This window comes from Alkalihalobacillus sp. MEB130 (genome assembly GCF_032335535.1).
Taxonomy (GTDB): Bacteria; Bacillota; Bacilli; order Bacillales; family Bacillaceae_D; genus Halalkalibacter.
This window is the reverse complement of record NZ_JAOANA010000028.1, coordinates 1-57,671: the sequence shown is the minus strand read 5'-3', so window position 1 is coordinate 57,671 and position 57,671 is coordinate 1. Positions and strand designations below refer to the sequence as shown.

The window sequence follows — 57,671 nt, the reverse complement described above, 5'->3', positions numbered from 1 at the left end:
ACCAGCATCACATTTTGTGATTTTCGGAACTGGACACCCCATATTAATGTCAATAATATCCGCATTCGTATTTTTATCTACGAACTTCGCCGCCTCTACTAGTGTTTCTTTTTCTCCACCGAAAATTTGCAAGCTTAATGGCTTTTCACGTTCATCGACATATAACATGCTTAATGATTTTTGGTTTCCATGAAGGATCGCTTTATCACTAACCATTTCCGCACAAACTAATCCCGCACCAAACTCTTTTGCAATTAAACGGAAAGCAGGATTACAAACACCCGCCATCGGCGCAAGCACTACTTGATTTTTCATTTCAATGTTTCCGATCTTTAACATACCACTCACCTCCTAGAATTGATTGTTGCTTAAAGCAATTGAAACTTTGATATATTTAAAACTCTGGCCATCTGCTCCAACATCGTATCGTTCGGTAGGCGATTCCCACGTTCTACCTCGCCTAACATCGAAACGGACAACCCTACTTGTTTTGCAAATTCTTCTTGCGTATATCCTTTGAGCTTTCGATAGGCTCTGATTTTCTTTCCATAGTTTGTGGATTCCATATCCATACCCCTTCTTTATCCGGTAGTCCATCATATATCTCTTGAATCGTTTGACCAAGATGCTCTGCATAAAGAGTTGGATGAATTTCCTTCAATGGGACGATCACAAATGCTCGTTCCCACATTCTGGGGTGAGGGATCATTAGATTCTCCAACATCATATTCTCTTCGCCAAACAGTAAAATGTCAAGATCTATTGTTCGGGGTCCCCACCTAACATCCCTCTCACGACCACACTGTTGCTCAATCGACTGAGTTACATCCAATAATTCCCTAGCTGATAAAGTCGTTTGTACTTTCACAACCATATTCAAAAAAGACTGTTGATCGACATACCCAACCGGATTTGTTTCATAAATGGATGATCTGGTGATAACACGAATTCCCATTTGATCCTCAAGAAAGGCAATTGCCTTTTCTAAATGATCGGCTCTATTTCCAATATTCGATCCTAAAGCGATATAAACATCTTGGTTCATGAGCGTGACCTCGTAATTTCTACAGCTACAGATTGATAATGACCAGGGATAGGAGGATCTGGTTTAATGACTTTTACTGTACACTCTTCCAGATTAGCGTAAGCACTTAGTAACACATTCGCGATTTTCTCAGCGACAGATTCTAGCAACTTATAAGGCGTGCCTTCCACAATCTCTTTAACACGTTTAAATGCATCACCATAATTAATCGTTTCTTCTAGGTCATCTGTCGCTCCTGCTTTAGCTAAATCAACATGCAAGATTAAATCGACTACGAATCGTTGCCCTAACTTATTTTCCTCTTGAAAGACGCCGTGATAGCCATAAAAAGATAGTTGGTTCATATAAATTTTATCCATAGTGTACATCCCTTTCCATCAAAGCATCCATCATTGTAGCCATTCGTGCCATTTCTTTCACATCATGAACTCGCATAATATGACAACCTTTCATTATCCCGTAACATACGGTTGCACCTGTTCCTTCAACTCTTTCATCCACGGGAAGCTTTAACGTTTTAGCAATGAGCGATTTTCTAGAAGTGCCCAATAATACTTGATAGCCCATATTTACAATATCGTCTAGATGCCTCATCACATCTAAATTCTCTTCATGTGTTTTCGCAAAACCAATGCCAGGATCCAAAATGATCTTATCCTTTTGCACTCCGGCATCTAAGCAAAGAGAGACACTTTCTTCTAGATCTTTTACAACATCTTGCATGAGATTGCTATATGTCGCGTCTTTTCGATTATGCATGAGAACAATCGGAACTTGATAATGAGCTGCTACTTTTGCCATACGAACGTCCCATTTAGCACCCCAGACATCATTGATGATTTTTGCTCCTGCTTCAATGGCTTGCTTTGCTACTTCTGACTTGTATGTATCAACTGAAATGGGTACAGTTATTTCTTTTGCGACCGCTTCAATAATTGGAATCACTCGTTTGATTTCTTCTGCTTCTCCAACTTGAATGGCACCTGGCCTTGTTGACTCCCCGCCAATATCAATGATATCTGCTCCATCATGAACCAGTTGCTTCGCCCGTTCAACAGCACGTTCTACATCTGAATATTTACCGCCGTCAGAAAATGAATCTGGTGTGACATTTAATATTCCCATAATCTTTGTTCGTTCCTGCTCTATTGTTTGACTCATTGGAAACCTCCTTATAATTCTGCTCTACTCCACAGCTGCTTCCGATATCTATGAAATAGCTTTTGAAGTTCTTTTGTGAAGACACGTTCTTTCGTATATTCAAATCCATCAAAAGAGTGGAGTGGAACAACCTCTTGGATTGAATTCGTAATAAAGGCCTCATCCGCATGTTTAACATCAATCGAACGATAAAATCCAATCTCAAACGGAATATTTTTTTCTTTTAAAAACCTTAGAATAAACTGTCTAGTAATTCCATTTAAAATCCCCGTCTCAATACTCGGTGTATAAACAACACCATCTTTTACCCAAAATAAATTGGATACGACTCCTTCTGCTACAAAACCATCCTCTGTTAAAAAAATTCCCTCTACTTTACTATCATCGCCTATTTCTCGTTTAGCCAATACATTATTTAAGTAGTGATGAGATTTTAATCGCGACTTGCCTTCGGGTGTATTTCTTTTCGTCGTTAGCAGTTTCGCTTGTTTTGCATTTGCAAGTACAGAAGGTAATGGTTTTATATAGACGATAATCGTCGGATCGATATATTCACCTGTATACAACCCAAGATCGTGCGGACCTGCAGATACATTCCATCGTACATACGCACTTGTAAGATGATTCGCTTCTAGCAGCTGATTAATGACCTCTAGTATTTCTGCTCGTTCCATTTTCCAACTTATGCCTAACGTCTGTAATCCGTCCTGCAAACGTTGAAAATGGTCATCCAGTAAAAATGGATGACCATCATCAACGCGAAACGTTTCAAATAAACCGAGACCGTACATATATCCATGATCAAAAGCTGAAATCGTAGCCTGTTCTCTGCTTACAATCTGACCATTTACATAGATGAACACGTTGAATTCTCCTTGCCATACGTTTCTATAAAGTTACGAAGTAGTTGCTTGCCCTCTTCTGTCATAATCGATTCAGGATGAAATTGAACACCTTCAATCGGTAAATCACGATGACGGATCGCCATTATCTCCCCCTCACCTGTTTCAGCTGTCACGACAAAACAATCTGGCAACGTTTCTTTTTTTACAATAAGAGAATGATATCTTGTTGCTGTAAGTGGTGTTGGTAACCCTTTAAAAATGGTTTCGTTATTATGTGTAATGTCGGATGTTTTTCCATGCATTAACCGCTCAGCACGAATGACATCTCCTCCAAACACTTGAGCAATGGATTGGTGTCCCAGACACACACCAAATATCGGAATCTTTCCAGCGAAATGCTTAATTGTATCTAAACTAATTCCTGCTTCATTCGGGCTTTTTGGCCCTGGTGATATCATGATGAAATCAGGATTTAATTGCTCTATCTCTTCTAACGTAATTTGGTCGTTGCGACGAACAACTAATTCATGTCCCATTTCCCCTAAATACTGAACAAGGTTGTACGTAAAAGAATCATAATTATCAATCATTAAAATCATTTTTTCTCCTCCTCAGCTCATTCTAACTGTGTCCTTACTCAACTCTTCTTCACTTGCCTCCAACGCATGCCAAAGGGCTCTAGCTTTTTTTAATGACTCTTTATATTCATTCGTTGCAATGGAATCAATGACAATACCAGCACCTGCTTGCACATGGGCCTGACCATCTTTACAAACCATCGTGCGAATCGCAATATTTAGCTCCATATTCTCATCAAAACCAATCCAACCTATAGATCCAGTATAAATGCCTCTTCGAACTGGTTCAAGCTCTTCTATAATTTCCATTGTTCGTACTTTTGGTGCTCCGGTAATCGTACCACCAGGAAACGTCGCACGAATCACATCATACAGGTCGTGTTGATCAGATAATACCCCCTTCACATTGGAAACTATGTGCATCACATGAGAATATTTTTCAATCACCATTAGTTCATCAACTTCAACCGTTCCGTAAGCAGAAACTCTTCCTAGGTCATTTCGCTCCAGATCAACGAGCATAACATGCTCAGCACGTTCCTTTTCATTATTAATTAATGTATTAGCCAATTTCTGATCTTCTTTTTCATCCTTGCCACGTGACCTTGTGCCCGCAATTGGTCTTGTGCTAAGTTCTAATCCATTTTTCTTTACCAATAGTTCGGGTGATGCACTAACGAATTGAAAACCTGGTGTATGCAAGTAGCTCATATACGGAGATGGATTTACTTTGCGCAACGTCTCATAGACGTGGAATGGTTCAGCGTGTAACTGTCTTGATTGTCTAACTGATAAATTCACTTGAAACACGTCACCAGCGGCTATGTATTTCTTTACCTTATCAACAGCTTGACAAAATGCTTCTTCCGAAAGAGACGCCTCTACACGGTTGGAAGGTTGACTCTTCTTCCATTCCTTTTTCAAGCCATTCTCGATACCTTGACTCCACTGTTTTACATACTCAGCTACTTTTTGTTCTAACTGCTCTGCTTCTTCCATTGGTCCGTGCACGATTACCCACATCATAGATGTATCATGATCATATACAAACACTTCGTTAAAAAGCATAAAATACAAATCTGGCAAAGCTAAATCATCCTTACTAACTTCCGGTAATTTTTCGATTTCCCGGACAATATCATATGAAAAATATCCGATCGCCCCACCTTGAAAAGGGGGTAAATCAGGAATTGTCTTATGAGAATAAGGCGCGAGTACTTCCTTTAAACTTTCTAACAATGGACCTTTTTTCGTTTCCGTTTCGTTTTTCCTTTCAACCATTAACGTTTGTCCTTTTCCCGAAATCGTACAAAATGGGTCTAGACCAATAATGTGATAACGGCCTCCTCTTCCACTTTCTAAAAGAACATGTTGAGGCTTATCGGCTGCTAGTTCGCGATAACGCTCGAACCATATATGTTTTTCAAGAGAAAAAGACTTCACTCTCGTTGTCCGATTTTCGGATTTAGCTTGATTCTGTTGCAATGCCTTCACTCCTGTCTCCAATCCTTTTCGTCTATTCTACATGAGAACAGCATAGAGGTAAAAACAAAATGTAGGAGTCTGCTTATTTCATTCGTTACATCCTACTTTTAATGGACCTCTTGTCCCTTTCTTCAATAAAAAAGTGTCCGTTCATATAGCTGCAATAAAAAATATCTCTAATATGGTCATAGCCTTTTTGAGCTAACTCTGATAATAACCACTCTTTTGTCCGGTTAATCACTTTCAAATGGTCATCTTGAATGACTCCATCTTGAATTAACGGCAACGTGAAAACCGAGCTATTATCTTCTTTCCGAAAGATTGATAAATTGCCGGACCTCTCTAATATAGCAAAATCAACCTGTCTAATATCTGATACACCTTTTTCTCTTAGTTGGAAAAGTACATCATCTATGTTGTAACGTTGTTTTCTCATATTTGTTTGATTAATCTTGCCATTTTCAATAATCATGACCGGTCGCCCTTCAATCAGGTCTCTAAACTTCTGGTTTTTCAAGCTAATTGTCGTAAGAGTTACTTGAATGAGAATAAGCAAGAAAATTGGAGCTAATCCCCTTGCCATTGATACTTCTGGATCTTCAATTGCAATAACTGCAAGTTCTGCAATCATAAGAGAAACAATAATATCTAGTAAACTCAACTCTCCTAATTCTTTCTTCCCCATAAACCTAAAGAACGTTAGAATGATGATAAACACGACAACGGTTCGAAGTAAAATAACAATAATTTCACTCACTTTTACGTATGCTCCTTTCATCTTCTAATCAATTCTTAGGTTTCCCCCTCAATATAAATCAATGCAGCTTCAAACAAAAAAGGCTATAGAGTTTGCCTCTATAACCTTTCCACTTTGCATTTAGTCTTCAAATTGATATAAAGGTGTACTTAGGTAACGCTCACCGTTTGAAGGAATGATTGCTACTACTTTTTTACCCGGTCCAAGCTTCTCTGCAAGTTGAAGCGCTGCATAAATAGCTGCACCAGATGAAATTCCACCTAGAATACCTTCTTCACGCGCTGCAGCACGTGCATATTCAAATGCTTGCTCTGTTGATACTTGAATAACAGAGTCATAAATTTCTGTATTTAAGATGCTTGGTACGAATCCAGCACCAATTCCTTGAATTTTGTGCGGTCCAGGATTTCCACCAGATAAAATTGGTGAATCTGCTGGTTCAACTGCTGCAATGTGAAGGTTCGGGAAGTTTTCTTTTAACACTCCACCTGCACCGGTAATCGTACCACCAGTACCGATACCAGATACAAAACCATCAATTTGTCCATCCACTTGCTCAAGAAGCTCTTTTCCTGTTGTATTACGGTGAATCTCAGGATTTGCTTCGTTTTCAAATTGTTGTGGCATAAAGTGACCGTCTTCTTTCGCAAGCTCCGTCGCTTTGCGAATAGCTCCACCCATACCTTCTGGTCCAGGAGTTAACACTAGTTCTGCACCATAAGCACGTAATAAGTTACGACGCTCCATACTCATTGTCTCAGGCATAACAAGTTTTGCTTTGTAACCTTTTGCAGCGGCAACCATCGCAAGACCAATTCCTGTGTTTCCACTTGTAGGCTCAACGATTGTTACGCCTGGCTTCAAATGACCTGCTTTTTCAGCAGCTTCAATCATCGCTAAAGCAATACGGTCTTTAACACTGCTTCCTGGATTCATATACTCTAACTTTAAGTAAACATCAGCATGTTTATCTGATACAAGACGATTTAATTTTACTAACGGTGTTTGGCCGATAAGTTCGGTAACTGAATTTACAACTTTCACGACAACGCCTCCTCAATCCCTAGTAACTTTATTGGTTTTATTAAGATTATAGTATCAGACGTTTTCTGATAAGTCAATCAACATGTTCCAATTTCCCTATTTTTTCTCAAATTAGCTTACGGCATTTCGTTACGCCTGTTCTAGAAGCTCCTTTAATTCATTCTGTGACAGTTTGTATGTTTCATTACAGAAATGACAAACTGTTTCAGCACCTCCATCTTCCTCGATCATAGCTTGGATTTCGTCTTTCCCTAAACTAATAATGGCGTTCTCTACACGTTCTCTAGAACAGTTACATTTAAATTGAATTGGGAGTTTATCAAGTATTTTCACATTGTCATCACCTAGAAGAGCTTGCAGCATTTCTTCTGGCGGCATGCCTGCCTCAACCAATTTGGAAATCGGAGGAATGTTTGAAAGGCGCTTTTCAATTTCTTCTATTACTGCATCATCCGCACCTGGCATTAATTGAATAATGAAACCACCTGCCGCTAATATCGTATTATCCGGATTCACTAACACACCAACGCCTACAGAAGAAGGAGTTTGTTCAGATGAAGCAAAATAGTACGTAAAGTCTTCCCCTAATTCACCTGAAACAAGAGGAACGCTACCTGTAAAGTTTTCTTTTAGCCCTAAATCTTTGACAACAGATAAAAAGCCATCTGTTCCAACAGCACGAGCGACATCTAATTTTCCTTGACTATTTAAATCAAAATGAGTTTGAGGATTTGTTACATATCCTCTTGTCTCTCCTTGGGTATTGGCATCGATAATAATTGCTCCAATGGGACCTTTCCCTTCAATCTTCACCGTTAACTTTGAATCACCTTTTAGCATAGTGGCCATCATCGTACTTGCCATCATGGCACGTCCTAACGCTGCTGATGCCGTCGGCCATGTTCCTTGACGTCGTACCGCTTCGTTTACCATATCCGTAGCAACGAGTGAGTATGCTCTTACTTTCCCTTCAAACCCTGTTGCTTTAATTAAGTAATCTCCCATAATGAATCTCCTTTGTTATGCATTTTTTTCGTAAATCATTTGCAATCCTTTTAATGTGAGAAAAGGCTCTACCACATCAATCGTTTCCGTTTCCGATGCAATTAAGGAAGCCATTCCTCCTGTAGCAATTACCGTTGGCACTTCTTTTGATTGAGTTTTCATCCTATTAACAATTCCGTCAACCTGGCCGACATATCCATAAAATATCCCGGCTTGCATGGCATGTACGGTATTTGTTCCGAGAATTTTCTGCGGCTTTGCAATTTCTATTCTAGGTAGTTTCGAAGCCCGGTTATACAACGCTTCTGTTGAGATTGAAATACCAGGAGAAATAGCTCCCCCCATATATTGACGATCCTCATTAATATAGCAATACGTTGTTGCTGTACCAAAGTCAACGACAATGAGCGGACTTCCATAAAGTTGGATAGCCGCAACAGCATTCACAATTCGATCGGCCCCTACTTCTTTAGGGTTATCATATTTTACGTTTAATCCTGTTTTGATACCTGGGCCAATCACCAATGGTTTTAGACCAAAATACTTCTTACACATAAGTTCTAATGTATACATAATGGGAGGAACGACTGAGGAAATAATAATTCCTTCAATTTCTTTAAACGACAGTGCCTCATGTTCAAATAGACCTTTTAAAGACATAGCCCACTCATCTTCCGTTTTCTGTCTACTAGTAGCAATCCTCCAATGGTATAGTAAGTCTTTTCCCTGATAAACCCCTAACACGATATTGGTATTCCCTACATCTACGACCATAATCATATGTATCACCGCCTAATTCTCTCTATTTTTAAGGCTCCTTTTTTAGTTTGCTCAAAGAAACAGAATCACAGACAAATCATTTAAAATTACCTCATACATTATAAAACAAAGGTACTTAAGATGCTTCTAATTAGACTCATGATCTCAGGTTTCCGATTATTTTAAAAAGAGCTATTCACTTTTTGGAGGTCATCACTATTCAATAAAAAAAGAGGATGCCTAATGACATCCCCTTTCGTATTACTCATCTTTTTTCTTTTCTTCTGTAGAAGGCTCTTCTTGTTTCTTTTCATCTACTTCTTCAGGAGCTTTTTCTTCATCCTTTTTGGAGTTGATGTTTACCTTCATATCAGAATCAGTTTCTTTACCACCATCTAGATACTTGTTTGTATGATGGTTATCTGGCAACTTGCCTTCATTAATTAATGATTTAATTTGGACTGCATCAAGTGTTTCAAGCTTAATCAATGTTTCTGCAACAAGATCTAGACTAGCCTTATTCTCAGTCAAGATTTGTTTACAACGCTCATAACAATCTTTGATGATTTTTTGTACTTCTAAATCAATCTCATGAGCAAAAGCATCACTATAGTTTTGTTCATTTTGAATATCTCGGCCTAAGAATACCTGACCACCAGAATTACCAGACCCAAACTGCATCGGTCCCATCTTTTCACTCATTCCATACTCTGTCACCATTTTACGAGCAATGGATGTTGCTCTCTGGAAATCATTATGAGCCCCTGTACTCACTTCACCAAATTGAACTTCCTCAGCGACACGACCTCCGAGTAGTCCAATGATCTTATCAAGCAATTCAGGTTTTGTCATAAAGTAACGATCTTCCTTTGGAAGCATAACTGCATATCCACCAGCCATCCCCCTAGGAACAATGGTCACCTTATGAACCATATCTGCGCTCTCTAGCTTAACACCAACAACCGTATGTCCAGCTTCGTGCCAAGCAACGATGTTCTTCTCCTTAGGAGAAATAACACGGCTCTTTTTCGCAGGTCCAGCAATCACACGGTCAATTGCTTCTTCAACATGGATCATATTTACTTTAGTCTTATTGTTTCTTGCAGCGATTAATGCAGCCTCGTTTAATAAATTCTCAAGGTCAGCACCAGAGAACCCAGGAGTCCTTTCTGCAATGGCTCGCAAATCAACATCATCATCTAATGGTTTGTTCCGAGCGTGGACTTTCAAGACATCCTCACGGCCATTTACATCTGGACGGTTTACTTGGATTTGACGGTCAAAACGTCCCGGACGTAATAATGCTGGGTCTAAAATATCTGCACGGTTTGTTGCAGCGATAATGATAATTCCTTCATTCGCACTAAAACCATCCATTTCAACTAGCAACTGGTTTAATGTTTGCTCACGTTCGTCGTGGCCTCCACCAAGTCCAGCTCCACGTTGACGACCAACCGCATCAATTTCATCAATGAAGATGATACAAGGAGCATTCTTTTTTGCATTTTCGAATAAATCACGTACACGAGATGCACCGACACCGACAAACATCTCAACGAAATCCGAACCACTAATAGAGAAGAATGGTACGCCTGCTTCACCAGCAACCGCTCGTGCAAGTAATGTTTTACCTGTACCTGGAGGTCCAACAAGAAGAACCCCTTTTGGAATACGTGCTCCAATAGCTGAGAATTTACGTGGGTCTTTTAAGAACTCCACCACCTCAACAAGTTCTTGTTTCTCTTCATCAGCACCAGCAACGTCTTTAAACTTCGCTTTCTTCTTATCATCACTTACAAGCTTTGCCTTACTCTTACCGAAGTTCATTACACGGCCACCGCCGCCTTGAGCTTGGCTTAATAAGAAGAAGAACAAAATAAAGATAATGATAAACGGAATGATCGATGTAAAGAACGTTACCCAACCACTTGTTTCATCAGCAGGCTGAACATCTACATCAAAGCCTCCAGCAGCCTCGGCACCAAATAATAGGTCTGCAGTTTGCTCACTTTGTAACACATAGGTTTCAAAATACTCTCCCTCTTGTTGGTCAGTAAATTGTCCTCGTATTAAGTAAACTTGCCTTACTGGCTTAACAGAAAGCTCACTTACCTGACCTTGCTCAAGTCTTTCCGTGAAATCAGTGAATGTAACACTCTCAACTTGTGCTTGATCCGTACTAAAGACATTTACAATTCCAATAATAACGAGAAAGATAAGTAAGTAAAAAATGGTATTACGGAATATACGATTCATCCTTGACCTCCTCCCACGACAATACAGCTTTGCTTATCGTACCATAATTGTTCTTTTATTCACAAATATTAACTCTGATAAATTTCAGGTTTTAATATTCCTATGTACGGCAGGTTACGATACCTTTCAGCATAATCCAATCCGTATCCAACAACAAACTCATCAGGAACCGTGAATCCAGCTAAGTCTGGAACGAGATCAACCTTTCTTCCATCTGGTTTATCTAAAAGTGTAACGACTTTGACTGATTTCGCTTTCCGATAATGAAAAAGCTTCACAAGATAACTAAGTGTCAACCCACTATCAATAATGTCTTCTAAAATCAGGACATCTCGACCTTCCACCGACGTGTCAAGATCTTTAACAATTTTCACTTCTCCAGATGACACCATTCCAGCACCATAACTAGATACATCCATGAAGTCCATTTCAATATGTGTATCAATTCGTTTTGTTAAATCGCCCATAAACGGCATAGCACCCTTTAGGACTCCGATAACCAATGGAAATTTCCCATCATATTCTTCTGTAATTTGCTTACCTAGTTCCTTACACTTTGCTTGTATTTCTTCCTCAGAAATAAGTATTTCTTTAATTTCATCCCTTATCAAGTCAAACAAACCTCCTACTATTTATCAGGTCCTGCTTCTTCATTTGATCTGAAACATGTTAAAACTAGTCTCTTTTTCGTATCGTGTCCAACATGGCCAACTTTAGACCTGTGTAAAAATGGCACCCATAGAATTTCACCACTACTATCAACAATGATAGGCCACTGGCTTCTTTCATGTAGTGAGATTTTTCGGTCTATAAACAAACGACCTACTTTCTTTGTCCCTTTCATCCCTCTACATGCCATGCGATCACTTGGTTGTTTATTCCGAACAACAAGCGGTTGAGAAATCCCGTCATAATCTAAGACAATTTGGTTGTCCTCTTCAACTATATCCGGTTCTTCTGTCACATATGACTCAATTATCCATGTTGTTGTTGAAATGGTACCAGGAACGGGTAAGGCTTGGACCTTTTCTTCCTTTTTCTTCGCCTGATCCTCTTTTCTAAAATGACACAAATCATACTCTCTCAAAATGGTAATAGCCCCTGGGAAATCCAATCTTGCAGAAGGGTTCATTTGATAAAGCATGTCGAGCACTTGCTCAATATGTATGGACGTAACCAATGGAGAATTTTTCCCGTAAAGATAATTTAATATTAGATGAATCACCCTTCTTTGTAAAGGGACGGCGACCTCTAGAAGAGAGTTCCGAGAAATTGTAACGTTTCGTTCACTTTTTTTCATAATAATATTCGATTGCGCATTATGAGCCATCTTCATTAACAAATCATGATCATCTGTTTCCCATTCTGTTTTTCGCTGCATATGGGTGTGAACTACCGGATTTTCATTTTTGAAGAATGGCAAAACTTCTTGGCGGAAACGATTTCTCGTATAAGTGGACGAGTTATTACTCGAATCGCGTCTAGGATGGATGAACGCTTCTATACAATATTGCTCAATTTCATCTTTCGTTATTCCTAAGAGCGGACGAATGATGGCCCCTTCGCCCATTTGTCGTTTTACAGGGATTCCATATGTATATAACGGCAGGCTACCTCTAGCCATCTTCATTAAAACTGTCTCTACTTGATCGTCTCCGTGGTGACCTGTCGCGACTGCACTGTTGGGATATTGTTGAAGCAATTCTTCAAAAAAACGATATCGTAACTCTCTAGCAGCTACTTGTGTACCTAGATTGTGCTTTGCAGCATAGGCTTTCACATTCACTCTTTTTTGATGAAAAGGAATGCCTCGTTCTTCGCAAAAGCGCTCTACATAATCCGCATCTTCATCAGCCTCCACCCCTCTTAACTGATGATGAACATGACAAGCTGCTACTTTAATTTCATACTTATCTCTCATGATCCAAAGATAGTGGAGAAGTGCCATCGAGTCTGGTCCACCAGAAACAGCTACTATTATGAGGTTGTACGGTTGTAAAAGCTGGTGGCGATTCATAAACTTATGGACGTCTTGCTTCATAACGTTGTCCAATCCCTCCTTTTCCAATTGAAAAGATGGACAAGGCAAAAACCAGTCCCGCTGCAATGGCTCCTGCTCGGAGCATCGTCTCGATTCCTAGCTGCAATCCACTTAAATAATCCCCGTCAACAAAAGCCAACATTGTAAAATAAGCTCGACTCCCTGGAACGAGCGGGATAATGGCTGGAATACTAAAAGTTGTAACCGGGACACGAAATCTTTTTGCTAATAAATGAGCAACGGTAGCACATAGTAACGAGGCGACTGCAGTCGCAAAAATGTCAGACATCCCGTACTTAGGTAATGTCGAGTAAATATACCAAGCTAACGCACCAATTGCTCCACCAATCCACAATACTCGCTTAGGGACATTAAAAATAACTCCAAAGGCAACTGTAGCAAAAAAACAAAAAAGTAGTTCAATAATCATGGTTTTCCTCCTGAACTCATCTCTATAAAAATAGAGCAATCGCTAACGCAATTCCGGTTGCAATGGAAAGGGCTGTGATAACGGCTTCTGCCCCTCGACTCACACCAGCTATTAGATCTCCTGACATTAAATCCCGAACCGCATTCGTTAAAGGGATTCCAGGAACTAAAGGCATAAGCGTTCCGATGATAACTTGGTCAAGGTTCTCTCCAAGTCCTAATAGAACGAGAAAAATAGCAACAGCCCCTCCTAAAAATGCAGACATGAATTCAGCAAAAAACTTCACCTTTGTATAATCTTGAATCAGTACAATGCACCAACTAGCAACGAAACCAGCAATAAAAGCTGGTACTGTGTCATACAAATTCCCTCCAAACAAATAGGAAAAAGCACCACCAGCAATTCCAGAAGAAAAATGCAAAAGTAACGGAGAATAATTCATCGGTGCTTTTGCTATATCTTCAAGTTTTTTCAATGCCTCTTCATCGGTAATGGTTCGACTAACGAATTCTCTCGACACTTGGTTCACGAGAGTCACTTTGTTCAAATCTTGCAACCTGTCGTCGACACGAATCATTTGCATCATGTCCCCTTTGCCTTCCTCTTCAAAAGACAAAAAGATTCCTGTAGTCGTCACAAAGCTATGAACATTTTTAAACTGAGCTGACTTAGCCATTCGCTCCAATGTTTCTTCTACTCGATACGTTTCTGCGCCATATGTAAGCATAATTTCACCGGCTAGCAAACATATATCCATCATACGATCGGCGTTCATGTCATTTCTCCTTTTTTGCACCTACATCATTTGTCCAAATAAGTATAGGATATATGCTAATAGAAGAAAAGAGGAAAGCAGGAAGATTTCAATAAAGTAAGATGATTTCTTCTCTTTTTTCAATTTATTGGACTTTCGGGATGATTTCGTTTGTTTCTGTACATTTTTCTTAGTCTTCTCCTTCACTGGAATATGCTTGTAACTCGTACTTTTTGATACAGCCTTTACCATATCTTTTCTCATTTCAACGGCATCAGTATACTTCCCTTGTAACGCTTTTAAAATAACGTCTTTGTATGGCAATAATAATGCTTTTTCCTCGATTCTCTGTTTAAGAAACAGAAGTGGCTTTTCACCTTGTTTCTCAAATCGTCTTGGATACGCACAATTAATCATCATCATCGCAACAGCAAACAAATCATAACTTGGCTCCGCCTTCCTTGAGCCTTGTGCCCAGTATCCTCGATCGTAAAATTCGGTATACTCTTTAATCGAACGACCAATCAATGTCGTCCCTCCTACATCAATCCACCTAATTCTAGCAGGCGGACCTACAACTAAGACATTATCAGGCTTCAAATCTCCAAAAACCCAACCTGCTGTATGGAGCCTATCTAAGTCACCAAGGAGCTGAATCATTAAAATGCCTAACCACTCGGCTCCTTTGTTTTGCATATACTCCGTTAATTCAGTTCCTTTCAAGTACTCCATAACATAAAAAGGGAACGTTCCCTCTGGAGTCACCAAATCATCCACATCTAGCAAAGAAGGTCCAAGAATTTGTCCTTGAACCTTCGAGAAATGTTTTAATACATTAACCTCTGATGTAATGGACATGCTATCCATACCAACTTTTAAAGCAACGCGACCTTGCGCTGATTCAGCTAAATAGACTGACCCTGTAGCTCCTGCGCCTAGAGGCCTAATAATTTGATAAGGGTGACTATGCCACTTCCCTACAATCTTCGTTCCTGATTGTAACTTACATGCCTGATTCTTCGAGTAGCTGTTCTTCATCACCAGCCATCAAACTCCTTCTTGAGCCTGACTTCGTAAACTTCTGAAGTGCAACTTGTAGGGCAGGACCAGTTGGCGTTACTCCACCAGAAGAAAGCTTTTGGAACATTCCTGAGAGTGAATTAAGTTGCGGCGACCAATCGAGCAACTTATCAATGTCTTTTTTCTTCCCGGGAAATGAATAAAGGGCAAAACGATTTGCTCCCATTCTAGATGTAAGACTAATAGATAAATCGGTTAATGCCTCTTGCACCATTGGTAATTTATTTTTCATACTTGCACTTGTATCTACTAGAATTAACACATCCAAATTCATCGTTTCTCCAAGTTCATCTACTACTTCCATCACTTGCCCTCTTTTGGCCGGTGATAAATCTTCCATTTCCTGATTTCCACCTAGTATTTGAGATAACTCTTTATTAACAACCCCATGAATCGTTTGAGTCATTGCTTTTCTTGTTACCATTTGAACCGTTTGTGCTAACTGCTTCGCATAAACAACCTGACTTACCCCACCACCAGCCATAGCAATAGCTTCCACTTCTTGTATACCTTGTTCATTTAAATGATTCCCATCGACTACCCCAATAACATTCACCGTAATTCCTTGTTCTCTTGCAAGCGCAGCGATAGCAATCGGGTCCTCACCTTGATTTGAATGACCATCCGTTAATAACAAAATTTGTTTTAAAGTACCTTTACTCAATTTGCATCCCCTCCAAAGTAGTTGGATGTTACCATCATTCACTAGCCTTAGAGGTTTTATACGTTCCCAGGAACTTTGTCGAAGAGTTTTCAAAAAAGGAACGTTCTTCCCCTTTTTTGAAAACTCTTTCAATGAGCGGAGCCGCCGTTTTCTTTTCAGCCTAAAGGAGCGTTCTTCTCCTTTAGGCGTACGGCGCGCGGAGCCATTGCCAACAACTCGAGGGTTCCTACTAACTTCTCAAGAAAGGACGTTCTTCCCCTTTTTTGAAAACTCTCTAACTTCTCAAGAAACGACTACCTTCTCTTTTTAAAAACTCGGTAAGCTCTAGTTGTACAATGATGAAACTAATTTTATAAATAAGTAAGGCGAGAGCTTTTAACTCCCACCTTAAAAGTGTGAAGCATTCAATTTCGCCAGATGACCCTCCTACTCTTTTCTTTACGATGACGCTAATTTCTTTTTCCCTCTCTTCTTCACTAATTTCGGAGACTTATATAATGGAATCGCTGACCATTTTGGTGTATTTCGTTTAATTTTTGCCACGATTACGGTCATATCATCATCAATGCTTCCTTGTCCATCTCGTATAATTTTTTCCAGAATGATATCCGCCACCTCTTGAGGATCATCCGTTTGCAACTCGCTCAAAAGACGCTTCATCCACATTTCTTTGTTTTCAACATGCCTTGGTGCATCGTAAATTCCGTCACTCATCATAACAAGGAGATCTCCAGCCTTTAATTGTTCACTAACCACATCAACGTCAAACTCTTGAATCATGCCCATCGGAAGATTACTCGCTTCCACTTTCATCACATGATTTGCGCGTTTAATGAAACTAGGAATAGAACCAATCTTTAAAAACCTTGTTGTTGCATCTTGTAAATCAATCATCGCTAAATCTAAAGTAGAGAAGATCTCATCTGTTGTTCGTAATGACAAAACAGAGTTAACAGATTTAATAGCTACCGTTTCCTCTATCCCTGATTGAAGAACTTTTTGCAACAGTTGCAACGTCTCATTGCTCTCTAAATGAGCTCGTTCCCCGTTGCCCATCCCGTCGCTTATCGCAATTGCATATTTTCCAGATCCTAGTTCGATTGTCGAGTAGCAATCACCAGATACCCAAGCCCCTCCTTTTGCCACATGTGCCACTCCTGTATCAACAACAAACTGTTTAGCTGAACCAAATGAAACATGACTATACCCATTCGGATAAAATCCATTCTCCTCTTTTTTAACAATAACGGTTTCACTCAATAAATCAGAAAGAATAGGTGCAATGATTTTCTCACATTGACCATGACCATTATCATTTGAAATACTCATTTCAATTTCAAGATTTCCTTTTTCAAGACTATAAATATCTATATGGCCAATTTCTAATCCTACTTCACGAAGAGCATCTAGCATCTGCTCTTCTTGATAATGGTGGGCTTCCTTCTCTTTTTGAATTTCTTTTGCAAAATCCCCCATTACACGAGAAACGCCTAATAGTTGATCAGCAACTAACCTACGACTTTCCATTACTTGACGTTTTAACTTTTGATTGGCTTGATATTGTCCGTGTTCATGTCTGACTGCTTGTATGACCTTCTCTGGTTTAATACATTCCTTCTTCCAATCTTTCATAAACACTTGATCTCGTATTTCACCATATTCTTCTGTTTCTGTCATAATTTTTTGCATAGAATCATATGTTTTATTAAAGTTCTTTACCCAACACTTTTCCTTTTTAAAACACGTTTGGCACGTTTTTTCTGTCACATTACTTAAAAAGTAATCCACTTCTCGCTCTTCATCTTCTGCGTTAGACATTTGAGCCGGAGTTTGAAAACTATTTGATAATGTTTGAAACAACGTAGAGAATTGTTCTACTCTTCCTGCTGTTAAATCTCTTATTTTACGTAAGTATTGCTGTTGTTCTTTCGAGTGTTCCACTGTCCCTGGAATATATCTCGCTAAACTAGTAAATACACTCCTTGGAGTTAAAAAGAAGACGAGAATTGCTAGCATCGATTCCATTAAAGTGACAGACACTTGCGTAGCTCCTTCGCCGTACAAACCTATTAACAGTGTTCCAACGAGAAGCCCGATCCCTACACCTACTTTTTTGCCTTCTTTTAAAAGGCCACCTAACAAACCAGCAAATGCAAGCAAACTCATTTGATAGAGACTAGCAACACTAGCTAAACTTAGGATCAATCCTGTTACAACACCTACGGTAGAACCAATCGCAGCCCCACCCACAAACGCAAAGGCAAGAACTAAATACCTAGCAAGGACATGCTCAACGGTCATATCATAAATAATCCAACCGACCGTACCTGTCATAACAGAGGCAAGCAAAATAATTAAACAAACAATTTCTTCATTTCTAAGAGGCTGCTTCAATTTTCGAGAAGTAACAATTGGCACACTTTGAAGAAAAATCATCGTTAAGATAAAACTTAATCCAGCTTCAACTGTTGCCATCATTAGCGCATAATTTGAAATCGTCCCTTCTGTAAATAAGACAATCCCTAAACGAGTTAACATACTAGCACCAAAAACTGTGTAAGGAAGCGCTTTGGTTACATCCTTGGCATATTTTGTGACTACCTTTTGGATGAGAATATAGGCAATAATTGCTAAAACAACAAAAGCAACCTGTCCATGGTAGCCTGTCATTGCCCCTGCGATTAATGAAAAAGCAGCAATAGGCGCACGATCACGCTTTAACATATAAATAGCTGCTAAAAAGGGCAACACAAACGGTGTTAGTTCCGCTAGTATCATCGCTCTTCCTAATAGAAAACCAACAATAGCAATCATCAAACCGTATTGATAAAAAGCAGCCTTTGTCCCAGAAGTAATCTTCCCCGCTACTCCTTTTGCCATGCTTGTCCACTTAGTCCGTATTGACCTTCCTTCTTCAGCGGGTTCCGTCCATTCCTTTGCCAACTTCTGAATCATCAACATCCACCACCCTAGTTTTATTCGTGCTCCCATTATAAACAGATTGGTTGTTCATTTTTTGTCAAAATCGCAGGGCGAATACCAAAAAACGTTCGACTTCTTTCGGCGTAAGTAGGTAGAAATAGCTAAAGAGCGCGGGTCTTTCTGCAATTGAAGCTATTATTATGGTGGATTGTTGCAGACTTTGGAGAATGTTGATGGAAGATTGTTGGAAACTTTTTAGTCATCAGTTTCTCTTAAATCATCTCTTTCATGAAACCTAATTCTTTAACCTAAAAAACACGCAAAAAAACCTGCACTCAACTGAGTACAGGTTTGCTTATGTATTTGGTAGCGGCGGAGGGAGTCGAACCCACGACCTCACGGGTATGAACCGTACGCTCTAGCCAGCTGAGCTACACCGCCAAATCATTTTGTCGTTAGCGACATTTATTAGTATACTAACATATCCAATCAAAGTCAACATAAAATCTAAAATAAACTATTAAAACCAAAAGAGGATGACTTTATAAAAAGCCATCCTCTCCTAAAATGTCCTCGCATTAGGTCAGCAAGTTATCCTCTACGGGCGCCTCGACCCCCGCGTTTAGATTCTGTTTGACGCTTCAATGTTGAGATGCGCTCCTCACTATCTTTTAAGAAGCGGCTCATCTTGTCTTCAAATGACAAAGACGGACGTGCTTGGTTGGGTCTTGGTCCACGACCACCACCTTGTGGACGATTTCCACCGCCTTGCGGACGGCTTGGACGCTGTGAATTGTTGAAAGGGCGACTTGGACGATCTGGGCGTGCTGAACGTTCTGGACGTGCTGGGCGTTCAGATGGAGCTGGACGCTCTGGGCGATCAACAGCTTTACGAATAGAAAGGCCAATCTTTCCATCGCTTTCCACATTCACGACCTTAACAGTAACCTCGTCCCCAACCTTTAGAAACTCATTAATGTCCTTAACATAATTATCAGCGACTTCACTAATGTGTACAAGGCCAGTAGAACCACCCGGCAGCTCCACAAATGCACCAAAGTGAGTGATTCCTGTAACCTTACCCTGTAACTTGCTGCCTACTTCGATTGACATGAAAAAATAGATCCTCCTTAAGAAATCTGAAAATGTTCATTTATTTTATATTATACCTGAATAGAAAAAAATGTGTCAATTTGTTGACGATCCAGGTAATTTAAACAAAGTTTCACCAGGCTTAGTTAGATAATAATCTCTTCTTGCAATTTCAGCAATATAATCAAGGTCATTGTAATTTTCAATGTCCTGTCTTAAACGAGCTTCCTCTGCTTGTAATTGCTTGAGTTGCTCCTCTAACTCCACCTGTTCTTGCCTTTTTTCATCTAAGGAAGAAGCCTGGGTATAGATAGACACAGAGGCAATACTAGCTAAAGCTACAACGAAAATAGCCATTACACTTAAGCGTCGCAAGAGTCCTCTTCGCTTCCTTGCCGCCATTTCTAGCTCCTGTTCTCGTTGTTGGATATAGGTATTATCCATTTCTCTCACTCTAGACGTACGATCTGTGATCATCTTTTATCACCCCTTATTCTTTCTTCTTCCTCATTGATTGGAAAAATTCCTTTATTTTGTGTAAAATGGGTTGTAATTTTTTTACTTGTTTGTGTAGTCCTGTCCATTTATAAAGAAGGAGTAACACCCATCTCACTGGCTTCCAAATGAGTTTGAATAAGAATAACAGAACGGCCAAACAAGTCGTTAATACCATAATACATAAGGAATAGAGGACTTTCAATAAGTACTTAATGGGGTTGATCAATAATATTGTAAAAAGCCTTATTGTTATTCGGTATAATTGGATAGATTTGGTAATTATGCGTTCGAGCAATGTTTGATAAAAAGTCCGAAACAAGGATTGGTAAGCTGCAAATCCGCAAACCAACGCCAAGAAAATATAAAAGCGAACTTCGCCATAGTTAGATTGCAACAACACATAAAAAACAATGAGAGCCTGTACGAGCCAAAACAATACATCATTGCAAGCAGTCAGCCAATTGAAAGAAGGTTTGTTTCGATTACGAGTGAAACGTCCATACGTATCAATAGCTGCTCCGATGTATATCCCCATTGCAGCCATTGATAGCATAGTATAAAACTGTATTGTTAGCGTCACTTAAATAACTTCCCAAAGAAACCTTTTGATTTGTCTTCCTGACTTTGGTCAAGGTACACTAAGTCATAAACCTTCCCTTCAATGGAAACAATTCCTTGTTCAACGTTTAAATTTTTCATATGCAAGTTTTGGCCACGTACCGACAGAAATCCCATCACAGTCTCCAAAAGAAACTCTTCATTATCAAAACTCTCTACTTGTTTCACACCCGTAATATCTAATTGTCTTCTCGCTTTAAGGATAACATCGTGGTCGTTATTTTTTCTTTCGCGTCCCATTGGTGTCCCAAACTCATAATGCTCATCCATACAAAATCCCTCCTCCATAATGCTTTCATAGCAGTGTATGAAGAAGGGACCCAAATTAGAACAAGCCTATTGTTTTCATTATGATACAGGAGCTTCGCTAACAATCGTGTACATAGTGCCTGCCTCATCTTTTCTTACAACATCGCGAACATCATCAATTCGAACCGTAACAAGCTTTTGCCCAAATCGGATAATCAATTCATCACCAGCTTTAACGTTGGAACCTGCTTTAGCTACTTGTCCATTGATCGTGATACGTCCTTGATCACATACTTCCTTTGCTAATGTTCGTCGTTTAATTAATCGAGAAACTTTTAAAAATTTATCTAAACGCATCATTATCCCTCCTATTTTCGTTCCAGTTGTTTTGCTTCTTCCCATTTTTTATCTAACTCTTCTAACGTCATATCTGTTACCTTTTTTCCTTCAGCTTGCAAAGATGTCTCAATGTATTGAAACCTTTTTTTAAACTTCCGATTTGTGCTTTGAAGGGCTTCCTCGGCATCAATTTGGTAAAAGCGTGCCAAGTTTACAACGACAAAAAGAATGTCTCCTAATTCTTTGTGCATGTTCTCATGGTTGCCTGCCTTCACTTCATCGCTAAATTCATCCATCTCTTCTTTAAGCTTCGTCCACATAGGTTCGACATCATCCCAGTCGAATCCTACTTTAGCTGCCTTTTTTTGCAATTTTGTTGCTTCCATCAAGGCAGGTAAACCTTTTGGTATCGAAGACAAAATCGATGTATGCTCTGATTCTCCTTTTTCCTGCTTTTTAATTTCATCCCAGTTGGTCACGACTTCATCAGCATCATTTACCGTTACTTCTCCAAATACATGAGGATGTCTACGAATCATTTTTTCAGTGACAGTTGCAATTACATCACGAATCGAAAAATAACCGTCATCTTCGCCTATTTGAGAGTGAAGCATAATTTGTAACAGCACATCGCCGAGCTCTTCAACTAAATGCTCATCATCTTCCTCGTCTATTGCTTCCAATACTTCATAAACTTCTTCGACAAAGTACTTTTTCAGCGACTCATGCGTTTGTTTTTGGTCCCAAGGACATCCATTTGGTCCTCGTAATGTAGCAATCACTTCACGTAGTTTTGAAAATTCGCCATATAAATCTGTTTCCTGCTGAATAGGTGGCACATAAACAGCCGTTAAGTTATTCAAAGTCGTAACACGATCGAGTTCATATAAAGGGACTTTTAATAGTTGTTCCTCTTTGGAACCAACAGCCGTCGCAATCGTTATTTCATAATCATCAGGCAAACGCTCCATCAGTGTCAACTTCACTTCTGATGCAATCATTGCATCATACACTTGAACAATGATCATGTGATGAGTCAATTCCATTTCATCTCTTTTTAATGCTGTACCATCGACAATTTGACAGCCTTCAATTGGATCAATTTTTAACGAAGTGTACATTGCATCTAAGAAGCTTTGCCCACCAAGAACCTTAAGTTCAACATGTCCGTTCTTTTCTTCTTGTAGAAGCAGTTGAACCGTTTTTTCAGCTACAAGCGGATGTCCGGGTACAGCATATGTAATACCCCCATATTCTTCAGCCTTTTGTAGAAGCTGATCACAAATTGATTGATAAACAAGATCAAACTGATCATGCTGTTCATATACTTCGTCAAAAGAAATAAAGGAAACACCTTCTTTTTTCAACTCATCCACAGCAGGATGGTCACTCGTTCGAACATAAATGATATCTTGTTTTTGAATATGACGATATATTCCTAAAGGGAGTTGCTCTAGATCACCTGCACCTAGTCCAATAATTGTAATTTTTTTCACTGTCACCTTCTCCTTCTAAGGACACGTTCCCTGATCTTATTTAACTTCGGAATTTTGCTCCATTCTTCTTCTGTAAAAACAGCAAAAGTAAATAAACCGCACGCAACAACTAAACCTCCGATGCCAGCAGATGTTAAAGCAATCACTGTATCAATGAATCGATCTTGTGTTGCAAAAAAAGCGGTTATCCCTTTTTTCCAAAGGGCCGTTACAAATCCCATCAGAATAAATATCAGTACAATGCGTCCATAAGCTCCATAACTTCCGATAGATAATTGCTTTTTCTTTTTTAACGAGATTAACAAATAAATAACCATCATAACTATGGCTACGACTGTTGACCACGCTGCTCCTATTGTTCCAAAATAAGGAACCAACAAGACATTCAAAATTAACTTTACTGTAATACCAACAGCTACCGCTATCGCAGGTAAGTAAGCTAAATTATATCCTTGTAGGACAGCAGAAATTGTCACAAAAAAGGAGCTACCCACAACGGCGAGGCTCAACACTCGTAGTACATCCGTTCCTGTTACATTTGTAAATAACATGTGGTTAGTCGGTTCAATAATGATCACAAGACCTACTGTAGCGGCTCCCCCAATTAAAAATGTGAGCCGGTAAGATAGATCTTGATACTTGCTTGCCATTCTTTGCTTATTCTCTGCTATAGCCTTTGAAATCATCGGAACTAAAGCGAGGGATAACGTTGTTGTTACAACTGTCCCTAACTGAAGCAAAGGTTGGCCACGGTCATAGACCCCTTTTGCAATATAGGCTGTTGTTGATGGAACTCCACTTTTCTGGAGCAATTGAACAATAGTAAATGCATCAACAAGTTGAATTAATACAAACATAAGGGCACTTAAACAAATAAAAAGGCTGTGCTTCATTATCTCTATATTATGCTTCAGAATACCGGTTACCTTTATTTTTTTAGGATGAACTAATTGTTTCATCCAGACTGCTTTTGTCCAAATTAATAATACAATGATTCCAGTTAGACCACCAAAGAAGGAACCGTAAGCAGCTCCAGCACCAATTTGATAGGCATCATAGCCAATTGTAACAAACAAATATGTAAAGCCAAGTATGAGGAGCACTCTTACAAACTGCTCGACAATATGTGAGACAGCAGTGGGCATTAATTCTCCTTCTCCTTGATGATAGCCTCTTCCAATACTTAAAAATGGTAATAAAAGCAACACATAACTCATCGCTCGAATCGGTCGAGTTAGATTCTCATCTCCCATCATTTGAGCAATCCAAGGAGCTAACAAAAATAACACGATCCAGCTGAGGAAAGAAAACAATACCAATCCATAAAAAAGCAAACTAGTAACACCCCTAGCTTCCTCTTTGTATCCTTTCGCTAATAACTCTGACCTTTGCTTGGAAAGAACAACTGGAAAGCCATACATCGCTAGCGTGATCACAATCCCATATAACGGATAAATTTGTTGATAAACGTAATACCCAATATCACCTGATAAATTTTGGTATGGAATTCGATACACCGCACTCAACACTTTTGCAAGTAGTGCAGCAGCAGATAAAAAAGCTACACCTTGCAGCAGATCTCGATTTTTCACATGATTCTCACCTTTCTTTTCATCATCTTATCATAACAGGTTCCAATGTTCTAAACAGACCCCATTTTTCGGAGACGAATAAAAGAAAAAGCCCGTCCTCCTGTAAAAGAGGCGAGCTTTTTCAACCTTATGTTTATTGTTCCATTTGTCTAGCTAAAAAGCTTGCTGCTGTTTCTGCTAGCTTTTGTTCAATTGTTCCTGAAAGCTCTTGTTCTTTGCTAAAGATGACAACAGCGCCAATTGGGTCTCCATTTGCAATAATTGGTGTAACAACATACCCTTTTAGCTCATCTGTATGGTCGCCTACGAGATTATGTTCTCCCGCATTTGTTTCCACTTTTGTCTTTCTTTCATCCATAACCTTTTCAACAATTTCACCAATGCCTTTGTTGGCATATTCTTTTTTAGGTGCTCCCGCAACTGCAATAAAAGTATCGCGATCAGCAATGAGCACATATTGGTTTAAGCTATCATAAAGTGCTTCAGCGTACTCCTTAGCAAAGTCACCTAACTCAGAAATAGGCGAATATTTCTTCAAAATCACTTCGCCATCACGATCAACGAAAATCTCGAGAGGATCTCCTTCTCGGATTCGAAGTGTTCTCCTGATTTCTTTCGGGATAACAACCCGTCCTAAATCATCAATACGACGTACGATTCCTGTAGCTTTCATACTGTATTGCCTCACTTTCTAATGATGTATTCACTTGATGGTAAGTGGTAAGAAAATAACCATTTCTTTTCTTATCTCTAGTATCTTTCGTAAAAAAAGAACTATTCACCAATTCTTGAATTTCTTTGGTAGTCTAAAGATCCCATCTGTTCCATCTTTTAGAAAGTAAGGTTCGGGTATTGCTACTTTTTCGCTTCCTGGAGACCTTGAATGATCTTTTCAATAAACAGCAATACTTGTTCATCACTTAAGGACTTGGTTTTAATTACCAGTTTAATTTTTTCTCCTGAGGACCCTAATATCACTTCTCGACCTAATTTGTGAGCAATTTCAAACAGTTTTGCCCCATCCATTAAAGCTGTTGCCTCTTCGGAAAGGATGATTTCAACTTGATCTTTTGACTCTGTAATCTGTTCGATTTTTTCTTCGTTTGCTAACAATTTAATATGAGTTAAACGAAGAAGGAAATCCACTTGTTTTGGATATTCGCCGAAACGATCAAACATTTCATCTTTCAAGTCCGTTAAATCACTTACCGCTTCTGCCCCTTTGAATCGCTTATACATTTCAATCTTTTGCTTAGCATCATGAATGTAGGTTTCTGGAATGTAGGCGTCAATTTTAACATCAAGCTCTACTTGGAAAGGAGGCTCCTTCGGCTTATCTCCTTTTCTTTCTTCAATAGCGTCTTTTAACATTTGTGAATAAAGATCAAATCCAACCGACTCAATAAAGCCATGTTGCTGCGCCCCAAGTAAATTCCCTGCACCACGGATTGTCAAATCACGCATAGCAATCTTAAATCCAGATCCGAGTTCAGTGAATTCTTTAATGGCTTGCAACCGTTTCTCAGCGACCTCTGTTAACACTTTATCTCTTTGATAGGTAAAGTAAGCATAAGCAACTCGATTTGACCTACCCACACGTCCGCGAATTTGGTAAAGCTGGGAGAGCCCCATTTTATCAGCATCATAGATAATAAGTGTATTCACATTTGGAATATCTACACCTGTTTCAATAATCGTTGTTGTGACGAGCACATCACTTCTTCCTTCAAGAAAATCAAGCATAATTCCTTCTAGTTCTCGCTCATTCATCTGGCCATGGGCATAGCTAATCCGTGCGTCTGGAACGAGCATCGAAAGCTGCTCTGTCATTCGCTCAATGTCCTCTACACGATTATAGAGGAAATAAATTTGTCCACCTCGGCTCATTTCACGTTCAATTGCCTCTCGAATTAAAGCAGCATTATACTCGACCACATACGTTTGAACAGGGAAACGATTTTCAGGTGGCGTTTCAATGACAGATAAATCACGCACGCCAAGCATTGACATGTGCAACGTTCTTGGAATCGGTGTTGCTGTCAATGTGAGGACATCAATATTTGATTTTAGCTGCTTGATTTTTTCTTTATGGGTTACTCCGAAACGTTGTTCCTCATCGACAATGAGCAAAGCCAAATCTTTGAACACGACGTCTTTTGATAAAAGACGATGAGTCCCAACAATTAAGTCTACGGAACCAGCTTTTACCCCTTTTAACGTTTCCGTTTGTTCTTTTTTCGAACGGAATCGACTTAAAACACCAATATTAATAGGAAAGTCGGTGAATCTTTCTTTGATCGTCTCATAGTGTTGCTGAGCTAAAATGGTCGTTGGAACTAAAATGGCTACTTGCTTGCCATCCATAATCGCTTTAAAAGCAGCGCGAATGGCTACTTCTGTTTTTCCATAACCAACATCTCCACATAATAAACGATCCATTGGACGTGTTTTTTCCATGTCCTCTTTGATTTCAGCAATCGCACGAATTTGATCTTCGGTTTCTTGATATTGGAACGAAGATTCAAACTCTGCCTGTTCGTTGTTATCTTCTGAAAAAGCAAATCCAACACTTGCTTCACGTTCTGCATAAAGCTTAATTAAGTCATCTGCAATATCTTCTACAGATGATTGCACTTTCTTTTTAACCTTTTTCCAATCATTACCGCCAAGTGCATAGATCTTAGGATCTTTTTCTTCAGAACCAACATACTTTTGAACTTGGTCAATTTGTTCAACAGGAACATATAGTTTGTCATTCCCTGCATATCGTAAATGCAAATAGTCTTTATGAAGCCCATTAATCTCGAGCGTTTCAACTCCAAGGTACTTTCCAATCCCATGATTGGTATGAACGATTAAATCGCCAACTTTAAGCTCAGAGTAACTTTTAATTCTTTCAGCGTTTGAGATCGCTTGTTTACGCTGTGGTCTTTTCGTTTGTTTTTTTGCAAATACTTCTTCTTCCGTTATGACAACAAGCTTGCTTGATGGTAGCTCAAAACCTGATTGCAAACTCCCTACCATAATTTGAACTTGACCACCAACTAATTCAGTAGCTTGTTCGATTAGTCTTGTATCGATTCCTTCTTCTTCTAAATTTAAAGATAGCCTATTAGCACGTTCTTTTGATTCAGCTAAAAAAACAACAGCTTGATTGCCCTTAACCCACCTTTTCACCTCTGAAACAAGCAGTTCCATCTGACCATGAAACTGTTGCATCGATTTACAAGAAATCGTCAGCACATTTTGCGGGTTTGTTGCAGCCACGTGTTTCAAAAACAAGGATAAGTAAAGAATAGAGAACTCAGATTTTTTCAGCACTTCAAAAACCGGAACAGACATTGAGACATCATGAACAATTTCCCCTTGTTCAAGTAATGCCGTGTTCCATTCCGCTTCTTCCTTCTCTAAATTATCAGATATCTCTTTTACTCTTGAAACCTCGTCCAATACCACAACCGTTTCACTCGGAGCATACGAAAAGAGTGAATGTTCCCCTTCATAATAAAGAGACATGTATTTATACATCCCTTGGAACGTTGAGCCTTGCTTTAGCTGTCCGATTTCATAAGAGATATGCTGTGATAATTTCTCTTTCGTTTCTTTTGCTTTTACCTTCTTTAACGTACTAGTTAACCCTTCAGATAAACGCTCTGCCGCTTTTTGATAATGTTCCTTATATAAAAGAACTTCTTGGGCTGGTCCAATGACCGCTTTCTTTTTTTCTTCTTTTGAACGTTGTGTATCGACCTCAAACGATCGTATAGAATCAATTTCTGTATCAAAAAGCTCAATTCGAATCGGATCAGATTCTGTTAGTGGATAAAGGTCAATGATTCCACCACGAACACTCACTTCCCCTGGCGCAGCTACCATATCGACACGTTGGAAACCCATCATAACAAGCTTTTCAAGCAATGTATTAATATCACCAATGTCCGTTCCTACTTCAAGATCTACTTGGCAGTCTCTCCACAACTGAGCTGGTGGTAGTTGTCGTCTTACCCCTGCTAACGGCGCAATAATGATTCCTTTAAATGATTGTACGAGCTTGTTTAAGACATCAATTCGCTGAGCTTTCATTTCCGGACTGGCAATCGCAATTTCAGCTGAAATTAACTCATTTACCGGATACAAAAGAACATCCTCTTCATGTAACAATCCTACTAAATCGTCATATAACTTTTGTGCTTGATATAAATTATGCGTGACAACAAGCATCGGCCTTTTCGTTTCTAAGTAGACCGATGATAGAAATAATGTTCTAGCCGATCCGGTTAAACCCGAAATAAGCTGTTCTTTCATGTTTGTTTCTAAACTATCTGAAACCGCTTTTATCTCATCGTTTGTACGTAAATATTGTTGCAATCCCGACATGATGTTCCCCCTGTTATTTCTTCACCTTTTCCATGAGTAGCTCTCATCATTTATGTAAGTCATTTTTCATCCTCTTACCATATATCTATTCTCACTCTTCTCTCTCTATTCTTTGCGAAAGCCTATATTCCTGCCTATGCAGAACAGAAAAACGCTTTGGTATACAACCAAAGCTGTTCATTCCTTTAATTATTGAATAAGATGATCGAGTTGATACAGATCTGGGTTTCTTGACAATGCCTCATGGCAATCCTCACAGATTGCGTTAACATGTAAATCTCCATTTGACTGGTACGATACCATTTCTGTTCGTTCCTCATTCGTCAAATGATCAAACCCTAATGATTCTGACTTCATTTGCTGATCAATTGCGCCCATATTGGTTTTGCAATGACGGCAATAATAATGAATGGCCAAGGCAAAAGCCTCCTTTTGCTATACTAAGTAACCATTATTATTAACAGCAAAAAAGCTCTCTATACGATTTTAATTAAATTCATTCATAACTTCAAGAAAAGTCTTCGTTGTCCAAGCTTCTACCGCTTTAGAAGACTCAATAATCGATTGTGCAACAGGTTCACGTTCTTCAGGTCGGTATGTACCAAGTACATAATTAACGATAGACTCTCCCTGCTCTGGTCGGTCTATCCCCACACGAATTCGTTTAAACTCTGGCGTGCCTAAATGCTGGATGAGAGACTTGATTCCATTATGTCCCCCAGCGCTACCTTTTTGACGCAGTCTTATTTTCCCAACAGGCAAATCCATATCATCATAAATAACGAGCACATCTTCGACATCGATATCAAAGTAGTCCATTAATGGTCTTACACTTTCTCCAGATAAATTCATATATGTAAGTGGCTTAAGGAGAATAAGTTTCTCCCCATTAATAACACCTTTTCCAAATACACCTTTAAACTTTGATTGATCTAATTCAATTCCTAATTGTTTAGCACAATAGTCAATACAATCAAATCCAACATTGTGACGAGTCCCTGCATACTTCGCTCCAGGATTTCCTAAGCCAACAACTAACTTCACTTGAACATCCCCTTGACGTTTATTCTATATGTAGTTTTTCTATAAACAAGCTATACATTCCTTCTATAAAAATGAGGTGTCTCAAATGGGACGAGACCCAGTTGAGACACCTTAGTATCATTATTCTTCTGTCTCGGACTTGCCTTCTTCTGCTTCTTCAGCAGCTTCAGCTTGTTCATCTGGAGCTTGCTCATTTTCTTTTTCAGCAGCAGGTGCCTGTACCGTTATAATTGTTTCTTCATCTTCATGTGCAATATCAACCTTTACAGATGAACGAATATCTGCCACTTGGATTGAATCGCCAATATTTAAATTCGAAACGTCGACTGAAATCTCTTCTGGAATGTCTGCAGGTAAACATCTAACTGTTAATTCATACATTAAGTGTGTTACCATGCCGCCCTCTTTTTCTCCTGGAGATTCTCCATTTAAACGAACAGGAACATTTGCATCAATTTCAGAAGTCATATCTACTTCAAAAAAATCGATATGAGTATATTCGTTCTTAAGAGGGTCAATTTGAAGATCATGAATCATAACTTGATGCTTCTTCTTCCCTGTGACATCTAGTGAGAACAATCCATTTTTCCCAACTTCTCTAACCGTTTTAAGAAAGTCAACACTCTCAACAGCGACTGGCTGGCTATCAATTTTATTTCCGTACAAGATAGCAGGAACATACCCCTCTTTACGAATCTTTCTTGTAGCTGATCCCCTAAGGTCATCTCTTGGATTAGCCTTTAAAACCGTTGCCATACGAATCACCTCAAATTAGATTTAAACACTCTATATCATATGTTCCCAAATCAGTAGTATTTAAACCTTTTTTTAACAATTTGAGGATGGTGAAGAACTATTTTTAATCAAATAACTTACTTACAGAAGCATGCTCATGTACGCGAATAATGGCTTCACCCATTAATGCTGCTACAGAAAGCTCTGTTACTTTTTCACTCTTCTTCTCATCTTCTAAGACGATCGAGTTTGTCACAACAAGCTCTTTAATTTTTGAGTTATTAATACGCTCCATTGCTGGACCAGATAAAACAGGATGTGTACAGCATGCATACACTTCTTTTGCTCCATGCTCTACTAAAGCGTTAGCCGCAAGTGTAATCGTTCCAGCCGTATCAATAATATCATCAATAATAATCGCTGTTTTGCCTTCAATATTCCCAACGATATTCATCACTTCTGATACATTTGGTTTCGGTCTACGTTTATCAATGATGGCAATTGGTGCTTTCAAGCGATCAGCCATTTTACGAGCACGTACTACCCCACCATGGTCTGGCGAGACGATGACAATATCATCTAGTTGCTTTTCAGAGAAATAATCAGCCAAAATAGGTACACCCATTAATTGATCAACAGGGATATCAAAGAATCCTTGAATTTGCGTTGCATGTAAATCAAGCGTTAAAATTCTTGTTGCACCAGCTGTTGTAATTAAATTTGCCACGAGCTTAGCTGTAATTGGCTCACGTGCACGAGCTTTTCGATCTTGACGTGCATAGCCATAATAAGGCATAACAACATTAATCGTACGTGCTGATGCTCGCTTCAAAGCATCAATCATAATTAACAGTTCCATGATGTGTTCATTTGCTGGAGCTGAAGTTGATTGAATGAGATAAACATCACATCCACGGATACTTTCCTCAATATTAATTTGAACTTCGCCATCACTAAAACGCGTAACAGAACTCTTTCCCATTGGTACCCCAATGTGTTCTGTTATTTCATTAGCCAGTCCTTTATTTGAATTTAACGTAAAAACCTTTAAGCTAGGATCGCCATATTTAGCCACTATTTTTTCCCTCCGGTATTCTAATTAACCTTAGTTAGGTATCTATATAAAAATGTAAAAATTTGTTACCTGCGTAAAAAGCAAAATAGCTATTTCATTGGTCCGGTTGAAAAAGGTCTGCCTTTTCCAACCATTTCTTGCTATTGTTTTTTTAAGTAATCAGGCTTATTCATCTGCCTAGCTCTCGCAATGGATAATGCCTCTCCTGGAACATCATCAGTAATCGTTGAGCCTGCAGCCACTAACGCACCTTTTCCGACGGTTACAGGGGCAATTAAATTAGCATTGCATCCAATGAATGCACCGTCTTCAATGACCGTTTTAAATTTATTCTTCCCGTCATAATTCACCGTAACAGCCCCACAGCTAAAGTTTACATCCTTCCCGACCTCAGCATCTCCAATATAACTTAAATGAGAAGCCTTACTTCCTGGACCCATAACTGCTTTTTTAATTTCAACGAAATTTCCGATTCGAACGTCATCTGAAATCGTTGAATCTGGTCGAATGTGGGCAAATGGACCAATAGCAACATTGTTTCCAACTTCACTATCATGAACAACAGATTGGCGAATCGTCGTATCATTACCAATTGTACTATCTTTCAGTTCTGAGTTCGGGCCAATTGTACAATTTTCACCAATGACCGTTGCACCTTGAATAACCGTACCTGGATAAAGAATCGTATCCTGACCGATTGATGACTCTGTTGAAATATAAGTATTATTTGGATCTACAATGGTGACTCCTTGGCGCATCCAATGTTCATTAATTCGGCGTTTCATAATGGTTTCCGCTTCAGCTAAAGCAACTCTGTCATTTACACCAAGTGTTTCGTTAAAAGATGGTGTTTGGTAAGCAGAAATGGTTTCTCCGCTTTTTTGTAGTATTTCAATAACGTCGGGTAGATAATACTCACCTTGAACATTATCATTGCCCACTTTTTTAAGAGCTTCAAATAGAGCTGCATTATCAAAACAGTACGTACCTGTATTGATCTCCTTCACACTTCGCTCATCTTCTGTTGCATCCTTATGCTCAACAATACGTTCAACAAGACCATCTTTATTACGAATCACTCTTCCATATCCGGTAGGATCTTCTGCATGAGCAGTGAGAATGGTCGCTTTCGCCTTTTCCTTATCATGACATGTAAGCAAATGATCAATCGTTTCTGCTGTTAAAAGTGGCGTATCACCACAAAGTACAACGGTCGTGCCTTCTTTGCCTTCTAAGATACTCGCTGCTTGCATTACCGCATGACCAGTACCTAGTTGTTCTTCTTGAACAACATAAGAAACATCATTTCCTAGTTGTTGTTGAACGACTTCTGCACCGAATCCAACGATCGCTACTTTGTCTTCAAATCCTAAGCTCGAAACTTGGTCAACAACATGCTGAACCATAGGCTTTCCACAAACAGGATGAAGTACTTTATATAATTTAGATTTCATTCTTGTTCCTTGGCCAGCTGCTAAAATAACTGCATAACGATTGCTCATATTTCCCCTCCAGGCATTGCATTTTCCCTTACGAATATATCCTAAAACGCTGGCCTTTTCAAGGAAATATCGGTTTAGGAACCAAACACTACAAAATTGTCACTTTCATTTGGAGTTTAAAACAAAAAAAAGAACCCTAAATTAGGGCTCTCTTACGTTTTAAGAAGCTCCAGCTTCTTCAAATTCAATTTCTTCAAATTCTCCAGCTTTATCATACTCTGTCAATACAGCTGTTTGAATTTTTTCTCTTGTTTGAGAAGAGATTGGGTGCGCAATATCACGAAACTCGCCATCTGGGGTTCTTTTGCTAGGCATTGCAACAAATAACCCATTGTTACCATCGATTACGCGAATATCATGTACCACAAACTCATGGTCAATCGTTATAGAAGCTATTGCTCTCATACGGCCTTCCGTATTTACTCGACGCAATCTCACATCTGTTACCTGCATTGTTGGCCACCACCTAATATTTGTTTATTCTTACTTACACAATTCTCTATAAAAGTACGAATTCCTTCTTTAGACAAAAAATTTTTTATTTTTTTATTGATTTTTGCAAAAACTTGCTGAAACCATTGTTATTTCGCCTTTTTTCACCGGTAAGCGATTACAAATAAATCGCTAGATCTCTCAATCACCTATATTTCTCAAAAAAATTTCATTGGAATTCCAGTATATTAAGTGGAATGGAGCGGAAGGCACTTGACTCCTGCGGGAAAAAGAGGAAAAGGCAAGACACCACTGACGGAACGTCGTGGGGGCTTGGCTCCTCCCCGCGGAAAGCAAGTGCCTGAAGCGCAATGGAACGGGCCCGTAACGAAACAAACAGCCTAAAAAAAGAAAAAGAGTGGCGCATTACCACTCTGATCTTTCATTACTTAACTAAAGCAATTACTTCAATTTCAACTAATACGTCTTTTGGTAACCTTGCCACTTCGACACAAGACCTAGCTGGTTTATGTGTATCAAAATATTGACCATACACTTCATTAATAAGAGGAAAATCTTCCATGTTTTTAATGAAAACTGTTGCTTTTACAACTGTTTCAAACGAAGCTCCCGCTTCTGTTAAAACGGCATTTAAGTTTTTAAATACTTGATGTGTTTGTTCTTCAACTGTTCCGTTTAACAGTTCTCCTTCAGCTGTTAGAGGAATTTGTCCAGAACTATAAAACATATTGTTTACGATAACTCCTTGAGAGTAAGGTCCAATTGCATCTGGTGCTAGTTTCGTATGAATAGTCTTCATTTAATTCTCCTCCGATTCCATCTTTTCTAATAATTCTAATACACTGCCTGGTTCAACCGTTATCGTTTTGTTTCGAACATCAACGTTTGATAATTTCGTAATCGACATATACTCGTCTACTAAACGCTCTTCTACACCAACTGACTCTACTAAGACTCCGATGCCTACTAGTTCAGCTTGAAACTCCTCAAGTAGGTCCATCATTCCTCTTATCGTACCGCCAGCTTTCATGAAATCATCGACAATAAACACACGTGAACCTGGTGCTAAACTCCGGCGTGCCAATGTCATCGTTTGAATTCGTTTCGAAGAGCCTGACACATAATTAATACTAACCATAGAACCTTCCGTCACAAGGTGGTCTCTTCTTACAATACTAACCGGCACATTTAAATATTGGCCAACTGCATAAGCAAGAGGAATTCCTTTTGTTGCAACAGTTAAAACAGCGTCAATTTTTTGATTCGCTAGAACGGATGCAAACACTTGTCCAAGACGTTGAATGAACTTTGGATTACCTAAAAGGTCCATCATATATAAATATCCACCCGGCAAAATACGTTCAGGAACTGCTAGCTTATCGATTACTTCATTCACAAATTCTTCAGCTTGTTCAGAATGAATGCGAGGAATAAATTTTACTCCCCCACTTGCTCCGGAAATTGTCAGGAGCGACCCATAACCTTCTCCTTCAAAAATCTCTTTTACAATAACTAGGTCTTCACTAATCGATGACTTAGCTGATTGATAACGCTCCGAGAAATGAGTAAGGGAAATCACCTCGTGCGGGTGCTGCAATAAGAAATAGGTCATATCTACAAGGCGGCCACTACGTTTAAGCTTTTTCATATAACCTCCACTAAAACCGAATATTTTAATTTAATATATCACGTTCGTTCGGTTTTAATCAAGTCCCTGACGACCGAATTAGTCTGACAGCGTAAACATCCTGACAAAATCCTCTAAGACCATTGTAAACTCGGTGTAGTCTTGATTCATGTTCAACAAGTCCAAAAACCGTAGGCCCACTTCCGCTCATTAACACTCCATCTGCCCCAAAACGAATCATTTGTTCTTTAATATTTCGAACCTCTGGGTACATGTCCAACGTAACCGACTCAAGGACATTATGTAAATTGTCACAAATACTAGCAAAGTTTTGTTGCTCAATTGCATGTATCATTGCTTTCGTATTGGCATGCTCAATTTCTTGTACCTTTAACCGTTTATAAACTTCTGCTGTTGATACCCCGATTGGAGGCTTGGCAAGAATCACCCAACAAGGAGGCGGCGAAGGAATTTGCTGAATGATCTCTCCACGTCCCGTTGCTAGAGCTGTTCCTCCGTACACACAAAAAGAGACATCTGAACCAATTTCAGCTCCAAGTTCCGCTAACTCATCTAGCGTTAACCCTAAGTTCCATAATTGGTTTAATCCTTTCAACGTTGCAGCCGCATCGCTACTTCCTCCTGCTAAACCAGCAGCTACAGGAATACGTTTTGTAATGTAAATCGATACTCCCTTTTTCACATCATACCGTTTCTTCAGTAAATCCGCAGCCTGATAAGCTAAATTTCTATGATCATTCGGAACAAATCCTTCTGATACATCCACTTGAATAGTCCCATCTTCTCGATCCGTCAGGTCAATCCTATCGGCCAAATCAACCATAGTCATGATCATCTCTACCTCATGAAACCCATCCTCGCGTTTTCTAATAGCATCAAGCGACAAATTAATTTTCGCTGGTGCTTTCACAGAACATCTCACACTCGTCACCTTCTATATCCGTTTGCTTACGCTATTTTATCATTTGTCAACTAAACATACCACCTGTTGTCGGTTTTTCCATCATATAGTCATATTATCATACACCAAAAGGAAGGATTAGGAAAATTAAGAACGGTCTCGTTGAAAAAAGCCAGGCAAACATTCTCCTGGCTTCCTAACATTATTTCATTCTATTTTGTTGATTTGCAAGTTGTTGCTCGGCTATTTCAATTGCCCGTTTAACCATATTCCCAGCATCCCTTGACCGAATACCGCCCCAACCTTCCTTTTGAACGGTATCATAGAACCCAAGTTCCTTGGCAAGTTCCTCTTTAAATTGGTCAGACATGACGCCTCTTCTTCTACTCATGTCACAACAACTCCTTTTAAAAGGATAAGGATGTCGTTTCTACAACGACATTTGTAGTATTTGCACCATACAGACAAATATAACCCTCTGAAATTTACCTTCAGAGGGTTATATTTGTCTGTATATCTTATATCTAGTCCAATTATGCCTTTAGAACCGTTGAATCAAGACCCTCTTCACAGAGCATTAACTCAACTGTTTCCGTTAAAATGTCAGCATAACTATAAGAAACTCGTTCAAACGCATTTTGTTGTTCATCTAATTTCACAATGAACACAGAAGGGTAAGTTTCTTCAAGAAGACCAGAACGCTCCGACGTTTTCCGACGACCACCATTTGCCTTAATCGTAATTCTCTTACCAACATTAGCATCCAATGCACGCTTAATGTCTATTAATGTTTTTGCCATTACGACACCCCACCTCACTGTATGTGTAGTATAGCACAATCTACATTTTTCGTCAAATAAATTTAAAATTATATCAAGCAAACGAGAATTTTGTCAATCTATTTTGACGAAAAAATAAATAACACTTACTACTAATTCGACCTTAGTATGGGTAGAATCAGAAAAATTATGTATTGAAAGTTTATTTAGAAAAGAGAGATTTCCTTACTTTAACGAGTGGATGTATGGAGATAGGACAAATACATTAGTAGGTTTGTTTTATGCGGCAAGTCGAGAAGTATATGCGGATTGTACATTTTTTTGCGGCTCTTTTACTCTATTTGCGTCTTAACCAAACCTTTTGCGGAACTTTCCTCTTATTTACTACTTATTCTTCTCTTATGCTTATCTTGGCTATTCTTTGCACCTGTATTTCTTTTTTTGCCATCTTCCATCGCTACCGACGCAAAGAGGAAAAAAACCTAAGACTAGAGACAACTCTAAATCTTAGGTTTTTGCTCTTTATTCATATTTCATTGGCATCCCGCGTCTCATCACGCCTTTTGTTTCGACGCCTCCTAGACCTTTTTCACCTGTAATTGTATTACGAAGGACGTCTGAAAGGCTTACTCGGTCCATAAATGATGTCAGGCTTACTCTAGAAGCAATATAAACAGGGTCAAGTGCATGAATGTTCACACGATCAGGTGAACTTGCAAAATTAGAACCCGCTTTAATCAATGTCTCAAAATGAGATTGACACGCTCCTGCAAAAATAATTAATTCATCGCGATGCCAAGAATGTTTTCTAGCTATGCGAACACATTCGGCAAAATATTTTGTATTGCGATATGAACGTATATCACGTTCATCGCCTTTTGTTTTTAAATAAGCGTCATGGCCAGTTACGACAACGATGTCTGGCTGAACCATTTTTAATAGCGAACCAATTTGATCAGGCATTTCATGTTCAGGAAGATGTACTCCGTAAACAGGTACACCCAGTTTATTATATAGCTCTGTGCATTTACGAAGATACAGGCCATCACCATCAATATGAAGGACACGACCTCGCAATTCAAAATACTCTGATTCGCTCTTGTACCTAGATGTGACTTGATAGTCTCCACGCTGTTTCATTAATTTCGCATCTTGCCTGAAAAGTAGATAAGAATGTTCTTCGAGTTCTTTCGACTTTTTCTCATGCTCTGTTCGATCTTTTTCTGAAACGAGGACAACATCATCTATCGGGGCATCTGCCAGTAGACGCATATCTTCACCATGAAGTTCTACATAATCAGGAAATATTTCTACAACCCTAAACAACAAATCACATTGATACGAAGGGCGAGCGACGATATCCCCTTTTTTAAGCTTCATTGCCACGCCTCCTCTCCACTTAAAATATGTGGAAAAGAGGGCAAGTGTGCTAGGATCTTGGAAATCTTTTTAGTAATGATTCGCTTAAGCTTGCAAACTCCTCAAGCGAAAGTGTTTCTCCTCTTCGCTTAGGGTCAATACCCGCTTCATTCAAAGCCTCTTCAATATCTTGCTTTCTTTCTTTTGGACCTAAATTGTGAACAAGGTTATTTAGGATCGTTTTTCGTCTATTTGCAAAACAAGCATGAAAAACTTGAAAGAAATAAGACTCATCCGAAACTGTTACAGCAGGTTCTTCTCGAATGGTAAGACGCAAAACAGCCGAATCCACTCGTGGCTGCGGAACAAATACAGTAGCTGGTACAGTTAGTACACGCTCTGCTTTAGCAAAATACTGTGCCGCTATCGATAATGCTCCGTATTCTTTTGTGCCTGGCTTAGCTGCAATCCGATCCGCTACTTCTGCTTGAATCATGACAACAATTCCTCGAATCGGCAAATGTTCCTCCAAAAACTTCATCAATATTGGAGTCGTTACATAATAAGGCAAGTTCGCAACAACCATAATGTCCTCTATACCTTGAAAGTTTTCCTCTATCGCTTGCTGCAGGTCTGCTTTTAACACGTCAGAATGAATAATAGAAACATTATCATATGGAGAAAGTGTATCTTCAAGGACTGGAAGCAATCGTTGGTCAATTTCAAAAGAAACAACTTTTTTAGCTCGTTTTGCTAACTGTTCAGTCAAAGCTCCAATCCCAGGTCCAACCTCGATTACACCTGTGTTTTCCGTAATATCTGCTGAACCGACAATGTTTCTTAACACATTCGTATCAATTAAAAAGTTTTGCCCTAAACTCTTTTTAAAGCTAAATCCATACTTGTTTAAAATCTCTTTTGTACGTGCTGGCGTTGCTATATCTTTTATCATCAGTTTTGTTCCTCCTCAAACACACGCTGTATTGCTTCTCGGAACTCATTTGTAGAAATCCGAAACGTTTGAAGACGTTTATGAAGCTGCTTACCATTAGCATAGCCAATATGAAGCAAATCTCCTAAACGCTCACGTCTTTGTTTGGCATTAGGGCCTGCTATAAGACCAGCTGCGTGTAAATCCTGCCAATCAATTAACTCTGTTTGAATGATCTCTTCTTGCTTTGCATGACTAAGAGCTTGGCGAATTGCCTCAGGTGTTGCATTTTCCACTCCTAAATCATCTTTGTTTTTTGAAATTGCTTCTTTCTTAGGTAAAAAAGCGTGCATGCATTCTGGTACTCGGTCAGAAATGATTCGACGGATTCGCTCACCTGGATAATCTGGATCTGTTAAAACAATGACCCCTCTTCTTTCCTGAGCAAGTGCAATTTGGGCAAGGGTACTTTCACTTACTGCCGATCCATTCGTTTCGATCGTGTCTGCATCTACTGCCCTTTTTATCGCTACCGTATCATCCTTACCTTCTACTACAATGACTTCTTTAATTTTCATATTATACCCCTAACAATTAGGCTCGTTCTATTTTAACCTGAAAAACAGATAATTAACATGTTATGTATAGTTGATTCTGCTTGGTAGCGGTTGTGGGGTTATCTTTCTTCTTTTTCCACTACCTCTAAATCCAACTTTGCGGCCGTGATTTCCTCTTTCTTCTCTTTCTGCTACCTTTAAACCCCTCTTTGTGGCCGCGGCTTCTTCTTTCTTTTCTTTTCACTACCGCAATAACACTCCAAACATATAACGGTTCCTCTCATTGCTTAGAGCCTAAGGAAAAAGGCTAGTTCGTCCTTTTTCGATTCAATTTGCAATGGTTCCACTCGCCGTTCGCCTTTTGAGAAGTTCACTCAAAAGCCTCAAAACATACGGCGGTTCCTCTCATTGCTTAGAGCCTAAGGAAAAAGGCTAGTTCGTCCTTTTTTGATTCAATTTGCAATGGTTCCACTCGCCGTTCGCCTTTTGAGAAATTCACTCAAAAGTCTTAAAACATACGGCGGTTCCTCTCATTGCTTAGAGCCTAAGGAAAAAGGCTAGTTCGTCCTTTTTCCTTAGGCTCTAAAAAAACACAGGGTGGCTCTTCACCCTGTGCATGTATTAGTTAATAATAGTAATCTTCACCGTACGTCTTCCCCATGCACGTGCATCGGATTTTGTCGGTACATGAACATCAATCTTATTGCCAACAATTGCTCCGCCTGTGTCACCAGCAATGGCTTCTCCATATCCTTCTACATGGACACGAGAACCAAGTGGAATGACATTTGGATCAACGGCGATTACCTTCATATTACGATTATTATTTAAATTAATGCCAGTCGCAGTAATTCCGCTGCATCCGCTGCATCCTGCTGTGTAAGCAGTTGCCGTAACTGTCATTGTTCGACCGTTACTAGAAGAGGAACTACTTGAACTTGAACTACTTGAACTTGAACTACTTGAACTAGATCCACGAGACACAGTAGGTGCTGGTTGCGTTCCTACGGCTACGATACGGTCCTTGCTTTCTTTTACCGTTTCCGTTTTTACAAGCTCCCTAGACACTTCTTCTCCGTCTTCGAGTACTACTTCATAGTGTTTATTCACTTTTCCTTCTTCTCCAGCTTGAACAACTTCTTCTCTTCCAGATCGTAATTCACTATCTTTTCTTGTCACTGTTCCAAACGCGACAGACTCTTCCACCACATCGGTGACTTTTTCTACACGTATTACTTGAATTTCTGATTCTCGGTCAAGCCTTGTTTCTAATGCAGGCTCAACGCGATCAAGCTCACTTAATGTAACACTTTCTCTCTCTAAAAAGTCAGCGACAGTCGTCGAAGTTGTCCATAATTCATGCTGTTCTCCGTCACTAGTAAGCTCTACTTGAAAGGCAGATTCATAGATTAGATTCATTCTGTCAGTAATTTCTTCGTTTAATGCTGGCGAAAGTAAGTCATGTTCTTCTCGGTAGTCAATATTTAATTCTTTTATGAGTTGTTCCACATCATCTGCAGTCGTCCAAACCGGTTCTTCATGACCTTGGATTGTCACAAATACTTCTTTAGCTTGATTCCATGTAACAGATAAGTTACCTGTAATTTCTGTGTCTAATCCTGGTTCTATAAAGTCGTAATCTTGGACTTCCCATTCTTGCTCCTTCATCAGTTCAGCAACGGTAGATGCATGTGACTGCACTGTAACTTCTTCTCCATCAATAGAGATCGTTACTGTTGCTTTAGTCGCCTCGTATACAGCGTACGTAATCACGCCTCCAAAGAGTATGAGACTGATAACGGAGATAACCAACTTTTTCCTAAAACTTAGAGCAGGAAGGAGTTGGCTCCTGTTTGTTTCCATCTCAATGAATTCCTCCTTCTCAACGTCCGAATTATAAACACTGTACCTCCTTTTGTCAACTCACTAATTTTTGTTAATTGCCGCATTGTCCTTATTATCTATGAAAACGCAAGCAAAGGAAACAAAAACTTATCGACACGTCCACTTTATGCATCTACCAATGTTTGTAGAACTATTTCGAATCAACGAATATTTAGACAAGCCTCGTCAAAAAAGCCTATAATTTGCTATCAAGATATGCCAAATAATTTTTTTGCATTCTCAGTCGTTTGCTGCACAACGTGGTCATATTCTAGCTCACGAAGTTCAGCAATTTGTTCGGCAACAAGTTTCACATAAGCTGGCTCATTTCTTTTTCCTCGATTCGGGTGAGGAGCTAAATATGGACAATCGGTCTCGATAAGAAGTCGATCTAGTGGAACGGCTTTTGCTACTTGTTTCGGACGTTTTGCATTTTTGAATGTAACAGGACCCCCAAGAGATATATGAAAATTCATGTCCAAACATTCCTGTGCAATTTCCACACTCCCTCCAAAGCAGTGCATAATGCCCCCTACTTCACTGGCGTTTTCTTCCTTCAACATATCGACAATATCTCGATCTGCTTCACGATTGTGAATAATAATAGGCAATTTTACCTTCTTTGCTAAACGAATTTGTTCACGAAATACTTGCTTTTGAACCTCTTTAGGCGATTTATCCCAGTGATAATCCAAGCCCATTTCCCCAAGTGCTACTACTTTCCGATGTGAACTTAATTCTTCTAACCATTGTAAATGCTCGTCCTTCATGTCAATTGCATCTACTGGGTGCCAACCGACCGCAGCATAAAGAAAGTCATACCTTTCGACTAATGCCATTGCACGGTTAATCGTTTTCTCATCAAATCCAACGACAACCATATATTCAACACCAGCTTCTTTGGCTCTACCGAGTACTTCTTCTAAATCTTCATCAAATTGATCTGCATTTAAGTGAACATGTGTATCAAATAACATGCTGTACCTACTTCCTTTCACCATAATAAAAATGAGCTTTCTACTCTCCTGAAGAATAGAAAGCTTCTCATTTTTCGGGAGTGCCTAAGGTAAGTCAAATACCTTTGGCCACCCCCTCCTTACCGATTTATTTAACTTGTGCTCCATTTGGTAAGTTTCCATCAATTGTAGCAAGTTGCAATTTTTTACCTTTTGATCCTGCTAAAATCATCCCTTGAGAAAGTTCTCCGCGTAATTTTACAGGTTTTAAGTTCGTTACACAGATTACTTTTTTTCCAACAAGATCTTCCGGAGAATAGAATTTCGCAATTCCAGAAACAACTTGACGCTTCTCAGAACCTAAATCAAGCTGTATTTTCAATAAACGATCTGCTCCTGTAACAGGCTCAGCATGTAAAACTTCTGCGACACGTAATTCTACCTTTGAAAAGTCCTCAATGGTGATTTCGTTTTCTTCAACTTCAGGTACGTCTTCTTCCTTCTTTGTTGACCCACCCATCATTTCTTTAATATGAGCGACTTCGTCTTCCATATCAAGACGAGGGAAGATCGGATCGCCCTTTTCTACTTTTGTTCCACTTGGAATTTGAGCAAATGTTTCAAGTGTAGACCAAGCTGTCAGCTCATTTGAAAGACCTAGCTGTTTCCAAATACGTTTAGGAGTTTCTGTCATAAATGGTTGTACCATAATAGATACTTGACGGAGTGATTCAGCAAGGTGATACATAACTGAACCTAACTCTTCTTTCTTTGCCTCGTCTTTGGCAAGAACCCACGGTTGCGTTTCATCAATGTATTTATTGGTCCGACTAATTAACTGCCAAATCGCAGTTAAAGCAACGGAGAACTCCATTTCTTCCATCGCATTTTCTACTTTTGTAACAGTCGCTTCTACTAACTCAACTAAAGACGCATCAAACGGTGTTGCATCTTTCACATAGTCAGGCATTTGTCCGTCAAAGTATTTGTTAATCATGGCCACTGTTCGGTTTAATAAATTCCCTAAATCATTAGCTAAGTCGTAATTCACGCGCTCAACAAAACCTTCTGGTGTAAAGACTCCATCTGATCCGAATGGAACTTCACGCAACAAGTAATAACGAAGTGCGTCTAAACCGTAACGATCAATAAGAGGCACGGGATCGACGACATTTCCTTTTGATTTTGACATCTTTCCGTCTTTCATTAAAAGCCAGCCATGACCAAACACTTTCTTCGGTAGTGGCAAATCAAGAGCCATTAACATAATAGGCCAATAAATCGTGTGGAATCGAACAATCTCTTTCCCTACTAAATGAACATCTGCTGGCCAATATTTATTATAAAGTTCTTCGTTGTCACTGCCATAGCCAAGAGCAGTAATATAGTTAGATAACGCATCAATCCATACATAGACAACATGTTTTGGGTTACTAGGAACTTGAACTCCCCATGTAAACGACGTACGAGATACAGCTAAATCCTCTAAACCCGGTTTAATAAAATTGTTAATCATTTCATTTTTTCTAGATTCCGGTTGAATAAACGTAGGATTTTCTTCATAAAACTTCAAAAGTCGGTCTGCATAGTTGCTCATCTTAAAGAAATAAGACTGTTCGCGTACCTTTTCTACAGGGTGTCCACTATCTGGACTTTTTCCTCCAATTACTTCTCCCTGCTCATTTTTTATCGGATCAACTAGTTGGCGTTCTGTATAAAACGTTTCATCAGGAATGGAATACCAACCTTCATATTCATCTAGATAAATATCTCCCTTTTCAAGCAAACGCTCAAATATTTGAGCAACGACCTTTTTATGACGTTCTTCGGTTGTACGAATAAAATCATCATAAGAAACATCAAGCTTCTTCCAAAGCTCTTGAATTCCAGCTACAATTTGATCTGTGAATTCTTGAGGAGTTTGTCCCTTTTCTGCTGCTTTTGTCTCAATTTTTTGCCCGTGCTCATCTGTACCTGTTAAAAATCGAACGTCATAGCCACGTAAGCGCTTATAACGTGCCATCGCATCTCCTGCCACTGTTGTGTATGCGTGGCCAATATGCAGCTTGTCACTTGGATAATAAATAGGGGTTGTTAAATAAAATGTCTTCTTTGGATCTGTCACAAAAACTTCCTCCTCTAATAACGTAAAAATATAGTAGCTATGTACAAACAATACAAAAAACCCTCATCCGATCGGGACGAGAGCATCTCACGTGGTACCACCCAAATTTCCCTTTTCATTTCACAACAAAAAGGCTCATGAAGTCTAAGACTTCTTCTGTTAACGCCAGCTACGTTACTCCCTTATGCAAGCACTCGAAAGTAAACTCCTCCAGGACCATCTTCCAACAAGCACCTATACCGGTTTTCAGCTACCCCGGCTCTCTGCATAGCAACGCTACCTATAGATGACTTGCTGTACTCATCCCTTCATTGGACCATGTTATAGACTGTCATTTCTACTATGTCAAAATTCTACCCAAAATATACCTAATTCGCTGTTTCTAGTCAAGAGCGGTTATACAGCGTAGCAAATGGCGTCTTTTCTTTTTTCAAGATTCCTTCACTGCTTAGTCGGTCAAGCTCCTGTTTCCAAGTTTGTACATCCCAATTCTTTTCTGCTTCTTCGTTTAGCTTAGTAAGGTGTGTCATAATGTTCATTTCAGCTAAAGGAAAATACCCATCTAGTGCTTTTAACAACTGTTCAGAGTCTTGTTCTTTCATTTTTTTCAATTCATCAAATGGGTTTAATGTATGCGGGCTCGCAGAATGGGCCATGCGAATTCGAATTGCCATCGTTCTTCCCATGATAGCAGAAGAAACGAAAACATCACCAGAACGCAAATAAGGAAGACGTTTCCCTTCATCATGTGTCAGGTCAGTTTCTTCTTTAATCGTTTGAATGTCCGTTCCACGAACCGTCCGAAAGACAAACTTCGAATTCAGCTGAGCCGTAATGGTTTCATCAAGCAAAGTCGGACGCTGCGTCGCAAAGATGAGAAAGACTCCATATTTCCGCCCTTCCTGAGCTATTTCTTTTAAAACCGATTTTGCAGGCGCATCATAGCCTTTCGGTGCAAAATTATGGGCTTCGTCTGTTACAACAACAAAAGGCGGAAAAAACTCACCTTGTTTTTGTTGAAGCTTGGCATCGCGAAACGATCGGCGCTTTCCGTATAAAGCCCCAATAACATAGCTAGAAAATACTTGTAAGAGCCATACAGGCCCTTGAATCACGACGAGCTTACCAGCATGAATTCCTTGCTCAATCGCTCGGATGTTTTGTTGAAATAAACCTGCTTGATAGAGACGATTCACACGCCATGAAATTCCTTTTACCGATGCAAGAGGCAAGCTGCCAAACTGATCGAGCAACTTCTTAAACGTTGAATAACGTGTGACCTCATCTCTTGTCATTCCACCGTCATGGAGCAGCGCTTCTATTTTTTGTTTTCCAAGTTCTAACGCCTCCGCTAGATTAGCAATCCGATCACTAAAAGACTGATAGCTATCTTTTCTTTTATGTACAGTTTGGATGACATTAATCATCGATTCTGTAAGTGACCCTGCTGCTGACAAAAGCCGTTCAACATCTCGTGTTGATAAAGCAGAAAAATCAACGCCCACATCTTGGCCAATTTGGACAACCGTGTAACGTTCACGATATGAAACAACTCCTTGTGTACCCGATGCCTCTGTCTGAAAATTCATTTCAAAATGCGGATCAAAAACGAGAGTCGGTATTTGTAATTTCATTAATTCTTCAAGCATCACTCGGAGGCCAAATGATTTTCCTGACCCGGATCCACCGAAGACACCAATATGTGGGTATTGCTGCATCGCTCTTATATCAAAAATAAAGGGAACGCCGTTTTGATTGCGTAACCCATTATGATCATGAATGTGCAACAGTCCTTTTAATGATTCTGGCAATGTAGAATCAATAAAATCGGTTGATTTCACTTCCCCTAACACAAGGCCGTCTTCAGGTGCCGTTTTTACTAATAAATCTGAGATTTCATTAAAATGAGGGTGTCTAACAGCTGATCCTGTTTGAATCGGTTGTACCGCTTCCTCAAATAAACGCACTTTTGCTAAATGAATGTCATCTGCACCGATATCATAGCCAATATGCTCCAACGTCTTTAAAACTTGATCATCGGCAATTCCTTTATCAAAGCCCATTGGAATATAGCGATTGTAAGAGAATGTCTCTACGACCTCTCCTTTCGGTTGGTATAGCGCCTCATCTTCAATGACTAGCATTTCATTCATGCGAAACTTATGTATTTTAGAAGCAACATACACTTCATGCTGCGTCGTAACCCCTACAATTTGCATAATGCAACCTCCTCATTCTTGTTTAAAACTATACGTTAATATGGTCTGCCCGCTCGTTTTTTCTCAAAAAATCGTTTTCTAATATCTGTCTCAATATATTGTTCAACGAGTGCTTCTACCAGTTTATCTGTTACTCTCACTTCTCTGTCAATATGGTCCAACCATAGGGGAATGCCGCGTCCATCTCTAGGAGTCAGTGTTAATAAGAGACTGGCAATCTCTTCTTTATAAGAAGCTTGTTCTTCTAACACATCAAATCCAGTAATGGCAGGATCGGATGTTAACCTCATCCAAACAGATTGTAGTCCAGCTTTGCTTTGGATATTTTCGACAAATACCATTTCTTCCTGTTTAAGCACGCCAAATAATAGGTCACGATCGTATGTATGAGGCTGTTTGGAAAATGCTTCAAATGCCTCTAACTTCACTAAATTGGCGGTTGTAATTTCTTCAGAAACACCAACTAACAATACATTTTTCTCGAGTGCCATTTTTCGTAGCAAATCCCATTCTTCAGGAGCATCGATTCGATAATGATACAACGCACCGTCCATAATTAAAATGGCCAACGATCTCTCTTCCATTAATTGAATAGCAACTTTTAACTCTAGTTTTGCTAACAAATGTGAGCGGTAATTGACTGGCTTGTCTTCCTCTTCGGTCTCTTCATTATGCAACAACGGCGAAAATAAATCTGTTGCTTTGCACTCGTATCCCGTTGTCGTTTTCGCCAACGCCTGAAATAAATACAGTATATGAGGAGCTTCTCCTTTTGTTTGATTAACTGAGCCATCAACCCCAGCTAATTCCTTGCCTTGTAACCAGTGGGAAAGTGCACTTGTCGAAAGACGTGAAATATGTCGAATTTCCGCATCCGCATCTTGAAGTTTTTGTCGAATGGTCTCGTTATCCGTAGGAGTTTTTTGGTAAATTTCATGTAAATTTTCATTTAAATCTTTGATTTTTTTTACTAAATCAGGATACATCTCTAACATTATTCGTTTCTCCTCCTACGTAAAAATCCTACTTTATCAAGGTTTTCAAACTTGATCGTCCTAAAATTTGTAACAAAAAAACAATTGACTTGATTTGGAAACACTGGTACTCTAGATACAGATAGAAAATTGTCGAATAATGACACAAAATAAATTTGTTCTATAGTCTGAGAGGAGACACAATCATGAAATCTACTGGTATCGTTCGTAAAGTTGATGAATTAGGACGTGTTGTTATCCCGATTGAACTACGTCGTACTTTAGACATAGCTGAAAAGGATGCACTTGAAATTTACGTTGATAATGATCGTATCATTTTAAAAAAATACAAACCAAATATGACTTGCCAAGTAACTGGAGAAGTATCTGATGAGAATCTTTCTGTTGCAAACGGCAAAATCATTCTTAGCCCACAAGGCGCACAAGAAATTATTAAAGAACTTCAAGAGTACGTTTCTCGTTCAACTCAAGCATAATATAATAAAAAGGGTGGCTACCCATAGTTCTACCACAATGATAATGTTGTCGGTATGTTCTTGGGAAGTCACCCTTTTTAGCTAGTCTACCTTCGGGTTTCTCTTCGATGTATAATGGCTTCTCTCGCTGTGTGTATTTTGAGGGCACTGAAAAAGGTGAAAATTGTACCTTTTTCAGTGCCCTTTAAGCAATAAGCGGAAACGTGTTCTTCTCATGTTCGTTCCATTGCGCTTCAGTCACTCGCACCCGCAAGGAGGTGCCGAGCCTCCTCGGCTGCGCCAGAGGGGTCTCGCCCCTACCTCTGCATCCCGCAGGAGTCGAGTGACTTCCGCTCCATTTCACTACGAGGAAAAACTATTTCATAGCAACAATCTTTACGGAAACAGCGTTTTGAAAAGCGCCCAAAACACTCAAAAGACTACGGCGGCTCCGCTCATTGTAAGCTAGTCTTAAAAGGGAAAACCGCCCTTTTTTATCTGATCTATCTTCCGTTTACTCTTCGATGACAATGGCTTCTCTCGCCGTGCGTATTTTGGGAAAAGCGCCCAAAATACTTAAAACATTACGGCGGCTCCGCTCATTGTAAGCTAGTCTTAAAAGGGAAAACCGCCCTTTTAAGACTAGCTATGATATTCTGCGTAGACGAGGCGTTTTTGGATGTTTCTTTCTTTTGCTACTTGCTTTATCGCATCTTTGGATGACATTCCTAGTTCGATGTAATGATTAACGTGCTGCAAGGTTGTTAGGGAATCCCACCATTGGTCGTCTTCTTCTTTATTTTGGTTTCCTTCTACTACAAGGCAAAATTCACCTTTCACTGTCCCTGTTTTACTCCACTCAATCGCTTCTTCTATTGTTCCTCGTTGGTACTCCTCAAATTTCTTTGTTAGTTCTCGACTTATACTGATCTTACGATTTCCAAGCGCTTTGTGCATGGCTTCGAGTGCTTCCTTTAATCGATGAGGTGATTCGTAGAAAATTAACGTCGTTGGGTTTCCTTTTATTTGTTCAAGAAACTCTTGACGTTGCTTGTTTTGACGTGGAAGAAATCCTATAAACTCAAACCGCTCTGTGGATAATCCTGATGCAATTAAACTTGTTAATGCTGCATTTGCTCCTGGTAAAGCAATTACTTTTAATCTCTCCTTTAATGCCTCTTGAACAAGGTCTTGTCCGGGATCGGATATAGCGGGCATTCCCGCATCACTTACTAAGGCCACTTGTTTGCCAGCTTTCATTTGTTCAATTAGTGAATCTCCAGCTTTTCTTTTATTGTGTTCATGATAACTTACAAGAGAGGTATCAATCTCAAAATGATTAAACAGCTTTCTTGTTTGTCTTGTGTCTTCTGCTGCTACAATATCTACTTCCTTAAGCATTCGAACAGCGCGAAAGGTCATATCTTCAAGATTTCCTATTGGTGTCGGAATTAAATAAAGTGTTCCTTCCATAGAATCACTGTAACTACTTTGTTCGTTCATTTTTTATATCCCTTCCTTGAACTCTCATACTCATGAGAACGTTATTTCACATCTATGCCTTCATAAATAGAACGAAATGATTCACTGTACGTTCCTTGTTCATTATAAACAACGATTGGTGGCAAGCAAGTTACACCTGATTTCCCATCTTTAATTCCTTCAACAAGAACCATATTTGCTTCTTTTTGTTCTTTCGGATGAACGAATTGAATCCGTTTTGGTTCAATTCGATAGGTACGCATAAGTGTCATTATATCGGTTAGTCTTTCTGGTCGGTGAACCAATGCAACCTTCCCTTTTTGCTTTACATATTGACTACACACTCGAATGACATCTTCTAGCGTACAGTAGATCTCATGCCGCGCAATCGCTAAATGTTTATTTCGATTTTTTTCATGTTCCGTTACCGTTTCAAAGTACGGTGGGTTACATGTTACAACATCAAAGGAAGAAAGTGTGACCTCAGATGGAATTTGATTAAGATCTGCTTCCATGAACTCGATTTGGTTATGTATGTCATTTAACTGTAGCGTTCGATTGGCCATCTCAACAAGTTTGCTTTGTATATCAATTCCTACAATCCTTGCCTTTGACCTGGTTGTCAGCAAAACAGGGATGACCCCGTTTCCTGTACATAAATCTAAAATATTGCCTTTTTGTATTGGTACATGTACAAATCGCCCTAATAGTATGGCGTCAATTGAAAATGAGAAAACGTGCGGACTTTGAACAACTCGTAAATCGGTTCCAGCTATATAGTCTATACGTTCTCCTTCCTGTAGTTTCACTCGTTTCGTGCACTCCTTTATTAGGCAGAAAGACAGATCTTTCGTTTTCTAACGTAAGATCTGTCCCCCTTAATAATAGTATTTACTTGCCATGGTACGTCTTTATTTTTGATGTAAGAAAGATAAGCAGAATAAGCAATCATCGCCATCTGAACGAATACTCCCATAATGAGTATTACAAACATGAAACCCCTCTTGATACAACCTGGCTAAATTATCATACCCTTCACCTACATACGGTTTCTTAGCCTTTGTTTCCTTATTCTGTCCTTCTTCTTGAGCTTCCTCTTGAGCTTCTAGACGATCCCTAAGATTTTCATTTTCGATATGAAGATAATGATTTTCTTCAATTAGGTAGGCCAACTGTTCCTTCAACCCTCGTAACTCATGATGCAATTCACCTAGCCGCTCTTCTAGTTGGCTCACCTGTGTAAAAATTGCTTTTTTGTCCACGATGCTCCCACCCCATTATTCTGTGGCTTCAGTCGGCACGCCCTCTTTACTCATAAGCTCGTCCATTGTAAACTCGACTATTCGCTCACCTTCAACTAATTCAACCTGAATAACTCGTTCGAGTAGATTTAAGCCAATTACTTTCCCTTTTCCTTCAGGTGTTTTAACTCGTTTACCAACATCAGGTAGTTCCTTTTTCGCTGACTCATACATGTCGTTTTCATATTTAAGGCAGCACATTAATCTACCGCATAACCCAGATATTTTAGCTGGATTCAATGAAAGAGATTGATCTTTTGCCATCTTAATAGATACCGGCTCAAAATCACCTAAAAATGAAGAACAGCAAAGGACACGACCACATGGTCCAATTCCACCTAGCATTTTTGCTTCATCACGGACGCCAATTTGACGAAGCTCAATCCTTGTTCGAAAGACGGCTGCTAAATCTTTGACTAACTCCCTAAAATCTATTCGACCATCTGCTGTAAAATAAAATAACACTTTATTTCGGTCAAATGTATATTCAACATCGACAAGCTTCATATCAAGCTTGTGTTCAATGATCTTCTCTGTACAAACTTCAAATGCCTTTTTAGCTTGTTCTGTGTTTTCCTTAACGACTAATTTATCTTTCTCTGTAGCAATTCGAATCACTTGCTTAAGCGGAAGAACAACATCGTTTTCGCCTACTGTTTTCGTACCTATGACAACGCGGCCAAATTCAACGCCTCTTGACGTTTCAACGATTACCGTTTCTCCCTTCTCCAACTGAAATGAACCAGGGGAGAAATAATAGATTTTGCCCGCTTTCTTAAAGCGTACACCGACAACTTGATGCAACCTTCTATCCCTCCTGTATATTAAGCAACAGCTTCTCCATCAGTAGCTGAGGGTTCACATTAGCGGTAAGTTGTCTTTTTGCATAAAGAACAGCTGACATCTTTTGACTAATCGTTTCCTGCGAACTAGTGAGAGCTTGCTGTTGTAATAGATCAATTTGATCAATATAACTTAAGGAGTCCACTTTTCCAACCTTTGTAAACATTAAATCACGCAGCCATAAGAGAATCATATCCAAACCCAAATCGATTTGTGACTTCTCTTTAAAAAGAGGCAGCCATTTCTCTTGTAATGTAAAAAGAACTTGAGTCGGTCTAGTATAGAGCTCCTCCATCAATTGTATCACTACGGTTCGTGCTTGTGCAATCCAATCTCCCTCTAACAACTGCTCTGCTTCAGCATAACTTGTTGTTAAACTAGCCAATAAACTGGAAATAGTGTTAGAATTTCCATCTTTCACGAGTTTGTCTAAGAAATTTTCTCTAGCAAGAGGGGCAAAAGTGAAATGCTGACTTCTTGAATGGATCGTTGGTAGCACTTTACTTCCTTGCTCCGTTAAAAGAATAGCTAATGTCTCTGTCGCAGGTTCCTCGAGAAACTTTAGTATGCTATTTGCTGCACCAGTTGTCATTAAATCAGCATGTTCAACGATATATACCTTTTTCGCTGATTCTACACCTCGATAAGAAAACTCTTTTTGCAAATGTTCGACTTGATGCTTTTTAATAGATAACCCATCTGGTTCAATGATATGTACATCAGGATGATTGCCATGTTCAATTCGACGGCAATTCGAACATTCCAAACAAGGGTTCGCTCCATCTGATTTTTCACAAAAGAAGCTCTTCGCTAAGTGAAGAGCTACGACACGCTTACCGGTTCCTTTGCTACCTTCAAATAAATAGGCATGCGCTAGACGATTTTTTTCTAACGTTTTAACAAGCAAATCGGTAATTCGTGGTTGGATTTCTTTCAATTCATTCCAAGTTTGCATTGAGTTCACACCTTTAAAATTGCTCAAACTGCTCAACTGGTAAAACAAATACCGTTGCACCACCTACCTGAACTTCAACCGGATAAGGAACATACGAATCTGCATTTCCACCCATTGGCGAGATTGGTGCGACAAGTTGGTCTCGACTTTGGCAGTTTTCTTTAATTATAGACATTACCTCTTCCATATTCTCATCTTCTGTTCCTATTAAAAAGGTAGTGTTTCCTGCTTTCAAAAAACCTCCTGTACTAGCAAGCTTGGTAGCGCGATAGTCCGCTTTCACAAGTGCATCAGAAAGTCGATTGCTATCTTTATCCTGGATCACAGCCATTATTAATTTCATTTGTAACAGCTCCTTTATTCCTAACGTATGCGCTGAACAAAGAAATTGATTTCCTTCATCGCATCTTGATAAACGTCCTCAATATCTTGATTCGCATCGATACTCTTAATTCTTTCAGGATAAACATTCATCACTTTTTGATAACCTTCTCGAACCCGTTCATGAAAATCTAACTTTTCTTGATCGAGTCGATTCACTTCACGAGCTTCATCACTTTTAATACGAGTTAAACCAATCTCAGGGTCAACATCAAAAAATAGTGTTAAATCTGGTAAATACCCATCAATGGCAAATTCATTAATCGCTTTTACTTCTTCAAATCCAATACCTCTAGCATATCCCTGATAAGCCAGACTGCTATCAAGGAATCTGTCGCAGAGAACGATTTTGCCTTCTTTTATGGCGGGTATAACTTTTTCTACAAGATGTTGTCTTCTCGCTGCTGCATAAAGTAATGCTTCTGTTCGACTATCCATTTCTGTATGTGTAACATCTAAAATCACAGTTCTAATTTGTTCAGCAATTCGTATACCGCCTGGCTCTCTCGTTCGAATCACATCGAACCCTTTGTTTGTTAACTCTGCTTCCATTCGATCTAAGACCGTTGTCTTTCCAGCCCCTTCTCCACCTTCTACTGTTACAAAAAGACCTTTACTCATAGCTATCCTCCGAATCAACTACCAAAACATCCTTTACCTCTTGTTCAGTTTGAAATGTTGCGCCTGCTGCAATCAATTTCTCTATTTGCTCTACTGTTTGCTTCGTTATTCTCTCACCTGGTAAGACAATAGGAATGCCAGGTGGATACGGGATAACAGCTTCAGCAGAAATAGCGTCAACAGCTTCTTCAAAATGGACACGCTTTTTTGGTACGCGACGCAACTCAACTGAACTTAATTCAAGCTTCTGACTGTTCATCTTTATATTCTGAAAAGAATTTGAGCTTACCTCTTCTATTACTTCATATTGTTCTAACGATTGACGTAGAGCGTGAAGATGCGTGAAAGGAAGCTCCGAGACTCCTAAACCACAAACAAGGAGAACATGTTTGTCATCAGCAAGCTCAGGGTAAAGATTATGTTTCATAAACATGTCTTGCAGTTGGAACCCTGTTAAGTTTGTTGTTGTCCTTATTGTAACTTTTAATGGATCACAAAGATAGGCATCAGGCCAATTAACTATTTTGATTTGCTTAATGGTAGTTAATTCTTTCTTAAACTCCTGGACTCCTGCTAAAACTTGATTTATTTCTTCTTTTGAAAGAGCCTCTGCATAAGACCTCGCCCCATCTAATGACGCCATTAATAAGTAAGATGGACTACTCGATTGAAACATCGTTAAGGCTTCCTTTATACTATGTCGGATATAGTCAGATAGTTTATCGTTTATATGTAAAAATGAACTCATTGTTAAAGCAGGCAGCATTTTATGTGCAGACTGAACGACAACATCTGCCCCTAGATTTAGCGTAGACGTCGGAAAAGGAGATCCCACAGCATAATGTGCAGCATGAGCCTCGTCTACTAAAACAAGAAGGCGATGACGCTTTGCATACGTAATGGTTGCTTTAAGGTCGATACTGACCCCGTAGTAGTTAGGATACGTCAAAACTAACCCTTTTGCTTCTGGATAGTCATGCAACGCCTCTACTAACGTTTCTTCACTAATCCCAATCGGAAGCTCTGTATATTGATCAAATTCTGGTGTTAGTAAAATAGGTACTACCCCAGCTATCTCTAAGGCATGGAAAACGGACTTATGGCTGTTCCTTTGAACGAATACCGTATCTCCTCTATTAAATGCTCCATAAATCATGGCTAAGTTTCCTACTGTTGAACCACCTACTAAGAAAAAGGTTTCTTTTGCTTTATAAAAATTAGCTGCCTTTTTTTGTGCTTCTGAAATCGCCCCTGTTGGAGCATGCAAGTCATCTAAGCCCGCTAGTTCCGTTACATCAAATCCCAGTGCTCCTTCAAACTGTTTATAAATTGACTCATGAAAAAACAAGCCATTCTTATGACCTGGAACATGAAAAGAAGTGGGATTATTCTTTTTATAATTATGTATCGCTTTAATTAAGGGAGTATCATTATAAGTCAACTTCACTTTTCTCCTTTTGTTGCATTTATTTTACTATGATACTGTACTTTTCTACCTGTGTTAAGAATGTCAGCTTAAAGCACCTGTTTGGTTACGTTTTTTGTATGAAAAGTAAAAGCAAGCCTATCTCTAGGCTTGCTCTCTTATCCTATAAAGTTAGTAGATAAATTTCTCATTTGTTTTACATATGTTTCATACATGTCATCTTCTTCATTTAGATGTAACAGTTCAGCCTCACATGCTTCGCACATAAATGTGTTTAATACTTGTAAACCTGCAGCCTTTCTCTTCTTACACACCATACAGCAATCCCCTAGCCGCACTTTCATTGTTTTCGTCTTCGGCATATCCATCACCCCTGACATCAGTATCGGCTATTCACATACACTTCATACATGACTTCCTTTTAATCTATTCATTTTTTTGTAGTTTTGTGCCTATCCCAAATAAATTATCCTTTTGGAATACAATGTTTCATTTTACAATCTCATAAGAAAAAAACATTGTCGTCTGTAAAAACATTTTAATTAGTGAAAAAACAAAGGAATGATTACCTCTGAGATATGAATAAGCTTCCCTTTATTTACTCATCTTAACAAGGAGCATAATGATTGGAGGTATCAAGATGAGCCAGAAACGCGATAAAGGTTATAGTCAAAAAGGAAAACCAAACAGCAATACAGTAGATAACGTAATCGCAGCCGAGGAATTGGAAAAAGCCATTCATCCTACTAATAAGCCCCCTCGTAATGCTAATTAAGAAGGTTGATTTGTTAGATGTGAAATATTGTTAGGGTGTTAATACGTTTAAAACCGCTTTAAGAGCGGTTTTTTCATTTTAATTAAAGAGGTTGCGTATTAAACAGTGCAAGAAGCTTACTCGATGTTAAAAGAAGTGTAGGATACAAACGGACACCAGGTTCGCTAGTTCACAGAAAATATCCATTTCAAATTTTAGACGGACACAGTGGACCTTATTTGACAAAAAAGAGCGTCTACACAGTAGAAATAAGTAAGATAGAGTCTTCTCAGTCCGTTTAGAACTTCAAATCGACTTATATTTATAAAATAAAGGAACCACAGTCCGATTAGAACACTCTAGAAGGGTATTACTGTCGATCTATTAGGATAAGATGTTGATTCTGCTGCATTCATTACCCGCAACCTAACGTCCTGGCTCACTATTTCTCTTCTATGGGATGATTACCATTACTCACGATGTAACACCGGCTTGTTGGGCGAAGAAGCTGGTTCTGCTCTATCTATGTTACGTGAAGCCCATCCTCTTGCCTTTTATATGGAGCGTGCCCTGCCTGGCAACGTCCTGGCTCACCCTTTCTCTTCTATGGGGATGTTTACCATGAAGTGATTTCTTGGAAGTGTCCCACGTCGTGTTACGAAGAGAAAAGGTTCGGACTCACAAGGGGACATGATGTATTTCAAGTAGCTTACTCACGATGTAACCATCGGCTTAGTCATGGAAGACGTTGGGTCTTCTGCTATATTAACGTTATGGGAATCCCTAACCTCATGCCTTCTATATAGAGCGTGCCCTGCCTGGCAACGTCCTGGCTCGCCATTTCTCTTCTACGGGGACGTTCATTACGAAGCTTCTCTTAGAAGAGTCTCTTGCTGTTTTACGAAGAGAAACAGCTCGTCTCACAGGGGGACATGATGTTGTTTCAGAGAAGTTTATTCACGAAGTAACCATCGGCTTACTCGGAGAAGACTCTGTTCCTCCGGAACAGTGCTCTTCAGCGCCCTTCTACTTTTTATGCACAGAAAAAAGCATTCCGTAATGGAATGCTTTTAGGGTGCCTGGCAACGTCCTACTCTCACAGGGGGAAGCCCCCAACTACCATCGGCGCTGAAGAGCTTAACGACCGTGTTCGGCATGGGAACGGGTGTGACCTCTTCGCTATCGCCACCAGACTATAGAATT

At 39.3% G+C, this 57,671-nt stretch carries 59 protein-coding genes, 1 tRNA gene, 1 rRNA gene and 1 other annotated feature (1 of these 62 running past the window's edge); of the genes, 2 read left to right on the top strand and 59 right to left on the bottom strand.

Annotated features, from left to right (window positions below):
* From dusB to N0O92_RS20740, 49 genes are all read right to left on the bottom strand, one after another.
* A protein-coding gene (dusB, locus tag N0O92_RS20980; protein WP_315616674.1) for a tRNA dihydrouridine synthase DusB crosses the window boundary here: on the bottom strand, window positions 1-339 show its beginning. It extends 663 nt beyond the left edge of the window; 339 of the gene's 1,002 nt are visible here — the first part of the coding sequence; its start codon is at window positions 337-339; its stop codon lies off the left edge, out of view.
* A gap of 29 nt (window positions 340-368) precedes the next feature.
* Window positions 369-566 carry a helix-turn-helix domain-containing protein gene (locus N0O92_RS20975; protein WP_315616673.1) on the bottom strand — a complete coding sequence of 66 codons (198 nt, stop codon included), beginning with the start codon at window positions 564-566 and terminating at the stop codon, window positions 369-371.
* Window positions 482-1,045 carry a 2-amino-4-hydroxy-6-hydroxymethyldihydropteridine diphosphokinase gene (gene folK / locus N0O92_RS20970; protein WP_315616671.1) on the bottom strand — a complete coding sequence of 188 codons (564 nt, stop codon included), beginning with the start codon at window positions 1,043-1,045 and terminating at the stop codon, window positions 482-484. The genes N0O92_RS20975 and folK overlap by 85 nt, the downstream gene beginning before the upstream one ends.
* Window positions 1,042-1,404 (bottom strand): dihydroneopterin aldolase, encoded by a 363-nt coding sequence (gene folB / locus N0O92_RS20965; protein ID WP_315616669.1) that lies wholly within the window; start codon window positions 1,402-1,404, stop codon window positions 1,042-1,044. Before folB ends, folK begins: the two co-directional genes overlap by 4 nt.
* Complete coding sequence (gene folP / locus N0O92_RS20960) at window positions 1,397-2,206, bottom strand: dihydropteroate synthase (protein ID WP_315616667.1); 810 nt, start codon at window positions 2,204-2,206, stop codon at window positions 1,397-1,399. The genes folB and folP overlap by 8 nt, the downstream gene beginning before the upstream one ends.
* An 11-nt stretch (window positions 2,207-2,217) precedes the next feature.
* Complete coding sequence (gene pabC, locus N0O92_RS20955; RefSeq protein ID WP_315616665.1) at window positions 2,218-3,069, bottom strand: aminodeoxychorismate lyase; 852 nt, start codon at window positions 3,067-3,069, stop codon at window positions 2,218-2,220.
* The gene (gene pabA / locus N0O92_RS20950) at window positions 3,054-3,650 is read right to left on the bottom strand and encodes an aminodeoxychorismate/anthranilate synthase component II (protein ID WP_315616663.1); all 597 of its coding nucleotides are present in this window, start codon (window positions 3,648-3,650) and stop codon (window positions 3,054-3,056) included. Before pabA ends, pabC begins: the two co-directional genes overlap by 16 nt.
* 12 nt (window positions 3,651-3,662) lie before the next feature.
* Window positions 3,663-5,114 carry an aminodeoxychorismate synthase, component I gene (gene pabB / locus N0O92_RS20945; protein ID WP_315616661.1) on the bottom strand — a complete coding sequence of 484 codons (1,452 nt, stop codon included), beginning with the start codon at window positions 5,112-5,114 and terminating at the stop codon, window positions 3,663-3,665.
* A gap of 94 nt (window positions 5,115-5,208) precedes the next feature.
* Window positions 5,209-5,871 (bottom strand): DUF421 domain-containing protein, encoded by a 663-nt coding sequence (locus N0O92_RS20940; protein ID WP_315616659.1) that lies wholly within the window; start codon window positions 5,869-5,871, stop codon window positions 5,209-5,211.
* A 120-nt stretch (window positions 5,872-5,991) separates the two neighbouring features.
* On the bottom strand, window positions 5,992-6,915 hold the full coding sequence (cysK, locus tag N0O92_RS20935) for a cysteine synthase A (protein WP_315616657.1): 924 nt from the start codon (window positions 6,913-6,915) through the stop codon (window positions 5,992-5,994).
* Window positions 6,916-7,044: 129 nt separating this feature from the next.
* A complete protein-coding gene (gene hslO, locus N0O92_RS20930) occupies window positions 7,045-7,920 on the bottom strand; it encodes an Hsp33 family molecular chaperone HslO (protein ID WP_315616655.1) in 876 nt (291 codons plus the stop codon).
* 15 nt (window positions 7,921-7,935) lie between these two features.
* Window positions 7,936-8,700 (bottom strand): type III pantothenate kinase, encoded by a 765-nt coding sequence (locus tag N0O92_RS20925; RefSeq protein ID WP_315616653.1) that lies wholly within the window; start codon window positions 8,698-8,700, stop codon window positions 7,936-7,938.
* A 240-nt stretch (window positions 8,701-8,940) separates the two neighbouring features.
* The gene (ftsH, locus tag N0O92_RS20920; RefSeq protein WP_315616651.1) at window positions 8,941-10,935 is read right to left on the bottom strand and encodes an ATP-dependent zinc metalloprotease FtsH; all 1,995 of its coding nucleotides are present in this window, start codon (window positions 10,933-10,935) and stop codon (window positions 8,941-8,943) included.
* Window positions 10,936-11,003: 68 nt separating this feature from the next.
* Window positions 11,004-11,543 (bottom strand): hypoxanthine phosphoribosyltransferase, encoded by a 540-nt coding sequence (hpt, locus tag N0O92_RS20915; protein ID WP_315616679.1) that lies wholly within the window; start codon window positions 11,541-11,543, stop codon window positions 11,004-11,006.
* A 20-nt stretch (window positions 11,544-11,563) separates the two neighbouring features.
* Window positions 11,564-12,976: a tRNA lysidine(34) synthetase TilS gene (tilS, locus tag N0O92_RS20910; protein WP_315616649.1), complete on the bottom strand. Its 1,413-nt coding sequence runs from the start codon at window positions 12,974-12,976 to the stop codon at window positions 11,564-11,566.
* Window positions 12,957-13,406 carry a threonine/serine exporter family protein gene (locus N0O92_RS20905; protein ID WP_315616647.1) on the bottom strand — a complete coding sequence of 150 codons (450 nt, stop codon included), beginning with the start codon at window positions 13,404-13,406 and terminating at the stop codon, window positions 12,957-12,959. The genes tilS and N0O92_RS20905 overlap by 20 nt, the downstream gene beginning before the upstream one ends.
* A gap of 22 nt (window positions 13,407-13,428) precedes the next feature.
* Window positions 13,429-14,181, bottom strand: coding sequence for a threonine/serine exporter family protein (locus N0O92_RS20900; protein ID WP_315616645.1), 753 nt, complete (start codon window positions 14,179-14,181; stop codon window positions 13,429-13,431).
* A 21-nt stretch (window positions 14,182-14,202) separates the two neighbouring features.
* Window positions 14,203-15,198, bottom strand: a complete 996-nt coding sequence (locus N0O92_RS20895) for a serine/threonine protein kinase (RefSeq protein WP_315616677.1) — start codon at window positions 15,196-15,198, stop codon at window positions 14,203-14,205.
* On the bottom strand, window positions 15,164-15,904 hold the full coding sequence (locus N0O92_RS20890; RefSeq protein ID WP_315616643.1) for a VWA domain-containing protein: 741 nt from the start codon (window positions 15,902-15,904) through the stop codon (window positions 15,164-15,166). The genes N0O92_RS20895 and N0O92_RS20890 overlap by 35 nt, the downstream gene beginning before the upstream one ends.
* A 438-nt stretch (window positions 15,905-16,342) precedes the next feature.
* Window positions 16,343-18,859: a stage II sporulation protein E gene (spoIIE, locus tag N0O92_RS20885; protein ID WP_315616641.1), complete on the bottom strand. Its 2,517-nt coding sequence runs from the start codon at window positions 18,857-18,859 to the stop codon at window positions 16,343-16,345.
* Window positions 18,860-19,190: 331 nt separating this feature from the next.
* A tRNA-Met gene (locus tag N0O92_RS20880) sits at window positions 19,191-19,267 on the bottom strand.
* 150 nt (window positions 19,268-19,417) lie between these two features.
* On the bottom strand, window positions 19,418-19,939 hold the full coding sequence (locus N0O92_RS20875) for a S1 domain-containing RNA-binding protein (protein WP_315616639.1): 522 nt from the start codon (window positions 19,937-19,939) through the stop codon (window positions 19,418-19,420).
* 75 nt (window positions 19,940-20,014) lie between these two features.
* On the bottom strand, window positions 20,015-20,395 hold the full coding sequence (locus tag N0O92_RS20870) for an FtsB family cell division protein (RefSeq protein ID WP_315616637.1): 381 nt from the start codon (window positions 20,393-20,395) through the stop codon (window positions 20,015-20,017).
* A gap of 13 nt (window positions 20,396-20,408) precedes the next feature.
* The gene (yabQ, locus tag N0O92_RS20865) at window positions 20,409-20,996 is read right to left on the bottom strand and encodes a spore cortex biosynthesis protein YabQ (RefSeq protein ID WP_315616635.1); all 588 of its coding nucleotides are present in this window, start codon (window positions 20,994-20,996) and stop codon (window positions 20,409-20,411) included.
* Window positions 20,993-21,304, bottom strand: a complete 312-nt coding sequence (gene yabP / locus N0O92_RS20860) for a sporulation protein YabP (RefSeq protein WP_315616633.1) — start codon at window positions 21,302-21,304, stop codon at window positions 20,993-20,995. Before yabP ends, yabQ begins: the two co-directional genes overlap by 4 nt.
* Before the next feature lie 78 nt (window positions 21,305-21,382).
* Entirely contained in the window at window positions 21,383-21,640 is a 258-nt protein-coding gene (locus tag N0O92_RS20855) for an RNA-binding S4 domain-containing protein (protein WP_315616631.1), read from the bottom strand.
* 11 nt (window positions 21,641-21,651) lie between these two features.
* Window positions 21,652-23,118, bottom strand: coding sequence for a bifunctional methyltransferase/pyrophosphohydrolase YabN (gene yabN, locus N0O92_RS20850; RefSeq protein WP_315616629.1), 1,467 nt, complete (start codon window positions 23,116-23,118; stop codon window positions 21,652-21,654).
* Between the two features lie 2 nt (window positions 23,119-23,120).
* On the bottom strand, window positions 23,121-24,710 hold the full coding sequence (locus N0O92_RS20845) for a putative polysaccharide biosynthesis protein (RefSeq protein ID WP_315616627.1): 1,590 nt from the start codon (window positions 24,708-24,710) through the stop codon (window positions 23,121-23,123).
* 133 nt (window positions 24,711-24,843) lie between these two features.
* Window positions 24,844-25,383: a stage V sporulation protein T gene (spoVT, locus tag N0O92_RS20840; protein WP_315616625.1), complete on the bottom strand. Its 540-nt coding sequence runs from the start codon at window positions 25,381-25,383 to the stop codon at window positions 24,844-24,846.
* A 182-nt stretch (window positions 25,384-25,565) separates the two neighbouring features.
* Window positions 25,566-29,087: a transcription-repair coupling factor gene (gene mfd / locus N0O92_RS20835; RefSeq protein ID WP_315616623.1), complete on the bottom strand. Its 3,522-nt coding sequence runs from the start codon at window positions 29,085-29,087 to the stop codon at window positions 25,566-25,568.
* 189 nt (window positions 29,088-29,276) lie between these two features.
* Complete coding sequence (fin, locus tag N0O92_RS20830) at window positions 29,277-29,504, bottom strand: anti-sigma-F factor Fin (protein WP_315616621.1); 228 nt, start codon at window positions 29,502-29,504, stop codon at window positions 29,277-29,279.
* Window positions 29,505-29,573: 69 nt separating this feature from the next.
* Window positions 29,574-30,131 carry an aminoacyl-tRNA hydrolase gene (pth, locus tag N0O92_RS20825; protein ID WP_315616619.1) on the bottom strand — a complete coding sequence of 186 codons (558 nt, stop codon included), beginning with the start codon at window positions 30,129-30,131 and terminating at the stop codon, window positions 29,574-29,576.
* 120 nt (window positions 30,132-30,251) lie between these two features.
* Window positions 30,252-30,887, bottom strand: coding sequence for a 50S ribosomal protein L25/general stress protein Ctc (locus N0O92_RS20820; protein ID WP_315616617.1), 636 nt, complete (start codon window positions 30,885-30,887; stop codon window positions 30,252-30,254).
* Between the two features lie 103 nt (window positions 30,888-30,990).
* Window positions 30,991-31,941 (bottom strand): ribose-phosphate diphosphokinase, encoded by a 951-nt coding sequence (locus N0O92_RS20815; RefSeq protein ID WP_315616615.1) that lies wholly within the window; start codon window positions 31,939-31,941, stop codon window positions 30,991-30,993.
* A 140-nt stretch (window positions 31,942-32,081) separates the two neighbouring features.
* Window positions 32,082-33,443, bottom strand: a complete 1,362-nt coding sequence (gene glmU, locus N0O92_RS20810; protein WP_315616613.1) for a bifunctional UDP-N-acetylglucosamine diphosphorylase/glucosamine-1-phosphate N-acetyltransferase GlmU — start codon at window positions 33,441-33,443, stop codon at window positions 32,082-32,084.
* Window positions 33,444-33,602: 159 nt separating this feature from the next.
* A complete protein-coding gene (spoVG, locus tag N0O92_RS20805) occupies window positions 33,603-33,896 on the bottom strand; it encodes a septation regulator SpoVG (RefSeq protein ID WP_315616611.1) in 294 nt (97 codons plus the stop codon).
* A gap of 424 nt (window positions 33,897-34,320) precedes the next feature.
* Window positions 34,321-34,695 (bottom strand): 2-iminobutanoate/2-iminopropanoate deaminase, encoded by a 375-nt coding sequence (ridA, locus tag N0O92_RS20800; RefSeq protein WP_315616609.1) that lies wholly within the window; start codon window positions 34,693-34,695, stop codon window positions 34,321-34,323.
* A complete protein-coding gene (gene purR, locus N0O92_RS20795; RefSeq protein ID WP_315616607.1) occupies window positions 34,696-35,544 on the bottom strand; it encodes a pur operon repressor in 849 nt (282 codons plus the stop codon).
* Window positions 35,545-35,602: 58 nt separating this feature from the next.
* Window positions 35,603-36,466 carry a 4-(cytidine 5'-diphospho)-2-C-methyl-D-erythritol kinase gene (gene ispE / locus N0O92_RS20790; RefSeq protein WP_315616605.1) on the bottom strand — a complete coding sequence of 288 codons (864 nt, stop codon included), beginning with the start codon at window positions 36,464-36,466 and terminating at the stop codon, window positions 35,603-35,605.
* Window positions 36,467-36,647: 181 nt separating this feature from the next.
* The gene (locus N0O92_RS20785; protein WP_315616603.1) at window positions 36,648-36,836 is read right to left on the bottom strand and encodes a small, acid-soluble spore protein, alpha/beta type; all 189 of its coding nucleotides are present in this window, start codon (window positions 36,834-36,836) and stop codon (window positions 36,648-36,650) included.
* 142 nt (window positions 36,837-36,978) lie between these two features.
* Entirely contained in the window at window positions 36,979-37,245 is a 267-nt protein-coding gene (gene veg, locus N0O92_RS20780) for a biofilm formation stimulator Veg (protein ID WP_315616601.1), read from the bottom strand.
* A 501-nt stretch (window positions 37,246-37,746) separates the two neighbouring features.
* Window positions 37,747-38,604, bottom strand: a complete 858-nt coding sequence (gene yabG, locus N0O92_RS20775) for a sporulation peptidase YabG (RefSeq protein WP_315616599.1) — start codon at window positions 38,602-38,604, stop codon at window positions 37,747-37,749.
* Window positions 38,605-38,653: 49 nt separating this feature from the next.
* Window positions 38,654-39,535 carry a 16S rRNA (adenine(1518)-N(6)/adenine(1519)-N(6))-dimethyltransferase RsmA gene (gene rsmA / locus N0O92_RS20770; RefSeq protein WP_315616597.1) on the bottom strand — a complete coding sequence of 294 codons (882 nt, stop codon included), beginning with the start codon at window positions 39,533-39,535 and terminating at the stop codon, window positions 38,654-38,656.
* Window positions 39,535-40,092 (bottom strand): ribonuclease M5, encoded by a 558-nt coding sequence (gene rnmV, locus N0O92_RS20765; RefSeq protein ID WP_315616595.1) that lies wholly within the window; start codon window positions 40,090-40,092, stop codon window positions 39,535-39,537. The genes rsmA and rnmV overlap by 1 nt, the downstream gene beginning before the upstream one ends.
* 600 nt (window positions 40,093-40,692) lie before the next feature.
* The gene (locus N0O92_RS20760) at window positions 40,693-41,934 is read right to left on the bottom strand and encodes a resuscitation-promoting factor (protein ID WP_315616593.1); all 1,242 of its coding nucleotides are present in this window, start codon (window positions 41,932-41,934) and stop codon (window positions 40,693-40,695) included.
* A 230-nt stretch (window positions 41,935-42,164) separates the two neighbouring features.
* Entirely contained in the window at window positions 42,165-42,932 is a 768-nt protein-coding gene (locus N0O92_RS20755; RefSeq protein WP_315616591.1) for a TatD family hydrolase, read from the bottom strand.
* Between the two features lie 127 nt (window positions 42,933-43,059).
* Entirely contained in the window at window positions 43,060-45,036 is a 1,977-nt protein-coding gene (gene metG / locus N0O92_RS20750; protein ID WP_315616589.1) for a methionine--tRNA ligase, read from the bottom strand.
* A gap of 69 nt (window positions 45,037-45,105) precedes the next feature.
* Window positions 45,106-45,357 (bottom strand) — a binding site (T-box leader).
* Between the two features lie 65 nt (window positions 45,358-45,422).
* Window positions 45,423-47,255 (bottom strand): ATP-binding protein, encoded by a 1,833-nt coding sequence (locus N0O92_RS20745; RefSeq protein ID WP_315616587.1) that lies wholly within the window; start codon window positions 47,253-47,255, stop codon window positions 45,423-45,425.
* 35 nt (window positions 47,256-47,290) lie between these two features.
* Entirely contained in the window at window positions 47,291-48,250 is a 960-nt protein-coding gene (locus N0O92_RS20740) for a DNA double-strand break repair nuclease NurA (RefSeq protein WP_315616585.1), read from the bottom strand.
* Window positions 48,251-48,435: 185 nt separating this feature from the next.
* Here N0O92_RS20740 and N0O92_RS20735 point away from each other — a divergent pair, with 185 nt between their 5' ends.
* Window positions 48,436-48,726, top strand: a complete 291-nt coding sequence (locus N0O92_RS20735; RefSeq protein WP_315616583.1) for a transition state genes transcriptional regulator AbrB — start codon at window positions 48,436-48,438, stop codon at window positions 48,724-48,726.
* Window positions 48,727-49,347: 621 nt separating this feature from the next.
* Here N0O92_RS20735 and rsmI read toward each other — a convergent pair.
* The 9 genes from rsmI to N0O92_RS20690 all read right to left on the bottom strand — a co-directional run bounded on the left by rsmI (window position 49,348) and on the right by N0O92_RS20690 (window position 56,076).
* Entirely contained in the window at window positions 49,348-50,208 is an 861-nt protein-coding gene (gene rsmI, locus N0O92_RS20730; protein WP_315616582.1) for a 16S rRNA (cytidine(1402)-2'-O)-methyltransferase, read from the bottom strand.
* Window positions 50,209-50,249: 41 nt separating this feature from the next.
* Window positions 50,250-50,996: a tRNA1(Val) (adenine(37)-N6)-methyltransferase gene (locus N0O92_RS20725; protein ID WP_315616579.1), complete on the bottom strand. Its 747-nt coding sequence runs from the start codon at window positions 50,994-50,996 to the stop codon at window positions 50,250-50,252.
* Window positions 50,997-51,098: 102 nt separating this feature from the next.
* Entirely contained in the window at window positions 51,099-51,449 is a 351-nt protein-coding gene (gene yabA, locus N0O92_RS20720) for a DNA replication initiation control protein YabA (protein WP_315616577.1), read from the bottom strand.
* Between the two features lie 15 nt (window positions 51,450-51,464).
* Window positions 51,465-52,292 (bottom strand): PSP1 domain-containing protein, encoded by an 828-nt coding sequence (locus N0O92_RS20715; RefSeq protein ID WP_315616575.1) that lies wholly within the window; start codon window positions 52,290-52,292, stop codon window positions 51,465-51,467.
* 4 nt (window positions 52,293-52,296) lie between these two features.
* The gene (gene holB, locus N0O92_RS20710; RefSeq protein WP_315616573.1) at window positions 52,297-53,286 is read right to left on the bottom strand and encodes a DNA polymerase III subunit delta'; all 990 of its coding nucleotides are present in this window, start codon (window positions 53,284-53,286) and stop codon (window positions 52,297-52,299) included.
* A gap of 13 nt (window positions 53,287-53,299) precedes the next feature.
* The gene (locus N0O92_RS20705) at window positions 53,300-53,629 is read right to left on the bottom strand and encodes a cyclic-di-AMP receptor (protein ID WP_315616571.1); all 330 of its coding nucleotides are present in this window, start codon (window positions 53,627-53,629) and stop codon (window positions 53,300-53,302) included.
* Window positions 53,630-53,649: 20 nt separating this feature from the next.
* Window positions 53,650-54,288, bottom strand: coding sequence for a dTMP kinase (gene tmk / locus N0O92_RS20700; protein ID WP_315616569.1), 639 nt, complete (start codon window positions 54,286-54,288; stop codon window positions 53,650-53,652).
* Entirely contained in the window at window positions 54,281-55,729 is a 1,449-nt protein-coding gene (locus N0O92_RS20695) for an aminotransferase class I/II-fold pyridoxal phosphate-dependent enzyme (protein ID WP_315616567.1), read from the bottom strand. Before N0O92_RS20695 ends, tmk begins: the two co-directional genes overlap by 8 nt.
* Window positions 55,730-55,872: 143 nt before the next feature.
* A complete protein-coding gene (locus N0O92_RS20690) occupies window positions 55,873-56,076 on the bottom strand; it encodes a sigma factor G inhibitor Gin (protein WP_315616565.1) in 204 nt (67 codons plus the stop codon).
* A gap of 278 nt (window positions 56,077-56,354) precedes the next feature.
* Here N0O92_RS20690 and N0O92_RS20685 point away from each other — a divergent pair, with 278 nt between their 5' ends.
* Entirely contained in the window at window positions 56,355-56,489 is a 135-nt protein-coding gene (locus N0O92_RS20685; protein WP_315616563.1) for a hypothetical protein, read from the top strand.
* A 1,056-nt stretch (window positions 56,490-57,545) separates the two neighbouring features.
* Here the strand turns inward: N0O92_RS20685 and rrf are convergent.
* A 5S ribosomal RNA gene (gene rrf, locus N0O92_RS20680) occupies window positions 57,546-57,661 on the bottom strand.
* Between the last annotated feature and the right edge of the window lie 10 nt (window positions 57,662-57,671).

What these genes read in the sequence shown, in the direction of transcription:
- ftsH (WP_315616651.1), bottom strand. Translation starts at nt 10,935, where the DNA reads ATGAATCGTATATTCCGTAATACCATTTTTTACTTACTTATCTTTCTC.
- rsmA (WP_315616597.1), bottom strand. Translation starts at nt 39,535, where the DNA reads ATGATAAAAGATATAGCAACGCCAGCACGTACAAAAGAGATTTTAAAC.
- N0O92_RS20785 (WP_315616603.1), bottom strand. Translation starts at nt 36,836, where the DNA reads ATGAGTAGAAGAAGAGGCGTCATGTCTGACCAATTTAAAGAGGAACTT.
- N0O92_RS20685 (WP_315616563.1), top strand. Translation starts at nt 56,355, where the DNA reads ATGAGCCAGAAACGCGATAAAGGTTATAGTCAAAAAGGAAAACCAAAC.
- folB (WP_315616669.1), bottom strand. Translation starts at nt 1,404, where the DNA reads ATGGATAAAATTTATATGAACCAACTATCTTTTTATGGCTATCACGGC.
- N0O92_RS20870 (WP_315616637.1), bottom strand. Translation starts at nt 20,395, where the DNA reads ATGATCACAGATCGTACGTCTAGAGTGAGAGAAATGGATAATACCTAT.
- N0O92_RS20690 (WP_315616565.1), bottom strand. Translation starts at nt 56,076, where the DNA reads ATGCCGAAGACGAAAACAATGAAAGTGCGGCTAGGGGATTGCTGTATG.
- N0O92_RS20740 (WP_315616585.1), bottom strand. Translation starts at nt 48,250, where the DNA reads ATGTTAGAGATGTATCCTGATTTAGTAAAAAAAATCAAAGATTTAAAT.
- N0O92_RS20900 (WP_315616645.1), bottom strand. Translation starts at nt 14,181, where the DNA reads ATGAACGCCGATCGTATGATGGATATATGTTTGCTAGCCGGTGAAATT.
- tmk (WP_315616569.1), bottom strand. Translation starts at nt 54,288, where the DNA reads ATGAGTAAAGGTCTTTTTGTAACAGTAGAAGGTGGAGAAGGGGCTGGA.
- N0O92_RS20760 (WP_315616593.1), bottom strand. Translation starts at nt 41,934, where the DNA reads ATGGAAACAAACAGGAGCCAACTCCTTCCTGCTCTAAGTTTTAGGAAA.
- mfd (WP_315616623.1), bottom strand. Translation starts at nt 29,087, where the DNA reads ATGTCGGGATTGCAACAATATTTACGTACAAACGATGAGATAAAAGCG.
- N0O92_RS20905 (WP_315616647.1), bottom strand. Translation starts at nt 13,406, where the DNA reads ATGATTATTGAACTACTTTTTTGTTTTTTTGCTACAGTTGCCTTTGGA.
- spoIIE (WP_315616641.1), bottom strand. Translation starts at nt 18,859, where the DNA reads ATGATTCAGAAGTTGGCAAAGGAATGGACGGAACCCGCTGAAGAAGGA.
- N0O92_RS20745 (WP_315616587.1), bottom strand. Translation starts at nt 47,255, where the DNA reads ATGCAAATTGTAGGGGTTACGACGCAGCATGAAGTGTATGTTGCTTCT.
- N0O92_RS20855 (WP_315616631.1), bottom strand. Translation starts at nt 21,640, where the DNA reads ATGCGTTTAGATAAATTTTTAAAAGTTTCTCGATTAATTAAACGACGA.
- N0O92_RS20735 (WP_315616583.1), top strand. Translation starts at nt 48,436, where the DNA reads ATGAAATCTACTGGTATCGTTCGTAAAGTTGATGAATTAGGACGTGTT.
- purR (WP_315616607.1), bottom strand. Translation starts at nt 35,544, where the DNA reads ATGAAAAAGCTTAAACGTAGTGGCCGCCTTGTAGATATGACCTATTTC.
- yabG (WP_315616599.1), bottom strand. Translation starts at nt 38,604, where the DNA reads ATGAAGCTTAAAAAAGGGGATATCGTCGCTCGCCCTTCGTATCAATGT.
- N0O92_RS20875 (WP_315616639.1), bottom strand. Translation starts at nt 19,939, where the DNA reads ATGTCAATCGAAGTAGGCAGCAAGTTACAGGGTAAGGTTACAGGAATC.
- N0O92_RS20925 (WP_315616653.1), bottom strand. Translation starts at nt 8,700, where the DNA reads ATGATTATGGTCGTAGATGTAGGGAATACCAATATCGTGTTAGGGGTT.
- glmU (WP_315616613.1), bottom strand. Translation starts at nt 33,443, where the DNA reads ATGAGCAATCGTTATGCAGTTATTTTAGCAGCTGGCCAAGGAACAAGA.
- yabP (WP_315616633.1), bottom strand. Translation starts at nt 21,304, where the DNA reads ATGGATGAGCATTATGAGTTTGGGACACCAATGGGACGCGAAAGAAAA.
- N0O92_RS20975 (WP_315616673.1), bottom strand. Translation starts at nt 566, where the DNA reads ATGGAATCCACAAACTATGGAAAGAAAATCAGAGCCTATCGAAAGCTC.
- N0O92_RS20895 (WP_315616677.1), bottom strand. Translation starts at nt 15,198, where the DNA reads ATGAAGAACAGCTACTCGAAGAATCAGGCATGTAAGTTACAATCAGGA.
- tilS (WP_315616649.1), bottom strand. Translation starts at nt 12,976, where the DNA reads ATGAAGCAAGACGTCCATAAGTTTATGAATCGCCACCAGCTTTTACAA.
- ridA (WP_315616609.1), bottom strand. Translation starts at nt 34,695, where the DNA reads ATGAAGACTATTCATACGAAACTAGCACCAGATGCAATTGGACCTTAC.
- folK (WP_315616671.1), bottom strand. Translation starts at nt 1,045, where the DNA reads ATGAACCAAGATGTTTATATCGCTTTAGGATCGAATATTGGAAATAGA.
- veg (WP_315616601.1), bottom strand. Translation starts at nt 37,245, where the DNA reads ATGGCAAAAACATTAATAGACATTAAGCGTGCATTGGATGCTAATGTT.
- pabA (WP_315616663.1), bottom strand. Translation starts at nt 3,650, where the DNA reads ATGATTTTAATGATTGATAATTATGATTCTTTTACGTACAACCTTGTT.
- folP (WP_315616667.1), bottom strand. Translation starts at nt 2,206, where the DNA reads ATGAGTCAAACAATAGAGCAGGAACGAACAAAGATTATGGGAATATTA.
- N0O92_RS20705 (WP_315616571.1), bottom strand. Translation starts at nt 53,629, where the DNA reads ATGAAATTAATAATGGCTGTGATCCAGGATAAAGATAGCAATCGACTT.
- hslO (WP_315616655.1), bottom strand. Translation starts at nt 7,920, where the DNA reads ATGGGAGATTACTTAATTAAAGCAACAGGGTTTGAAGGGAAAGTAAGA.
- holB (WP_315616573.1), bottom strand. Translation starts at nt 53,286, where the DNA reads ATGCAAACTTGGAATGAATTGAAAGAAATCCAACCACGAATTACCGAT.
- N0O92_RS20820 (WP_315616617.1), bottom strand. Translation starts at nt 30,887, where the DNA reads ATGGCAACGGTTTTAAAGGCTAATCCAAGAGATGACCTTAGGGGATCA.
- spoVT (WP_315616625.1), bottom strand. Translation starts at nt 25,383, where the DNA reads ATGAAAGCTACAGGAATCGTACGTCGTATTGATGATTTAGGACGGGTT.
- rsmI (WP_315616582.1), bottom strand. Translation starts at nt 50,208, where the DNA reads ATGAACGAACAAAGTAGTTACAGTGATTCTATGGAAGGAACACTTTAT.
- spoVG (WP_315616611.1), bottom strand. Translation starts at nt 33,896, where the DNA reads ATGCAGGTAACAGATGTGAGATTGCGTCGAGTAAATACGGAAGGCCGT.
- rnmV (WP_315616595.1), bottom strand. Translation starts at nt 40,092, where the DNA reads ATGAAAATTAAAGAAGTCATTGTAGTAGAAGGTAAGGATGATACGGTA.
- N0O92_RS20755 (WP_315616591.1), bottom strand. Translation starts at nt 42,932, where the DNA reads ATGTTATTTGATACACATGTTCACTTAAATGCAGATCAATTTGATGAA.